Source organism: Acinetobacter sp. TY1 (assembly GCF_048551395.1).
GTDB lineage: Bacteria > Pseudomonadota > Gammaproteobacteria > Pseudomonadales > Moraxellaceae > Acinetobacter.
Window position 1 is genome coordinate 1 of sequence record NZ_JBLYZK010000001.1, and the last position, 57,671, is coordinate 57,671.

General features: G+C 37.2%; 40 protein-coding genes and 1 pseudogene (1 of these 41 running past the window's edge). 20 read left to right on the forward strand and 21 right to left on the reverse strand.

Annotated features, from left to right (window positions below; genetic code table 11):
- Nucleotides 1-642 precede the first annotated feature (642 nt).
- The 4 genes from ACK2M2_RS00005 to ACK2M2_RS00020 all read left to right on the forward strand — a co-directional run bounded on the left by ACK2M2_RS00005 (nt 643) and on the right by ACK2M2_RS00020 (nt 7,171).
- Nucleotides 643-1,986 carry an aromatic acid/H+ symport family MFS transporter gene (locus ACK2M2_RS00005; protein WP_409512283.1) on the forward strand — a complete coding sequence of 448 codons (1,344 nt, stop codon included), beginning with the start codon at nt 643-645 and terminating at the stop codon, nt 1,984-1,986.
- Between the two features lie 146 nt (nt 1,987-2,132).
- Nucleotides 2,133-3,356, forward strand: coding sequence for an MFS transporter (locus ACK2M2_RS00010; RefSeq protein ID WP_419345730.1), 1,224 nt, complete (start codon nt 2,133-2,135; stop codon nt 3,354-3,356).
- Between the two features lie 396 nt (nt 3,357-3,752).
- The gene (locus ACK2M2_RS00015) at nt 3,753-6,167 is read left to right on the forward strand and encodes a YgiQ family radical SAM protein (RefSeq protein WP_419345731.1); all 2,415 of its coding nucleotides are present in this window, start codon (nt 3,753-3,755) and stop codon (nt 6,165-6,167) included.
- 464 nt (nt 6,168-6,631) lie between these two features.
- The gene (locus tag ACK2M2_RS00020) at nt 6,632-7,171 is read left to right on the forward strand and encodes a DUF2726 domain-containing protein (protein WP_409512286.1); all 540 of its coding nucleotides are present in this window, start codon (nt 6,632-6,634) and stop codon (nt 7,169-7,171) included.
- Nucleotides 7,172-7,216: 45 nt separating this feature from the next.
- On the opposite strand, the gene ACK2M2_RS00025 is transcribed toward ACK2M2_RS00020, so the two are convergent.
- The 8 genes from ACK2M2_RS00025 to mdtD all read right to left on the reverse strand — a co-directional run bounded on the left by ACK2M2_RS00025 (nt 7,217) and on the right by mdtD (nt 15,711).
- On the reverse strand, nt 7,217-7,573 hold the full coding sequence (locus tag ACK2M2_RS00025; RefSeq protein WP_419345732.1) for a RidA family protein: 357 nt from the start codon (nt 7,571-7,573) through the stop codon (nt 7,217-7,219).
- A 40-nt stretch (nt 7,574-7,613) separates the two neighbouring features.
- A complete protein-coding gene (locus ACK2M2_RS00030) occupies nt 7,614-7,883 on the reverse strand; it encodes a hypothetical protein (RefSeq protein WP_419345733.1) in 270 nt (89 codons plus the stop codon).
- A gap of 82 nt (nt 7,884-7,965) precedes the next feature.
- Nucleotides 7,966-9,396 carry a cell envelope integrity protein CreD gene (gene creD, locus ACK2M2_RS00035; protein WP_419345734.1) on the reverse strand — a complete coding sequence of 477 codons (1,431 nt, stop codon included), beginning with the start codon at nt 9,394-9,396 and terminating at the stop codon, nt 7,966-7,968.
- A 147-nt stretch (nt 9,397-9,543) separates the two neighbouring features.
- The gene (gene creC / locus ACK2M2_RS00040; RefSeq protein WP_419345735.1) at nt 9,544-11,025 is read right to left on the reverse strand and encodes a two-component system sensor histidine kinase CreC; all 1,482 of its coding nucleotides are present in this window, start codon (nt 11,023-11,025) and stop codon (nt 9,544-9,546) included.
- 3 nt (nt 11,026-11,028) lie between these two features.
- On the reverse strand, nt 11,029-11,745 hold the full coding sequence (creB, locus tag ACK2M2_RS00045; RefSeq protein ID WP_419345736.1) for a two-component system response regulator CreB: 717 nt from the start codon (nt 11,743-11,745) through the stop codon (nt 11,029-11,031).
- A gap of 457 nt (nt 11,746-12,202) precedes the next feature.
- Complete coding sequence (gene dinB / locus ACK2M2_RS00050; RefSeq protein ID WP_419345737.1) at nt 12,203-13,261, reverse strand: DNA polymerase IV; 1,059 nt, start codon at nt 13,259-13,261, stop codon at nt 12,203-12,205.
- 183 nt (nt 13,262-13,444) lie between these two features.
- Nucleotides 13,445-14,137, reverse strand: a complete 693-nt coding sequence (locus tag ACK2M2_RS00055; RefSeq protein ID WP_419345880.1) for a GH25 family lysozyme — start codon at nt 14,135-14,137, stop codon at nt 13,445-13,447.
- A 182-nt stretch (nt 14,138-14,319) separates the two neighbouring features.
- Entirely contained in the window at nt 14,320-15,711 is a 1,392-nt protein-coding gene (gene mdtD / locus ACK2M2_RS00060; protein WP_419345738.1) for a multidrug transporter subunit MdtD, read from the reverse strand.
- A gap of 251 nt (nt 15,712-15,962) precedes the next feature.
- On the opposite strand from mdtD, the gene ACK2M2_RS00065 reads away from it, so the two are divergent.
- Complete coding sequence (locus tag ACK2M2_RS00065; RefSeq protein WP_419345739.1) at nt 15,963-16,937, forward strand: hypothetical protein; 975 nt, start codon at nt 15,963-15,965, stop codon at nt 16,935-16,937.
- A gap of 282 nt (nt 16,938-17,219) precedes the next feature.
- Here the strand turns inward: ACK2M2_RS00065 and ACK2M2_RS00070 are convergent, their stop codons facing one another.
- Nucleotides 17,220-17,843: a TIGR00730 family Rossman fold protein gene (locus tag ACK2M2_RS00070; protein ID WP_409512295.1), complete on the reverse strand. Its 624-nt coding sequence runs from the start codon at nt 17,841-17,843 to the stop codon at nt 17,220-17,222.
- A 340-nt stretch (nt 17,844-18,183) separates the two neighbouring features.
- Here ACK2M2_RS00070 and ACK2M2_RS00075 point away from each other — a divergent pair, with 340 nt between their 5' ends.
- Nucleotides 18,184-19,761: a TerC family protein gene (locus ACK2M2_RS00075; protein WP_419345740.1), complete on the forward strand. Its 1,578-nt coding sequence runs from the start codon at nt 18,184-18,186 to the stop codon at nt 19,759-19,761.
- Nucleotides 19,762-19,982: 221 nt separating this feature from the next.
- Here ACK2M2_RS00075 and ACK2M2_RS00080 read toward each other — a convergent pair whose 3' ends face one another.
- Together ACK2M2_RS00080 and ACK2M2_RS00085 are read right to left on the reverse strand one after the other, a co-directional pair.
- A complete protein-coding gene (locus tag ACK2M2_RS00080; protein WP_409512297.1) occupies nt 19,983-20,456 on the reverse strand; it encodes a hypothetical protein in 474 nt (157 codons plus the stop codon).
- 10 nt (nt 20,457-20,466) lie between these two features.
- Nucleotides 20,467-21,516: a linear amide C-N hydrolase gene (locus tag ACK2M2_RS00085; RefSeq protein ID WP_419345741.1), complete on the reverse strand. Its 1,050-nt coding sequence runs from the start codon at nt 21,514-21,516 to the stop codon at nt 20,467-20,469.
- 330 nt (nt 21,517-21,846) lie between these two features.
- Here ACK2M2_RS00085 and ACK2M2_RS00090 point away from each other — a divergent pair, with 330 nt between their 5' ends.
- The 5 genes from ACK2M2_RS00090 (at nt 21,847) to ACK2M2_RS00110 (ending at nt 28,146) form a co-directional block, all read left to right on the forward strand.
- Complete coding sequence (locus ACK2M2_RS00090; RefSeq protein ID WP_419345742.1) at nt 21,847-22,326, forward strand: YchJ family protein; 480 nt, start codon at nt 21,847-21,849, stop codon at nt 22,324-22,326.
- Between the two features lie 61 nt (nt 22,327-22,387).
- A complete protein-coding gene (locus ACK2M2_RS00095) occupies nt 22,388-23,032 on the forward strand; it encodes a trimeric intracellular cation channel family protein (protein WP_409512300.1) in 645 nt (214 codons plus the stop codon).
- Nucleotides 23,033-23,175: 143 nt separating this feature from the next.
- Nucleotides 23,176-24,495 carry an MFS transporter gene (locus tag ACK2M2_RS00100; protein ID WP_419345743.1) on the forward strand — a complete coding sequence of 440 codons (1,320 nt, stop codon included), beginning with the start codon at nt 23,176-23,178 and terminating at the stop codon, nt 24,493-24,495.
- A 254-nt stretch (nt 24,496-24,749) separates the two neighbouring features.
- Nucleotides 24,750-26,693, forward strand: coding sequence for an acetate--CoA ligase (gene acs, locus ACK2M2_RS00105; protein WP_419345744.1), 1,944 nt, complete (start codon nt 24,750-24,752; stop codon nt 26,691-26,693).
- Between the two features lie 274 nt (nt 26,694-26,967).
- Nucleotides 26,968-28,146: an acyl-CoA dehydrogenase family protein gene (locus ACK2M2_RS00110; RefSeq protein WP_419345745.1), complete on the forward strand. Its 1,179-nt coding sequence runs from the start codon at nt 26,968-26,970 to the stop codon at nt 28,144-28,146.
- Between the two features lie 36 nt (nt 28,147-28,182).
- Here the strand turns inward: ACK2M2_RS00110 and ACK2M2_RS00115 are convergent.
- From ACK2M2_RS00115 to msuE, 6 genes and pseudogenes are all read right to left on the reverse strand, one after another.
- Nucleotides 28,183-28,573 (reverse strand): annotated as a pseudogene (locus tag ACK2M2_RS00115) (tautomerase family protein).
- Between the two features lie 149 nt (nt 28,574-28,722).
- On the reverse strand, nt 28,723-31,557 hold the full coding sequence (locus ACK2M2_RS00120) for an ImpA family metalloprotease (protein ID WP_419345746.1): 2,835 nt from the start codon (nt 31,555-31,557) through the stop codon (nt 28,723-28,725).
- 267 nt (nt 31,558-31,824) lie between these two features.
- Nucleotides 31,825-32,655 (reverse strand): SDR family NAD(P)-dependent oxidoreductase, encoded by an 831-nt coding sequence (locus ACK2M2_RS00125; RefSeq protein ID WP_419345747.1) that lies wholly within the window; start codon nt 32,653-32,655, stop codon nt 31,825-31,827.
- A 14-nt stretch (nt 32,656-32,669) separates the two neighbouring features.
- The gene (locus ACK2M2_RS00130; protein ID WP_419345881.1) at nt 32,670-33,059 is read right to left on the reverse strand and encodes a DoxX-like family protein; all 390 of its coding nucleotides are present in this window, start codon (nt 33,057-33,059) and stop codon (nt 32,670-32,672) included.
- A gap of 115 nt (nt 33,060-33,174) precedes the next feature.
- Nucleotides 33,175-34,290, reverse strand: coding sequence for a dimethylsulfone monooxygenase SfnG (gene sfnG, locus ACK2M2_RS00135; protein ID WP_419345748.1), 1,116 nt, complete (start codon nt 34,288-34,290; stop codon nt 33,175-33,177).
- Nucleotides 34,291-34,317: 27 nt separating this feature from the next.
- On the reverse strand, nt 34,318-35,049 hold the full coding sequence (gene msuE, locus ACK2M2_RS00140; protein WP_419345749.1) for an FMN reductase: 732 nt from the start codon (nt 35,047-35,049) through the stop codon (nt 34,318-34,320).
- Nucleotides 35,050-35,424: 375 nt separating this feature from the next.
- Here msuE and ACK2M2_RS00145 point away from each other — a divergent pair, with 375 nt between their 5' ends.
- A complete protein-coding gene (locus ACK2M2_RS00145; protein ID WP_409512308.1) occupies nt 35,425-36,075 on the forward strand; it encodes a response regulator in 651 nt (216 codons plus the stop codon).
- A gap of 94 nt (nt 36,076-36,169) precedes the next feature.
- Here the strand turns inward: ACK2M2_RS00145 and ACK2M2_RS00150 are convergent, their stop codons facing one another.
- Nucleotides 36,170-36,937 carry a hypothetical protein gene (locus tag ACK2M2_RS00150; protein ID WP_409512309.1) on the reverse strand — a complete coding sequence of 256 codons (768 nt, stop codon included), beginning with the start codon at nt 36,935-36,937 and terminating at the stop codon, nt 36,170-36,172.
- Between the two features lie 444 nt (nt 36,938-37,381).
- Nucleotides 37,382-40,873, reverse strand: coding sequence for a PAS-domain containing protein (locus tag ACK2M2_RS00155; RefSeq protein WP_419345750.1), 3,492 nt, complete (start codon nt 40,871-40,873; stop codon nt 37,382-37,384).
- A gap of 187 nt (nt 40,874-41,060) precedes the next feature.
- On the opposite strand from ACK2M2_RS00155, the gene ACK2M2_RS00160 reads away from it, so the two are divergent.
- From ACK2M2_RS00160 to ACK2M2_RS00175, 4 genes are all read left to right on the forward strand, one after another.
- Nucleotides 41,061-41,393 carry a DUF485 domain-containing protein gene (locus ACK2M2_RS00160; protein ID WP_409512311.1) on the forward strand — a complete coding sequence of 111 codons (333 nt, stop codon included), beginning with the start codon at nt 41,061-41,063 and terminating at the stop codon, nt 41,391-41,393.
- A gap of 1 nt (nt 41,394) precedes the next feature.
- On the forward strand, nt 41,395-43,110 hold the full coding sequence (locus ACK2M2_RS00165) for a cation acetate symporter (RefSeq protein WP_419345751.1): 1,716 nt from the start codon (nt 41,395-41,397) through the stop codon (nt 43,108-43,110).
- 154 nt (nt 43,111-43,264) lie between these two features.
- Nucleotides 43,265-43,951, forward strand: coding sequence for an ion channel (locus tag ACK2M2_RS00170; RefSeq protein ID WP_409512313.1), 687 nt, complete (start codon nt 43,265-43,267; stop codon nt 43,949-43,951).
- 161 nt (nt 43,952-44,112) lie between these two features.
- Entirely contained in the window at nt 44,113-46,080 is a 1,968-nt protein-coding gene (locus ACK2M2_RS00175; RefSeq protein WP_419345752.1) for a BCCT family transporter, read from the forward strand.
- An 81-nt stretch (nt 46,081-46,161) separates the two neighbouring features.
- Here ACK2M2_RS00175 and omp33-36 read toward each other — a convergent pair whose 3' ends face one another.
- Entirely contained in the window at nt 46,162-47,058 is an 897-nt protein-coding gene (gene omp33-36, locus ACK2M2_RS00180) for a porin Omp33-36 (protein ID WP_409512315.1), read from the reverse strand.
- Between the two features lie 1,019 nt (nt 47,059-48,077).
- Between omp33-36 and blaOXA the strand changes: the two genes are divergently transcribed.
- From blaOXA to ACK2M2_RS00200, 4 genes are all read left to right on the forward strand, one after another.
- Complete coding sequence (blaOXA, locus tag ACK2M2_RS00185) at nt 48,078-48,860, forward strand: class D beta-lactamase (RefSeq protein WP_419345882.1); 783 nt, start codon at nt 48,078-48,080, stop codon at nt 48,858-48,860.
- 216 nt (nt 48,861-49,076) lie between these two features.
- Entirely contained in the window at nt 49,077-50,792 is a 1,716-nt protein-coding gene (locus ACK2M2_RS00190; protein WP_419345753.1) for a GGDEF domain-containing protein, read from the forward strand.
- 160 nt (nt 50,793-50,952) lie between these two features.
- Nucleotides 50,953-53,208 carry a TonB-dependent siderophore receptor gene (locus ACK2M2_RS00195; RefSeq protein ID WP_409512317.1) on the forward strand — a complete coding sequence of 752 codons (2,256 nt, stop codon included), beginning with the start codon at nt 50,953-50,955 and terminating at the stop codon, nt 53,206-53,208.
- 204 nt (nt 53,209-53,412) lie between these two features.
- Entirely contained in the window at nt 53,413-55,122 is a 1,710-nt protein-coding gene (locus tag ACK2M2_RS00200) for a P-loop NTPase fold protein (RefSeq protein WP_419345754.1), read from the forward strand.
- 13 nt (nt 55,123-55,135) lie between these two features.
- Here the strand turns inward: ACK2M2_RS00200 and uvrA are convergent, their stop codons facing one another.
- On the reverse strand, nt 55,136-57,671 hold the 3' portion of the coding sequence (gene uvrA, locus ACK2M2_RS00205; protein ID WP_409509812.1) for an excinuclease ABC subunit UvrA. The gene runs 296 nt beyond the window's last position; only the last 2,536 of its 2,832 coding nucleotides appear in the window; its start codon lies beyond the right edge, outside the window; its stop codon occupies nt 55,136-55,138.

Below are 57,671 nucleotides of genomic sequence, written 5' to 3' on the forward strand. Positions count from 1 at the left end.
CCCATGTGAGAGTAAGTCATCGCCAGCTTTTAAATCTAAAACACCCTCTGTCATAAGACAGAGGGTGTTTTTTATTGCGTGAAAAAAATTGAAAAATAGACGAAATTTAAGAAAATAATAGGGGAAAAGTCGATAAATATTTATAAAAAAATCACTATTTTCAAATAAAAATGAATTATTAAGGGGGGTGTAATGAATCTAAAATAAAGACAAGAGGCATCATGGAAAAATTTATCATTCATAAAAATGATTTTAGCACTGAAATTACGACCCTTTTTGGTCAATAAGCATGACTGAATTATCAACGAATTAGATTGTATAGATCACCTTGAATGAAGAGCATGATGTTTGAGCGATTGCATTACCAAAAAATGATTTTGTAAATTTTATTTCATAAAGTATTAAAAATAATCACTTAAGAAAAATTAAATAAACTGTATTGTTTAATTTACACAAAGTGTGAATTTTGTCGCAAAAATAAATGAACAATAAGACTAATGTGCTATTCCTATAGTGGTATAAATTATGTGAATATAGTCTTAATTGCTTTGATGAGCGACGTTGGTTTTATTCTAAAAATTATATTGAAACTAATGATTTGGAAGAGCGTTTTTTGAAATATAGTTTCACAGGAATTGAATGATGACGGATAAAGCAGTCAACGTTAATCATATTATTGATCACGCAAAATTTAGACCATTTCACTTTAATGTTTTGGTGTGGTGTTTATTGATTATTTTATTTGATGGCTACGACTTAGCCATCAATGGTGTAGTGTTGCCACTTTTGATGGCTGAGTGGGGTTTGACAGCAATGCAGGCGGGTATGCTTGCAAGCACAGCTTTAGCAGGTATGATGTTTGGCGCGATGATTTTTGGTTCGCTCGCAGATAAAATTGGTCGTAAGAAAGTCATTATGATCTGTATTGTGCTATTCAGTGGTTTAACATTTGCAGGTGGTTTTGCATCTAATCCAACAGAATTTGCAATTTTACGTTTTCTTGCAGGTTTAGGTATTGGTGGTGTAATGCCGAACCTTGTAGCCTTAACCTCAGAGTATGCACCAATTCGTATGCGTAGTACGCTTGTAACAGGTATGTTCAGTGGTTATGCCGTAGGTGGTGTGATGGCTGCTTTGCTTGGCTCATGGTTCACCCCAGATTTTGGTTGGCAAATCATGTTCTTTATTGCAGGTATTCCGTTATTTTTATTGCCAGTAATTTGGAAGTTTTTACCCGAATCTTTAACTTTTATTGTTCAACAAGATCGTCAAGCAGAAGCACGAAAAATCGTAAGTCGTTTAGAACCAACAATCACAGTAAAAGAAACAACGACATTTGAATTAGATAAAGTCGATGTTCCTGAGTCTGCAAGTGTAATGAGTTTGTTCCGTCGTGGTCGTGCGATGAATACAGTATTGTTTTGGATAGCTTTCTTCACTTGTTTACTCACGATGTATGCATTAAGCAGTTGGTTGCCAAAACTAATGATGGCAGCAGGTTATTCAATGGATAACAGCTTAATGTTTATGATGGTGATGAACATTGGTGCTGTGATTGGTATTATTGGTGGCGGTATTTTAGCGGATCGTTTCCATTTAAAACCTGTTTTAATGTGTCTTGGTATAATTGGCGCAGTAGTCATGAGTTTAATGGGCTTTCAGTCGAATGAATTCCTACTCTATATTTTAGTCTTCTTGGCAGGTGCAGCATCAATTGGCTCGCAAATGTTGCTGTATAGCTATGTTGCACAGTTTTATCCATTGGCGGTACGTTCGACAGGGATTGGTTGGTCATCTGCGATTGGTCGTATGGGGGCGATTATTGGTCCAATTTTAATTGGTGGTTTGTTAGGTATGAATTTACCTGCACATTTCAATTTTATGGCGGTTGGCTTACCTGTGTTAATTACCGCAATTGCAGTTTCGTTGATTATGAATAGCAATGAATCTGAGAAAATCGGTTCAGGTGTGACAGCAAAAGCTTAATAATTTAAGATAATGAAAAACCCTCACATTGTTGAGGGTTTTTTTATGGATAAATATAAATTGAAATGGGTCAATAGGGGCGTTTATGTTTTAATTTTTGCATCATCATAAACAAGCGTATACTGAGTTAGACATGAGGAGTGATTATGTCTAAAACGTCCACATCCACTGATTATATTGAGTATGGTACTCGTCCCTTTCTTGCTATTCTCTTTTCGCTATTTTTAGCTGGTTTTGCTGTTTTTTCATCATTGTACTGCGTGCAACCGATGATGCCATTTTTAGCAAAATTCTTTCAGGTGACACCCACACATAGCAGCTTTCCACTTTCATTTTCGACCATTGCACTCGCTTTAGGACTGTTATTTGCAGGCTTAATTTCAGATCGTTTTGGTCGTAAAAAGATTATGGTCATCTCCTTATTTTCGACCTCTATTTTATTATTAATGAGTTCAATTTTGCCCTATTGGGAAATATTTCTTGCGACTCGCATGATGGTTGGACTTGCTGTCAGTGGTGTTGCATCTGTTGCGATGACATATATAGGGGAAGAAATTGCGCAAAAAGATGTTGGATTTGCCATGGGTTTATATATTTCAGGGACAGCCATTGGCGGAATGGGGGGGCGATTGATCGCTGGTGTATTACTCGATTATATCTCTTGGCAGACAGCGACTAGCATTATTGGTGCACTTAATTTATTAATTGCCATTACGTTTTATATGGCATTGCCTGCATCGAAACATTTTAAAGCTTATCCAATTAATTTGAATCGTTTTATAGAATCTTTTAAAAAGAATTTGGCAGATGTCAGACTTCGACTACTTTTTGCTGAAGGCTTTATTTTGATGGGCTGCTTCGTGACCGTGTTTAACTATATGAGTTATCACTTGCTTGAAAAGCCTTTTGAGCTTTCACAGATGTGGATTGGTCTCATTTCAATTGCATATTTATCGGGAATTTATAGTTCACCTCGTGCAGCAAGTTGGAGTCATAAATTCGGGAGAGATAACGTCCTCATTGCAATGTTGAGCATGATGATTTTCGGTCTCTGGATTATGCTCATTCCTACTTTATGGGCTATTTTAGCGGGATTACTTATTTTTACTTTTTCATTTTTTGCAGCACATTCAACGTCAAGTAGTTGGGTGTCGGTACAATCCTTGCAATATCGTGCAGTAGGTTCATCACTTTACTTATTTTGTTATTACTTAGGCTCAAGTTTCTTGGGGAGCAGTGGTGGATTGGTTTGGGAGCAAGGAGGTTGGTTTGGTTTAACTATAGCCATTACACTTGTTCTGATCATTGGGGTATTCATTGCATTTAAATTGAAGCAGATCCAAATTCAGGAAAAATTGAAGATAAATTGAAATGATTTTTTCTTAGTTGCTAATATTTTGCTGAATAAATTGAATGCTACTTCGTTTGAATTGTTCAAGATCTTCGGCTTGCTCCTTTTATTTTTATACTCAACCTTAGAATGAAATGCCACGAAAAAATTGACATAGCTGACATGTAAACTCATTTTTAAGTTGATTTTAGATAGAGTATTTCATAATCAACTGATTTAGCATATTTATTTGAGTTTTCATTCATCATATTTATTTATTCAATTAAATGGATCGGTGTTTATATGATGTTTGACACTCATAAAGTAAAAATGTTTGTTTTTTAATCAAGCAACATGAGCAGAATTCATGGTAAAATGATCGGCTTTCATCTTAGATCATCTCCCGATCGCCAACTGCCAATCGAGATTACTCATCATGTCTACTGCTTATACTGCTCAAACTGCGCCTACAGCGTTGTTTGATTACGACAAATATTGGGCTTCGTGCTTTGAGCCTGCCCCATTTTTGCCGATGTCACGTGAGGAAATGGATCAACTTGGTTGGGACAGTTGTGATTTTATTTTGGTCTGTGGCGATGCTTACATCGATCATGCATCTTTTTGTTCAGGCATTATTGGGCGTGTTTTAGAAGCACAAGGTTTTCGTGTTGGTATTATCGCACAGCCTGATTGGACGTCTGCCGAAGCATTTAAAGTATTGGGTAAGCCTAATCTCGCTTGGGGCGTAACCGCAGGGAACATGGATTCGATGATCAACCGTTATACGGCTGACCGTAAAATCCGTTCGGATGATGCCTATTCTCCTGATAACGTTCCAAATAAACGTCCTGACCGTGCAGCGACTGTGTACTGTCAGCGTGTTCGTGAAGCTTATCCTGATGTTCCTGTATTATTGGGTGGGATTGAAGCATCACTGCGTCGTATTGCTCATTATGATTATTGGTCAGACAAAGTCCGCCGCTCGGTGTTGATGGATTCGAAAGCCGATTTACTCATGTACGGCAATGGCGAGCGTTCAATTACTGAAGTCATGCACCGTTTGGCGCGTGGTGAAAAAATTACAGACATTACAGATGTTCGTGGTACGGCATTTATTGTCAATAAGCATAATCGTGCCTCTAAATCTAAGTTTGTTGAAATTGCATCGAATGATGTCGATGCAATTGGTCGTGTTGATCCAATCATCAACCCTTATGTGATGACAGAAGATTTAGATGGCTGTGAGATTGAGAAAGATAAAGGTAACTCTTTAACTCAATATCAAAATTTCCAAAAAGAACTTGTTGCTAATCCAATTATTCGTGAAGGCGATCATTTGGATGCAGATACACAGATTGTTCAATTACAACCTGTATCTAAAGCCATTAAGCATAAATTACCACCCCGTGAATTAGCGGTCATTCGCTTACCTGCATTTGAAGAAGTTGCAGAAGATCCTGTTTTATATGCGCATGCTAACCGTATTTTGCATTTGGAAACCAATCCCGGCAATGCACGTGCAATGGTACAAAAGCATGGTGAACGTGATGTGTGGTTGAATGCACCACCAATTCCATTAACCACCGAAGAAATGGATTATGTGTTTGATTTGCCTTATGCGCGTCTGCCACATCCATCTTATGGTGAAGCACGTTTCCCTGCATTTGACATGATTAAATTCTCTGTGAATATCATGCGTGGTTGTTTTGGTGGTTGCACTTTCTGTTCAATCACAGAGCATGAGGGTCGTATTATTCAGAATCGTTCTGAAGAATCGATTTTACGCGAAGTTGAAAAAATTCGTGATACAGCTTCTGGTTTTACAGGCATTATCTCTGATTTAGGTGGTCCAACAGCAAACATGTATCGTTTGCAGTGTAAAGATCCTGAGATTGAAAAGAACTGTCGTAAGCCATCATGTGTATTCCCAGGTGTATGCCAAAACTTACATACCGATCATGCACCGCTGACTCAGTTATATCGTAAAGCACGTGCTATTAAAGGCGTGAAAAAAATTCTGATTGGTTCAGGTCTACGTTATGACCTTGCAGTTTTGAACCCTGAATATGTGAAAGAATTGGTGACCCATCATGTGGGTGGTTATTTAAAAATTGCCCCTGAACATACTGAAAAAGGTCCATTGAACAAGATGATGAAACCGGGCATAGGTACCTATGACCGTTTCAAGCAGATGTTCGAGCGTTTCAGTAAGGAAGCAGGCAAAGAACAGTATTTAATTCCGTACTTTATCGCAGCGCATCCGGGTACAACTGACTATGACATGATGAACCTTGCTATTTGGTTGAAGAAGAATGATTTCCGTGCCGATCAGGTACAGACCTTCTATCCATCGCCAATGGCAACAGCGACAACTATGTATTACACAGGTAAAAACCCACTCGCAAAAGTGGCACGTTATACTGAAAATGTCGATATTGTAAAAGGTGACAAACGTCGTCGTTTGCATAAAGCATTCTTGCGTTACCATGATTCAAATAACTGGCCGTTGCTCCGTGAAGCCTTGAAAGAAATGGGTCGTCAGGATTTGATTGGTAATTCGAAGCATCATTTGATTCCGACCTATCAGCCTGCGGGTTCGGCAGAGGGTAATTACCAATCTGCGCGTAAGAAAAACTCTACGGTAGATGGTGATTCGCAAAAACGTAATGGTGAGCAAGGCAATCGTACTAAGGCATCACAAGGTCAGTCACGCCCTTCAAATACCAAAAAACGTCCTGAGCGTGGTCAAATTTTAACGCAACATACAGGTTTGCCTCCACGTGAAACAGGGGACAGTAAAAAGCCATTTGGTGGGTCTAAGCCTAAAAATAAAGGTAAAGCTAAGGCATAAAGTATTTTAAATATACGACTTTATTTTTGAATAAATTAAAGGATGCTTCGGCATCCTTTTTTAATGTTGAGAACAAGTGCCGAAAATCAGAGTAAAATTTTGAATAGGTAATTTAAAATAAACGGTTCTATATTAATAATTTTATCGGAAATATTTGTACTTTATAGAAAATACCGCTATAAATATATAGTTGTTGTATTTTCATAAAAATGTCATATTACGTGAATAAAATATAGTTTAGTTCAAATGTATAATTGTATAAATGATCGTTAATTCATGAATACCATTTAGATTTAAAAAATTGTCTCGCAACGAATTGTTAATGTTTGAGATAATCGTGTAATGATTCATATTGTTTTTTTACAAAACTAAGCTATAGCAATAATCAGTTATATAATAGAACTTAGAACCAAGAAGAATCGGTCATAAGCCGAATATTATAAAAAATGAAAGGATAATAAATCATGGATTTGATCGTTATCGTAAGCCTTATCATACTGAGTCTATTCAGTGTTGTTTTTTTCAACAACTTGAAAAATGACAAAAAAAATGACAGTGCATTACGTCGTAGAGCTGTTTTTAATTCAATTGAGATGATGACATTTACTCGCTTAAAAGAAGTGCTTCCTGAAGCAAATGTATTGGCTCATGTTTCATTTGATGCTTTGTTGACTACTAAATATTTACACACTCGCCGTAAATATCAAAAGATGTTTGCAGACTTCGTGGTGCTTGATAAAAATTGTAAAGTGATTGCAATAGTGGCTTTAGATGACATCCATGCGTTGAAGCGCATGAAACAACAGGCACATCAAGATGCTTTACTGGAATCGGCAGGGTATCGAATGGTTCGCTATAACGGTGCTCCGGAATATCAGCAATTACGTGAAGACTTTCTGATGGAGTTTACAGGGATGCATCAGCCTGAACAGGAGTATACGATGAGTATGGGGAAGTCTGATCTGTATTTAAATACAGTAAATCGTATTCGTATTTTTGGTTAAAAAAATGCATGGTCTAAACCATGCATTTTTATTTGACTCTATATTTTATTCAGGTTTAACAGCAACAACTGTCATTTCTACAAGAACATCAGGATGATACATTTTCGCTTCTACACACGCACGTGGCAGTGCTTCAATATTTGATACCCAAGCATCCCAAATTTCATTAAATGCATCGTAATCTTTATCAATATCTTTTAAATAAATGGTCACAGACATGATATGGCTTTTATCGGTACCTGCATCTGCAAGAAACTGATCAATAATATCGAGTGTCTGCTGTGTTTGTCCTTTAATATCTAAGCTGAAATCACTAGCCAATTGTCCTGCTAAATGAACTAAATTGCCTGAAATTGCAATTTCAGAAAAGCGTTTTGCAACGTGCAGACGTTGTACAGTCATGGTCATTCTCACATTTTCTCTTAGCTTAAAGTTTACGTGATCATGAGCCATCTGCACATCTGATTTTCAGATTTTGTGCCGTGTGTTGCTTGTTGGTGAGTGTATCGATTCGAATCAACATTTTGTATTTAAAAATAATCAGGCAGTTTTTTTTTGGACAAATCACGAGATTTCCCAAATTGAGAAATTGAATTTTGGCTGAACGTAATTGATTTAAGCAGAATGCAATCGAACATTCTAGGGGGCAGAGTTGTTGAATTTGTGTTGTGTTTTGCTGTTTTGGATATTTTTTCTGTATAGAAATATTCATTTTTAGACCTATGGATCAAAATCATTTTATTTTAAAGATACTTAAAAAGTGGATGGTAGTGTGCCATCCACTCAAGGGTGAATTATTGTGGTGGAGTGTAAATTTTTAATTCACGTTCAGTCCGTCCATTCAATTGATACCAATCGATATTTCGGGTAATGAACATCACAATGCTCAGGATAATGAAAGCGATCACCGAACCCATCAAGAATGTTTTTCCTGACGATTGCAATAACATATACATGATGCCGTACAGGATACTGAGAATAACGCCAAATAAGGCAGCAGCTTTGAAGCCTTTCATGACAAAGAATAAATACCATGTCATCAGGCTGATACAGGCAATAGCAGCCACCATGTATGCCCATGCAAAAGCATAATATTCACTGATTGCGAGTAAAAGGACAAAGAAAATGCCTTGCGCCATTGCCACTAATGCGTATTGAATTGGGTGAATGTGTAAACTTTTCAGTACTTCAAATAGGAAGAAACAGCCAAAGGTAATGAGGATAATCACAATACCGTATTTAATGGCACGGTCAGTTTGAGTATAGACATTGACGGATTTTAAAAATTCGGTAGAAAGCCCGATTTTTTCATGAGTATTTTCAGCAGTATAATTCTCTTCATTGTCTGAGTATTGTGATGATTTCAATGGATTTAAGCAATTTTGATTATTTCCATTATTGGCAGTACAGTTTGCTAAAACATTAAGATTTTGTTGCCCAAGTGCAATATTTTTCCACTGTGCAGAGAATTGTTTTTCAGCACTATTCTTTTTATAAGGTAGGCTTTGACCATCATACTTAGCATCTGCCCAATTGCCTTTTGCAGCGTAGGTAATCACATTACTAGTGGGAATAAGGGTAAATTTATTCAGTCCTGCGGTATTTACTTGCAGTTTAAATTGAAAACCATTTTGAATGGCATTGAGCAGTTCAGGTCGTTGTTTTACGCCAATTCGCATAAAATTTAGTCCTGAATTGGTAGTATCTTGTGGAGTAATTTCAAACTGATAATTTTGATTTAAAATATTGATCGTTGGATTCTGATTTAAACCGCGTGGATCAGACACGGGCAATACAATTTCCGCTTGATTCCATTGATAAGGGTGTTGTTCTAAAAGTGGTTTTTGAAAACTACCTTGTGCTGTGAGAAGTGCTTGATAGCTGATTGCTCGGTAAATAGTACGCTTATATTGGTTATCAGAGACATCAAATTGTGATGTCCAGTGCGTTTGATCTGCGCCAATCAGTGTCCAATGAGTTTCGATACACTTATAGGGTTCTTTTTTCTCATTTTGACAGATTCTATTTTCTTGATAAGGTACACGAATATACGGTGAAACAATGCTTTGAGGGCGGATATGGTTCTGAGCAATATCTTGTAAGAAGTCTTGTTGATATCGTTGTCGCTCTGAAACCAAGTTTGAAATGAAATTGAGCCCGACCCAAAATATTGCCGTTAAAATAATAATAGCAATAATTTTGAGGGTTAAAAAATTTGATCGCATCGCAGTTCCTTGTTGTTCTTTCGATGAGGACAGTTTGCGAGTGCTATATGTGTTTTATTTGAGTGTAAATTGATTTCAATGTGAAGTTTAGGTGAAGTACGTCAGATGCCATACCCAAATTTTTTGGAGGGTTCATGACAACATTCATTACAACGGCAATTCAATACTGACTAAGACGCCTGATGTATGGGGTATTAATTTAGTAATGTGATTGGATTGAATATTTTCAATTTTAATTTGTCCATGATGTTGTTCAATCACTTGCTTAACGATGCTCAGACCAATGCCTGAACTGCGTTGTTGATTGCTGGGATGGGGTAAAGAAAAATAAGTATCAAAGATTTGAGGTAATGCATAATTAGGAATTGAAGCACCTTCGTTGAACAGGCTAATTTGAATTTTTTTATTATCTAAATGAATGAGTTTAAAAAAAATTTTATCTGTAGATGGGGTAAAGTCCAAAGCATTATCAAGAACATTGGCAAGGGTTTGCTGAATCCAAAAACGATCGGCACTAATCATACAATTGGGTTCAATATCGAGTAAGCATTGTATCTGCTGTTGCTGAATCTGACTCGCATGTTGATCTAAAACTTGTTGAATTAGCTCAGATAAGTTGAAATATTGTGGTTCAACTTGATGCTGAGATTTTTCAAGTCGTGTCAATAACAACATACGATCAATTAATGTTTTGAGTCGGTGGCTTTGCTCATGTATATGGGTTGCAAATTGTTGCTGATCTTCTAAGGGGAGATCTTCTTTGAGCAATTCAGCACTTGCTTGAATCGCCGTGAGTGGGCTTTTTAATTCATGGGTTAGTGTATTGACATAATGTTCGACATAAGCACGATCTTCAAGTTTTTCCCGCATATTTTCAACGGCTTGAGCTACTTGATTGAGTTCTTTAGCAGAACGGAAATAGGGAGTTTGATTAACGGGTGCAAGTGCCTGTGCATATTTACGAACGCGATCAATACTATGTTTGAGCCAATAGGCAACTAAACTTGCCAAAAACAGGCTAATCAAACCAATCCAACCCGCCTGACGTAGCAATTGATCTTCCGCACGTTGAATATAGGGTTGTACTGAAATATTCGGTTTACCAATACTAACCACGCCAATTAGTTGGGCTTTTCCATTCACCTGATAAAAAATGGGTGCTGCAATAAACATAGTACTGCTATAAGCACCACTGTCATTACCTTTAAGGTCATAACTTCGAGTTGAACGCACACCATATTTGCCCTGTAAAGTTAGATAAACATCATTCCATTTTGAATAATCTTGCCCTGTGGCAATACCTTGAGAATCGTAAATCACTTTACCTTTGGCATCGGTAATATAAATTTGTTGATTGATCTCATTTTTATTGTGTTGCCAATTATTGGCATTAAGTTTGCGATTGAGCGCATTTTGAATTTTTTGATCGAACTGCGCTGTATCGACTCTGCCATCATGAACATCTTCAGCCACTAACATGGCGATAATATTGGCATTTTCTGCAAGGGTATCTTCTACCACTTGGCGGACATTGGGTTTGACTTGCTGATTAAAGGTATATGACATAAAGCATAAACCGAGCAAAATAATTAACCCGAAGAAAAACCAAATACGGATAAAAATAGACATGCTTTAGCTCATCCGCTTCAAGCTATAGCCAAAACCACGATGCGTTTCAATGGGTTCATGTTCAGGTGAGATCTGTTTGAGTTTATTACGAATACTTTTAATATGGGTATCGACTGTGCGCTCTAAACTATGCTCAGGATGTTCCCATACATGATCCATCAATTGTTGGCGGCTAAAAACCTGTTCGGGGTGCTGGATAAGTAATTTTAGTAAACGATATTCATAACGGGTGAGTTGTAAGGCAATGGCATAGTAATGAATTTGCAAGGTTTCATCCTGACATTGCCAAATATTAGAAGGCTGTTGTGACGAAATGGATTGCTGTTTTTCAGCAAGAAGTTGTTGTTGAATTTCCATTCTACGCCAAATGGCTTTGATGCGAGATACAATTTCTCTTGAGCTAAAAGGCTTTGCACAATAATCATCTGCGCCAATTTCAAGCCCAACAATACGATCTATTTCATCATCTCGAGCAGTTAAAAAGAGCAAAGGTGTATGATTAAAGGTTCGGATTTTTTTACAGACTTCGAATCCGCTTAAATCAGGTAAGCCAACATCTAGAATAATAAAATCAAAGTGGTTTTGCTCAATTTGTTGAATAGCAGACATGCCTGTATTTGCCCAAGTCACCAGCCAATCTTCGCGTTCAAGTGCATAACGTAGAGGCATAATAATGGCAGCATCATCTTCTACACATAAGATTTGTTTTTTATTATTCATGGGCTTAAAACATAAGTGACAACAATTTCAGTGTACTGAAAATGAAGCAGAATGGCGATGTGATTTAGGTGAAGTTTAAGTGAACTTTGTAATGGATGATATTTTTAATATTTGAAATTGAGTATTTGAAGTGCAAAAAATCTATAAGAATAGAATTTTGAGGGTTTTTCCCCATGTTAAATTCTGAGCGCCCTGTAATATTCGGATTTGATCGTCACGCCAATCACAGGACAATATATCGTAAGTATTGATGACTTTGATATCTCGGCAACAACATGGGTAATGTATTGCGGGGAACAGAGTACGCTATTTTTTGATCATTGGGGATAAATATTTAGTCGAATATTGATGTGTTGTTTAATAATTCATCAAAAATGATAGTCTGTATGAATCATTAGTATAAAGATAACAAATATTTTTGTGATTCAGACCCAATAAAAAGTTGAGCTTCAACTTTTTATTGCCATAAAGATAACTGAGATTCTTCTTGCTGTTCAGAGAGTTGGTAAAGTCCAACACCAATTAAACGGAATTGAAAATGTTCAGGAATATTCATTTCTTTCAGTAAAATCTGAATCACTTGAATCATTTCTTGCTGTGAGTTAAGAGGCTGTTTAAAACTTTTACTGTGTTGTAAAACCTGAAAATTTTTAAGTTTTAATTTGACAGTAACGCCTCGTGCTTGCATTTGACGTTTTCCTAAACTGATCCAAACTCGTTCAATCAAATTGCCCCAATAGGACTGACATTGGTGAATATTCAAATCATCATCAAAGGTAGTTTCTTTAGAAATTTGTTGACGTTGGCGTTCAGCTTGCACAGGACGATCATCAATACCTTGCGCATATAAAAATAGTTGTTTGCCATACTTTCCAAAATGATGAATCAGAAAATTTTCATCGACTCGCTGTAAATCACCAAGCGTTTCTAAATTGAGACTTTTTAATTTTTCTTGCGTGACTTTACCTACACCAGGAATTTTTTTCAGTGCTAAATGTTGAATAAAATGCTGAACCTGATTCGGTTTAATAATGCAGATACCATTTGGTTTATGCCAATCTGAGGCAATTTTGGCGAGAAATTTATTTGGTGCAACACCTGCCGAAGCAGTCAGTCCTGTCGTTTGAAAAATATCAGCACGAATGCATTCTGCAACTTCTGTCGCACTTGGAATATTTTTTAAATTTTCGGTGACATCCAAATAAGCTTCATCGAGTGAAAGAGGTTCAATTAGTCCCGTATAATTTTGAAAAATCTGATGAATTTTTACAGAAACATCACGGTATTTTTCAAAATTAGGTTCAATCACAATGACTTGAGGGCAGCGTTTTTTGGCTTGTGACATCGACATTGCCGAACGTAGACCAAACTCACGAGCAGGGTAGGACGCTGCTGCAATCACTGCACGTGGGTGATGTGAAGAAATCACCACAGGCAAATGTTTCAGTTCAGGTCGGTCAAGGAGTTCAACGGATGCATAGAATGCGTCCATATCAATATGAATGATTTTTCTCATACATATGTCTTCATGCTGAGGTGATATGAGTAGGTAAAATCAATTTTAACCTGAATAAATTGATTTAGATGCATCATCAAGAGAATAAACGACAGCTTGTGTCGGCAAAATAAACTAAAGATTTGTTTTTCGGCATGATCAATGAGCACATTTATTATACAGAATTTTTTTTTTCACGCCTTTTTACTGTTGAATGATTTGGCTTTTCTTTAGAAATTGTTGCCATGCTTGGGCATCAGCATAAAACACATTTAAATCGACAGGTTTTTCAATGCCTGAAATTTTACCCTGATTGTTGTGTTGCCAAAATGTCCATTTACGACCATCTTTCAGATTAGGCTGTTCTTTATATTCACGAATCCAAATGGGGGTATTTTTAAATTCTCCCAAAAGAACAATGTTATAAAAAGCTTTTGAAGTATAAAAAATTGGTTGTTTATCATAGTGTGAGCGCAATTGGTCATGCATGATTTGAATTTGTTTGAGCAATTGTTCTTTGGTGTGTGTATTGATGCAATTGCTGTCATATTCCAAATCCATTACAGGCGGGAGGGCATCAGGTTTATTTGGGACAGTTGCAATGAAATTCTGTGCTTGAATTGCACCATCACGGCAAAGCCTAAAAAAATGATATGCCCCGACATGTAAACCTTGTTCACGAGCTTTTAGCCAATAATTTTGAAAGTGATCATCTTGATAATCTCCACCCTCAGTCGCTTTTAAATATACAAACTGATATTGCTGTGGAGAAATTTTTTTCCAATTGATCTCACCTTGATGATGTGACACATCAAAGCCTTTAATGGTATAGGGCTCTGCAGTAGCTTGTTTATTATAGATAATCAATGTAATTATCAAGGCAAAGGCACTCAACATTACCAAAGTAAATAAGATGAACTTACTATTGAGCTGATGAAATTTATATTTTTTACTTTTTGCCATGATGATTTAAAGCATAATTTTAAAAATAAAGAAAAGATCTACGACTCATAGTTTAGCGTGAACGACATTTCAAAACTATCTTTTACTGCATGCTTAAGCGCATAGTGACTATTTACTTAGATTTGTTGGTCTTTTGGAAGTTGATAAAAGATCCAAGCTGTAATGATATTAATTGAACCTAAAATCATCAGCGTTGTATGAAAGGCTTGTGTAATGTGTGCTTGTCCAAAATGTGCCGTAAAGATATTTAGTAAAGTTCCTGCAAACGCAATCCCGATACTCATGGATAACATCATAATCATTGACAAGAAACTATTACCGCTACTCGCATCTTGTTGTGGCAGATCTTTGAGCGTTAAGGTATTCATGCTGACAAACTGTAGTGAATTGAGTACGCCAAAAATAAAGAAATGTAGGGCGCGAAGCCAAAAAGGTGTATCTGCCGTGGTTAAGGCAAAGCTTGCAATACAAGCACCGACCAAGATTGTATTAAGGAGTAAAAAACGACGATAACCTACCTGCTGAATGATTGGGCGAATAATTGGTTTAGAAAAAAGAGACCCTAAGACGACAGGAGTCATCATGATTCCGGTCATCAAAGGTTCCATGTGGAACGCAACTTGAAGCATAAGCGGTACAATAAAGGGAATAGCATTGGCACCAAAACGTGCAAATAAATTACCGACAATACCAATGGCGTAAATTCTATTTTTAAACAACTTACTTTGAAACAAAGCATTGGTATGATGATGGGCATGCCAAGCATAGAGAAAAGCTGCAATAAATCCTGAAATAAATAGTCCGATGCTTAATGTACCAGACACTTCATGACTTGCCATATTTTCAATACCAAGCGCCATGCCTGCCATCGCAATCATCAATAAAATAAAGCCACTCAAATCAAACTTTTTCACATTCGATTCGGTGCGGTTTGGCATGATTTTAAAAGCCATAAACATGCCGAGTAGCCCCATGGGTACATTGATCAGAAAGATCCAATGCCAAGACATATATTCAACTAACCATCCTCCTAGAATAGGTCCAGTTAATGGACCCAATAATCCTGCTAAGCTCATGATGCTCATCGCAGAGAGAAATTGTTCTCGTGGAATCAGTCGAAGCATAGCAAGACGCCCAACAGGCATGAGTAAAGCACCACCAATGCCTTGAATGACACGAAAGCTGATTAGTGAATAAAAACTATGAGACAGTGCACAACCGAGTGAGGCGAAAGTAAAAATAACGATAGCAGCAAAAAAAGTATTTCGAATGCCAAAACGATCTGCCAACCAACCGCTTAAAGGAATACACACAGCGACAGATAAAACATAACTGATAATCAAACCATGCATACGTAAGGGATCTTCATTGAGATCCTTTGCGATAGTTGGCAGTGCCGTATTAATAATGGTGGTGTCCAAACCTTGCATAAAAAAACCGATAGATACAAGGAACACCAACAGTAAAAATTGAGGCTGTAATTTTTGATGTACAGGAGTATCCGTCATATATTTTCGTTTGGACAAGATCGTTATATATAGGCTATTGAGTGTAAAACAAAATGTGTTCACACGCTGTTGCAAAAGCTTATAGATACCATGTAATTCAAAGGATATTGATCATATGTTGTGGGACAGTTTTTATAATGCGCTATACAATAGTGAAAACTAAAGGTTTAAAAAATTGCAAAATTGGCATAATCTCGCACACTTTCTCAAAATGAAAGACTATTTTATGGCATTCAACAAGGTGAAAAATCATGGGCATTGAACTGTTGATGATCGTCGGCTTTTGCTTAGCTGCGTATTCAATTGTCGGAAATGACGTTCCTCAAACACTAGGGACATTTATTTCATCCAATGCACACCGACCTTGGTGGGTGTTATGGATATATACGAGTACTATTTTAGCTGTTGTATTGATGTATGGTTGGTGGACATCGGGTGTAGGTGATGCATCTTATGGACGTTTAGACACTATTCCATTTCCAAAAGAGGGTATGACATGGCTGTATATTGTACCGCCTGTATTACTCCTGTTTTTAACTCGTTTTGGGATTCCTGTCAGTACCACGTTCCTTGTACTTACAATTTTTTCTCCAAGCAGTTTAAGTTCAATGCTCACCAAGTCAATGCTCGGTTACGCAGTAGCTTTTGTTGCGGCAATTTTAATTTATCGTTTTGTCATTAAAAAAGTCACGTTGTATTTTTCACAAACCCGCGATGAACCTGTTTCTAAGACATGGATGGCTATTCAATGGGTATCGACAGGTTTCTTGTGGAGTCAGTGGCTGATTCAAGATTTGGCGAATATCTTTGTTTATGTGCCTCGTGTTGTGCCATTTTGGTTTATGTCGTTTGCGATTACCGTGTTTGTAGTTTTATTAGGTATCGTTTTTTATCAACGTGGCGGTGCAATTCAGAATATTATTGATACCAAAACAGGGGTGCAAGATGTGCGCTCTGCAACGATTATCGATTTCATTTATGCATTAATTTTACTTGTCTTTAAAGAAATGAGTAATATTCCAATGAGTACGACTTGGGTATTCTTAGGTTTACTCGCAGGTCGTGAATTTGCCATGTCTATGCATTTGGTCGAAGTCAATAAACACCGTACTTCACGTAATGTAAGTAAAGATGCACTCAAACTTTTGATTGGTTTATTGATGAGTATTTTACTCGCAACCACATTGCCATGGTTATATCATTGGATTGAATCTTTACGTCATTAATATGTGATTTTAGGTTTGCAGTCTTAAACATCTTATTTGAGATCGACACAATAAAAACCATTATATGAAAGTAATGTTCGTCAATTCATAATTTTTAAATCATTTCCAACCCTCCTTTGAAAAAGGAGGGAGATTTTTATGATCTAAATCTTATTAAATTTCAGGTAGTTCCTCTCTTTTTAAAGAGAGGAAAGGGAAGATTTAAATATCTATCAAATAAATTTTCTTCCTGACTAGCGTGAGCCACATAAAAAGACGGTTTTTTATTGAAAAGTTTAATAATTAAACTACAAATTTTTCAGGATTATTCAAATTTTTAATGGCGTTAAAAATTTGGTCAGAATGGTTGCATACAATTAATTTTGCACGGTGCTGTGGCGGTAAAAAACCTTCAGCAACAGCATGATCAAGTTGGGCAATCATATGATCATAAAACCCATTCACATTGTAGAGCATCATTGGTTTTTGGTGCTGATTGAGTTGGGCCCAAGTCGCTATTTCCAAAATCTCTTCAAAAGTACCAAAACCACCTGGGAGGGCAACAAAGGCATTGGCACGTTCTGCCATCATGGCTTTACGCTCATGCATATTTTGAACAATATGTAATTCAGTCAATGTATTATGCGCAATTTCATAATCGAGCATAAATTCAGGGATCACACCAACCACTTCACCACCGTACTCAATCACGGTGTCGGCCACTTGTCCCATTAACCCAATACTTGCACCACCATAGACAATACCAAAGTTTTGTTCGGCAATACCACGTGCTAAATGAATGGCTTTTTCACGATAAATAGGATGGTTACCCGCACGAGAACCGCAGTACAGTGCAATGAGAGGTTGAGTGGTTTTATGGGAAGAATTTAACGCATTATGTGTCATATTTTTTAATACACTGTTCATCAATTTTTATTTCATCTTAACTTAGCATGTTCTACATAGCGTAGTCTGTATTTAAAGACATAAATATGACAAAGCCATTTTAGCGTGATATTTAGAGATTTTTTGCACATGCAACATGAGTGAAGAATGCAGTTGAAAAAAATAAACAGATGAAGTTTTCCCGATATTTGCCTATAATGAATACTAATTTTCACAACAAATGAATCATCATGAGTAGTGGTTGTCGTCGCTCAATAAAGACACAGTCTTCATACATAATAAATTCTCAGTCTAAACTGAAGAAAATCTTACATTTCTTAAATTCAACTAAGCCAAGTACTGACATGCAGGGGCACAATCAATGATATTGGAATGGATGTCTGATCCTTCTGCATGGGTTGGTCTTGCGACATTGGTTGTCCTTGAAATTGTTTTGGGTGTCGATAATTTAGTCTTTATTGCAATTTTGGCAGAAAAACTGCCACCTGAACAACGTGATAAAGCCCGGATTATTGGTTTACTACTCGCACTCTGTATGCGAATGGTGTTGCTTGCATCCATTGCATGGGTGATTACACTTACCGAACCACTATTCCATGTACTTGATCACGCCTTCTCGGGACGCGATTTGATCTTGCTCTTTGGCGGTGTATTCCTGTTGTTTAAAGGAACGATGGAGCTACACGAGCGTCTAGAGGGTGCACAAGCAGTGAAGGACGAAAATCCTGTTCACGCTGTATTTTGGATGGTTATTGTCCAAATTGTGGTACTTGATGCTGTATTTTCTTTAGACAGTGTGATTACAGCAGTTGGTATGGTCAAAGAATTGTCCGTAATGATGATTGCTGTAGTGATTGCTGTCGGCATTATGCTGTGGGCATCAAAAGCCCTAATGAATTTTGTCAACAATCATCCGACAGTGGTGATTTTATGCCTTGGTTTCCTGATGATGATCGGTTTCTCTCTGATCATTGAAGGCTTTGGTTATCACATTCCAAAAGGTTATTTGTACGCAGCGATTGGCTTCTCAGTATTGGTTGAGTTTATGAACCAAGTCATGCGTAAAAACCAAGAAAAAATGGTGACAACTACAGATTTACGTTTCCGTACTGCTTCTGCTGTTTTGAAAATGTTGGGGGGAAAAAACTCAGACAATCAAAATGGTAAAAATGAAGATGTAATTGCAACACAGGCACTTGCCGATGAAATATTTGATGATGAAAATGGCGCATATCACAGTGTAATGGTTCAAGGTGTATTGGGCTTATCTGAACGCCCTGTCAAATCGGTGATGACTCCACGACCTGAACTCGAATGGATTGATTTAGATGATGATCATATTTCTGTAAAAGAGCGTTTAATGTCGATGACACATTCTCGTTTAATTGTGGCACATGGTGAATTGGACAATATTGCAGGGATTGTACTTACCCACAAAGTTTTAAATGATTATATTGAAACGGGTATTTTAGATTTTCAAAAACACTTACGTGAACCTGTAATTGTGCATGAAAATGCCCAAGTTCTTATGGTCATGGAACAACTTCGCCAAGCTCCACTTCAAATGGCGATTGTCCTCAATGAATATGGTTCAATTGAAGGAATTGCAACGCCAATCGATGTTCTTGAAGCGATTGCAGGTGAGTTTCCTGATGAAGATGAACTTGATGCTGCGGCTGAAAGTCTAGCTGATGGTTCCTTGATTTTAGAAGGATCAACCGATATTCGTCATGTATCTTTATTACTTGGTCGTGACTTAGTTGATGAGTCAGAACAATATTCGACATTATCTGGTTATATTTTACATCATTTAGGTCGTTTGCCTGAAAATGGTCAGAAACTTCATGCAGATGGATATGAGTTTGAAGTAGTAACCATGGATGGTCATAAAATTGAGAAAGTGCATATTGTGGCATTGAAGCAGTCTGATGATGAGTAAGTAATTTTCAAATAAAAAGCCAATCAGAAGATTGGCTTTTTATTTTTGTTAAGTATTTGATTTAAATATGAGTAACTCTCAATCACTGGTAGATTTATTCGATCAAATGACTTCTTAAATTTAGGTAGTGTAGGGAAATCTAACTTTTAAATATTCGGATAAAAACGTTTGAATTTATAAATAACATTTCTATAATTCGCTAAAAATTCATTAAATTTATGTTATTTATAGTATTTCGTAAAGTCTTCAAATACAGGTGCTTTAACATTATCTTTCACAATATAACGTTTAATAACACCTTGATCTGTATATATTTTCATAAATACATTTTGAGATCCTTGAAATTCAGTCATCATATTGATAGGAACTATAATACTATTACGTGAACGATTAGCTTTAAATATAAAATCAATTTCAGTGGGTCCAATTACATTAAATGATAGATTTTTTATATCATTACTAAATACAACTTTTTCAATATTATATTTTTTATATACACTACTTAAGCTCAAATTTACCTTTAAAATATCTTTATGAGTTTCGTTCCATACGACTGTAACAATTGGACAAATCTCATTTGTCTCACAAATTAATAAACCTCTTGTGCCTAAGTTTGGATTAGTATCGTTAGGATTTGAAGTACAGCCTGTAATCATCAATATAATAAAAGGAATGTAAAAAAAATTCTTTATCATGTTCAATATCCTACTGAATACCTAAAAATAGAAATGGTTGAGTAATCTTAAAATAAGAATTGGCTTTGCCTGCATATGTTTTCGCTTGATCTGGGCCCAATTCAAGCTTTTTAGTTTGACCATCTTTAAAGTTAATTTCTTTTAAGTCCACCCAAAAAATATTTGGCGATACTGCAGATTCAAAAAAATATAAACCTTTTTTATGATCAATTACGCTACGCCAGCGAGTAGACGATATATTTGGTTCTTCTTCAGTATTAAGCCCAAAGGGAACGGATGTATTGCGAATTACACTAAATACACTCGCTAATGAGTGTTCAGGTGTCGCATTTTTAGGAATTGCATTAATATAAAATGATGCTCTAGCAAAACGATCTGCTGCTCGGTTAGTACCAGGCAACATGGTTGTCCCGCCTATTTGTTTCCAATATGTATTTAAAGCAAGTTGCTGATCAAATGTTGGAGAGTTTGTCATTACTTGATATTTTTTATCATGATGAATCGTTTGCTTACCAGTAATATATTCAATAATAGCACTATCACCTGTAGAATCAGAAATAGACAAATGCAACGTTGCTAAACGCTTTTCACCAGGAACTTGATCAGTCACAATCATGAAAGGTTCTTTTTCTAAAGCCTGAATTGCTTCATTTACAGTTGCATAATTATCTAATACATACTGTGCCCAAAGTGAGATACTCAGCGGTGGTTTCTTATTTTTCTGAACATCGGGATATTCAGATTCAACTAACCAAAGTAAGTTTGCTACTAAACCTTTTTCGTTCACCCCATCTGTGGTGGAAATATCGTAACCAGTGGCAATAACACTGCCATATTTTGATGTCCACTGAATAGACTTAGGTCCAGCCATGCCAGTTCGTTTGACATTACTTGGTAGAATCCAAAGATTAGTTCCTACATCGCTTTTCCAGTCCATAGAGCGTGCTGTTATTACATCATTATCTCCTAGATAAACAACACGTGTACATGCTATTGCAACCTCAGCGATAACGAGGATACCAACTGCCAACAACAATTTTTTTGTTAGGGTACTATACATGCTTAACTCCTTTCAGAAGTTTTTAGGCTTATTTAAGAAAGTTTAATATTTGAACAATACTGTAATACGGTACTCTAAGTATGTAAATCTATTATATTAATTTTAATACTAATTTTTTTGTGGTTTTAGATATGGTCTTGGTCAAAATGCTAGATAGAAAGTCTTTCTTTTCGCATGTTGAATATAAAATTTTTTATGTGGTGTTGGAGTGTAAGTCTTCGTCAAAGTGGCTAGGTTTTAATCAATAAAATAACAAAACTTCAATAGGTATCTGCTATTTATAATCCAGATTATTTATAATTCGTTTGGTTATTTATACGGTTTTTGTTTATGTCAAATCTCTCTTGTCCATGCGGTTCAGTACTATATAGCCAATGCTGTCAGCCTTTACATATAGGAAAGACAAAAGCACAAAGTGCCGAACAATTGATGCGTTCACGTTACAGTGCATTTGCAAAATATGAAATTGATTATATTTTAAAAACCACTGCACTTGGACAACAGCAAGCTTTAGATGTCAAAGCTATTGCAGATTGGAGTAAAGCCAATCAATGGTTAAAACTCGAAATTGTAAAAGCCCAAGAAAAATTGGATAAAAATCATGCTCAAGTGGAGTTTAAAGCCCACTATGTCGACCAAAATAGTCATACTCAACAGGTGGAAATACACCATGAAATTTCACATTTTGTACGCCATGAAAATGAATGGTATTTCCTCGATCCGACTACAGATCAGCAAATCACAATGAAACAACCCTGTATTTGTGGTTCGGGTAAAAAATTTAAGCAATGTTGTGCACAATTTTTGTAACTTTTCATTCAATTTGACTTAAACTAGCGCGCATCTTTTACCCATCAGCGGATGAAGGGCAATGTTACTCACCGTTATTTACATTATTGCAATTACGACGGAAGCCATGACCGGCGCGTTGTCAGCAGGACGACGCAGTATGGATTGGTTTGGCGTCATTTTAATTGCCTGTGTGACCGCACTCGGTGGCGGATCAGTTCGAGATGTTTTACTTGGACATTATCCACTGACTTGGGTTAAACATCCTGAATACCTTGTTTTAACCTGTTTTGCAGCGTTCGTCACTATCATTATTGCCAAATGGATGAAGCACTTACATTCAATTTTCTTATTGTTGGATGCAATGGGGCTAATCGCCTTTACCATTATTGGCTGCCAAGTGGCATTACAAATGGGGCACGGCTTTGTGGTTTGTGCCGTTGCAGGCGTACTAACAGGCGTGTCGGGTGGTATTTTACGAGATATCTTGTGTAATGATGTCCCATTGGTCTTCCGCCGTGAGTTATATGCATCTATTTCATTTGTTGCGGTGATCTTCTATTGGTTTTGTATCGACATGGGTGCATCACTTGAACTTACGGTTATTTCGACCTTAGTTTTTGGTTTTTCATTACGTTGCATCGCCATTTATTTTGGTTTAGAAATGCCGAAATTTATTTATAAAGAAGATGATGAACAATCGGCATCTTCCAAAGATGAAAGCTAATATCTACGCTATACTGCGTCAATGAAAATAGAGAATGGTTAAGTTGAGCTTAACCATTTTCAATAATAAGCGATAAAAATAACCCTGTTGAAAAAACAGCATCTCCTTTTTTCGCCTCTACAGGCGCATACAGAGTAGTTATTATGGATCTAGTATCACGGGTACAACGCTTACCGATTGGCAAATTTCACTATACCTTATTGTGGGTGATTGGACTTGGTTGGATGTTCGATGCCATGGATACAGGTCTGATTTCATTCATTTTGGCAAGAATGGCCGAAGAATGGCAAATGACACCGACTGAAAAAGGTTGGGTGGTGTCCATTGGTTTTGTCGGAATGGCGATTGGTGCAGTGTTCTCAGGTGGACTTGCTGATCGAATTGGACGAAAAACCGTTTTTGCCATTACTTTAGTGACCTATAGTATTGCAACGGCACTTTGTGCTTTTGCACCAAATTTAACGTGGCTTTTGGTATTCCGTTTTATCGTCGGTTTGGGGTTAGGTGGGCAACTTCCTGTCGCTGTAACTTTGGTAAGTGAATACATTCCTGCACATGTTCGTGGGCGGTTTATTGTTTTACTTGAAAGTTTTTGGGGCTTGGGTTGGCTCGTTGCAGCACTGATTTCTTATTTCGTCATTCCAAGTTATGGATGGCACATTGCCTTTTTAATTGGTGGCTTACCTGCGCTTTATGTCTTTATGATTTTGAAAAAAGTGCCTGAATCTGTGCCATATCTCATTAATCGTGGACGTATAGAAGAAGCACATGCTTTGGTGCAAAGGCTAGAACGTGAATGTGGTGTAGAAGTGATTGAAACCATTGAAGTGAAGCCTGTTGCCGAAAAACAGACTGTGTCATTTTCACAGCTTTGGTCAAATCCTTTTGCTAAACGTACGCTAATGTTATGGCTCATTTGGTTCGGTATTGTGTATTCATATTATGGAATTTTCACATGGTTGCCGAGCTTATTGGTTAAAGAGGGCTATACCATTGTGCAGTCATTTGAATATGTTCTGGGTATGATTTTGGCACAACTTCCGGGTTATATCGTTGCCGCATGGTTGGTTGAAAAGCTTGGACGTAAAGCAACTTTGGCAGGATTTATTGGTATGTGTGCTGTTTCAGCTTATTTCTTTGGACAGGCAGATTCTGTACAAATGATTATGCTGTGGGGCTGTTTGATGTCGTTCTTTAACTTGGGTGCATGGGGCGTTTTATATACCTATACCCCTGAACAGTACCCAACCAATATTCGTGCCTTTGGTTCAGGTTGGGCTTCAGCCGTCGGGCGTGTTGGTGGCATTGTTGCACCGCTTGTGGTAACCCATATGATGGTATCGGCAAATGGTTTTAGTAATGTCTTTATGATGTTTACCATTGTTCTATTGGCTGTTGCTGCCGTAATTTTAATTTTGGGTGAGGAAACCAAAGGTAAAACCTTAGAAGAGATTGGCTTATAAAAATTGATTGTTCAATATCGAAAACAAAATAAAAATCAAATAGAAAAATAAAAACAGTGTATGACCTCAAAGGCTTCACATCATTTCAGATTATATGGTACAAAATATAATCAAGATGTGAATCCGAGGTCTACGACCAAAGCACAATTGTTCGCCACTTTGCAGTATCGTAATACTTGAGTAATAGTTTAAAAAATAATCAATAAACTTAGTAAGTCTCTCGTGATGAGAGCAATAAGACAAGGAAGATTACAATGAAAGAACTCTATCCTGTACCCGATGCATTTGCGAAAACAGCTCGAACCAATGAGCAGCAATATTTTGAGCGTTATCAAGACTCTATTTCTAATCTTGATGCTTTTTGGGCAGAGGCAGCCAAAAAATTAGATTGGATCAAGCCTTTTACCAAAGTAAATGGCTCAAGTTATGACCCAAACAATTTCAAAATTGAATGGTTTGCCGATGGGCAATTGAATGTCAGTGAAAATTGCCTTGATCGTCATTTAAAAGAACATCCCTTAAAACCTGCAATTATTTGGGAAGGAGATCATCCATCTCGGCATAAAATTATTTCATTTGTTGAACTACACGATGAGGTTTGCCGTTTTGCTAATGTACTGAAGAAACAAGGTGTTGGCAAAGGGGATCGTGTGGTTTTGTATATGCCGATGATTCCTGAAGCTGCGATTGCTATGCTTGCATGTACTCGTATTGGAGCGGTGCACTGCGTAGTATTTGGTGGTTTTTCACCTGATTCCTTGGCAAGTCGTATTGAAGACAGTCAGGCAAAATTGGTCATTACTGCCGATCAAGGCATGCGTGGTGGAAAAACTATTCCCCTGAAAGAAAATGTCGATGCAGCCTTACAGATTGCAGGGACAGAATCGGTTCAAAAGATGATAGTTGTGCATCGAACAGGTCATCCGATTACGATGAAAGAAGATCGTGATTTGTGGTATCACATGGAAATTATGACCGTGACGGATATTTGTCCTGCTGAACCAATGAATGCCGAAGATCCACTCTTTATTTTGTATACATCAGGCTCAACAGGAAAGCCGAAAGGAGTGTTGCATACGACAGGTGGTTATCTGACTTATGTGAATACAACATTTCGCGAAATTTTCGATATCAAACAAAATGATGTTTTTTGGTGTACCGCAGATGTGGGTTGGATTACAGGGCATTCGTATGTGCTGTATGGACCCTTGTCCAATGGTACGACCACCGTGATGTCAGAAGGAATTCCACAATACCCAACGTGGGCTCGTACAGGGCATATTGTCGACAAACACAATATCAGCATTCTCTATACAGCACCGACTGCCATTCGCGCGATGATGCGTGAGGGTGATGCATTTGTTCGTGAAAGTGATCGTAGTAGCTTACGTTTATTGGGTTCAGTCGGTGAGCCGATCAATCCTGAAGCATGGAATTGGTACTATACCGTTGTTGGTGAAAGCCGTTGTCCAATTGTCGATACATGGTGGCAAACGGAAACAGGCGGTATTCTCATTTCACCTTTACCAGGAGCAACTGCGCTGAAACCAGGTTCAGCAACACGTCCATTTTTTGGTATTCAACCTGCAATAGTTGATGCTGAAGGTCATGAAATAGAAGGTGCAGCTGAAGGTAATTTGATTATAAAAGCTTCATGGCCAGGTCAGATGCGTACCATTTGGGGTGATCCTGAACGTTTTATAGAAGCCTATTTTTCAACTTATCCTGGAAATTATTTTACAGGTGATGGTGCTCGCCGTGATGCTGATGGGTATTATTGGATTACAGGGCGTGTTGATGATGTGCTCAATGTTTCAGGTCATCGTTTAGGCACAGCAGAAATTGAAAGTGCTTTAGTAGCGCATGAAAAAGTTGCTGAGTCTGCTGTAGTTGGTATGCCTCATGACATAAAAGGGCAAGGTGTTGCAGCTTATGTAACCTTGCAAGCAGGTGAGCCTGAAACTGAGGAGCTGCGGAAAGAATTAGTTAATTGGGTACGTAAAGTATTAGGACCTGTGGCAACACCTGATGCGATATTTTGGGCACCCGCTTTGCCAAAAACTCGTTCAGGTAAAATTATGCGCCGTATTTTACGTAAAATTGTAGCCAATGAATTGGACAGCTTAGGCGATACGTCAACATTAGCTGATCCAAGTGTGGTCGATCAGTTGATTAAAGAAGTGGAGGCGAATAGTTGATTTTGAAAAGTATCTTTTTTATATCATTCGATTTTGAATAAAGTTAATTCACAATCTTGTGGAATATATTCCTCACCTCTTCTTTTTAAAGGAGAGAGTTAGGGAGAAGATTTTCATTTAAAAACACTTTTTATTTTTGTGATCTAATCCAAAGTGGAATACCGCCGAGATCAATCAGGCGGTATTTTTATTGATAGAATAAGCACAGCAAGCATTCAGATAAGCGTATTTGCTTCAGTCTGCTAAGCTCATGGAAGTTAAAAAGGACAGGATAATGAACGTATCACAACAGACTTTGGCAGACCCCATTCATGTTGCAAAACAGCTTGCAGATCAGTTTGCGCTTACAGCATCTGAACGAGATAAGGCGGGTGGAAATCCGAAAGCTGAGCGTGATTTAATTCGCCAAAGTGGTTTGTTAGGGCTATCCATTCCGAAGCAATATGGTGGGCAAGGTACCAATTGGAAAACAATTTTTAAAACCATTCAAACCATTGCACAAGTGGATAGTTCTGTTGCACATGTTTATGGTTTTCATCATTTACTGATTGCCACTGTACAGTTATTTTCACAACCAGAACAATATGCAAAATGGTTTGAGCAAACTGCCAAAGAAAATTTGTTTTGGGGCAATACTTTAAATCCTTTAGATAAACGAACAACAGTACAGAAAATTTCTGAAAATGAATTTATTTTTCAGGGTGATAAAAGTTTCTGCTCAGGTTCAATTGATTCCGATATTTTACTTTGTTCAGCTTATGACGAAGCAGGAAAATTATTGATTGGTGTGATTCCAACAGTTCGTGAAGGCGTAAGCTTCTTGGGGGATTGGAACAACATGGGACAGCGCCAAACCGATAGTGGAACAAGCCATTTTGAACAAGTAAAAATTTCTAAAGATGAATTATTGTTAAATCCCGGTCCTCTAAGTACGCCATATTCGAGTTTACGTCCGCTTATTGCCCAATTAATTTTTGTACATTTATTTTTAGGTGTCGCAGAAGGGGCTTTTGAAGTCGCAAAAGAAACTGTGCAAAGTCAAAAAGCATGGTCGAAATCGCTAGTTGAAAATGCGGTGAATGATCCATTTACTCAAAAGCATTTTGCTGAATTTTATGTACAACTTGAAGGTGTGCGTTTATTGGCAAATAAAGCAGTCGAAATTTTGCAAAAGGCTTGGGATATTGGTGAAAATCTAACGGCTGAACAGCGTGGAGAAGTCTCGATTGCAATTGCAACTGCAAAAATTGCAGCGACCAATACTTCGCTTTTTGTCACGCAGAATATTTTCCAAGTCATGGGTGCTAGAGCGACTACAGCCAAACTGAATTTAGATCGTTTTTGGCGCAATGTACGCACGCAGACTTTGCATGACCCGATTGATTATAAATATCAGGAAGTCGGGGAATGGGTGTTAACTGGAAAAGTACCTGATCCGAGTTTTTATGCTTAATTATTTTAATATTAATAATATGTGATGTTGATTAGGTTATATTTGGATATTAAACCCTAAATTTACATCGCAAGCTGCTTGTCCGGCTCTTATTCCCCAATTTTCAGTGGGTAATTCTCGAACGAGAATTTTTATATGATCATGAGGAATATTTAAAGCAGATAAGTTTTGAATAATTGATTGGTATAGTGTTCTTTTCACTTCGACTGAGCGCCCTAAAAAGCAATCGATTTGAATTAAAGTACTCTGGTTGCGTTAAATTTGTTGGGCAAAGAAATAAATGTGGTTCATGTATATTTAAACGTATATCTCGATCATGGTCAGGCAATTTAAATGCATGTTTACAGGCGATATAAACGGCATTTATTAGCATTATTTCTATTTCACGCGGATATTTTTTTCTAATATCAATACTTATCGTTGGCATCATATTCTTCCTTATGATGTTTATTTACGTACTAAAAAGTCACTGTATTGCCGAGATAAATCAAATTAGTTTTATATTTTAAATGCCCGATAAATTTTATCGGGCATTTTGAAAAGAGCGATTATCTTATTTCATTTAAAATATAAAACTTAATACGGATAATTTGCAACCACACCATTTGCAGGAACATTGATCCAAGTACCTTCAGCTAAATAATTTGATCGATTGGCAGGTTGTGCATAGAACTTTAATGGTGCTGTAGGCAAATTCAACATTGCAATTGAAGACTGTGCAGTACTTGAAGTCGCTAAGCCATATAAATTAAATACATCTTTTAAGTCATAACCCATAATTTTCGAACTAAGTAAATAAATCATGTCAGGGCGGCTGATATTATTTTTTGACGAATAAGCGCCTAAGCCCAATTTATTTTTTTCAGCTTCTGTTGCTTTACTTAAATCAATTTGATTATACAAACGCTGAGAAATATTGAGTAAACGTATAAACTCAAAAACACCTTGCGAATCAGGTTTCGCTTTCCCTTGATGCACTTGAGTATAAACGTGTGCAAGTTGCAAATGGAACGCTTGTTTCGCATTGTCACTGCCTTGCCATAAACGTTTTTCCATATCTTGACGTAGTGCTTCGCCATTTAAACCTGTAATACGACTCGCTTGGATATAACTATACAGTTGAGGATGGTTGAAATTATTACCATTATTGTCGAGTGCATAAATTTCATTTTTACGAAGCATGCTCAAGCCCGCTAAAATATTATTATTACACTCTGTACCACAGCCAATCGTGCTTTGATTTTCTGTCGATGGGAAAGTCATGGTCAGTACACCTTGCACAGTGTTGTGTCCCAACTCATGTACCCAACCCCAACCGATATCGAGTCCTGTATAACCATCCGATGGATTACCTGAGCAAAGGAAACCGCAGGTTGCAATCCATCCAACAAAATGTTGTACGTTTGGCGCACGATGCACATTACTCGTACAGTCCCAACCTAAAGTATTGCAATATTGCTGAGTGCTGTTGTCCAAAGGCATATTATTATAACCATTGGCAATATGGTTACTGTCGAAAATTACAGTTTTAATGCGGTCAATATAAGTATCAGGGCTTAAATTACCAATAGCTTTCAATGCATAAGCATTCGTTTGCTGAATTTCACCGCCGACAAATTTAAAGGTATTCCAGCCAAAGGTTTTACTTTGCAGAACTTGTGTTGCCTGATTTTTTTCAGCTTGCGTCATGCTTTGAGTAAAATCATAGTGTGCATATTTGGCACTGCCTTTAATTTTTAAAGTAACGGTACTGCCTGCTTGAGCATTATTATAATTCAGCATGAGTGGACCACCAAATGGACTGATAAAAGCATTATCCATTGGAGATGTGAGTTTTACGCTATAACTATGCGGGCGAAGCGGGCGTTTATAACCTGCATCATCAAATGGATTACCCCAAGCACGTAAATAACTTGTTTGCACTGAAAGGTTTGCACCTTGTGCATCAATCACCTGAATATTGACTGCTTTTGCAGGGATACTTGCACGTCCAATTGCTGTAATTCCGCTCCCTTGTGGAATGGTTACGGTCACGGTTTCCCAATCATTGCTCACAGACATATTTTGTGCTTCGGCGGGCATGTAGTCGCCTGCACCTGTTGTAGATGCTGTCGTTGTCTGACGCTTATAGTCAAGCCAAGCATCAGATGCATAGGCTTGCATAAAGGCTTGTGCATCACCATTTTTATTTAAAGTGGTGTAATTCACTGTTGGACGCCATGTATCAGCAACCAACACTAATGATTTCAGTAGTGTATTGTTATTTTCTTGATCAAAGACTGAAAGCCCTTGTTGATTTAAGCCTTGTAAGGTGCTTGAAAGACTACGAATTCCCTGAATAATTGAATTATTTTCGTTGAGCTCGCCCAAAGTTATACTCTTAGGATCAATAAAATATTGAAGCACATTGATCGTGCGGTCAATTTGGTTAAATTGTTCCCAACGTTGCTGTGTACTCAGTTTATTTGACAGTAAAAGTTCTTCTTTACTCCGATAATAGCTGTTGTTAGCTTGCATTTTCATTGCCGACAATACTTTATCAATATTGCTATTGGTACTCCATGTATTGGCTTGGAAATAAATGGATTTACCCGCTTTTAAGTATTTTTCAATGAGCTCTTTTTCAAAATTTTGTGCACCAATATTCGAACTAATGACCATCAAATCAACATCTTGCCAACAGGTGTTTGCAGGATCAAGTACATTACATTGTGAGAAACTGACCGTTGTACCGAGTTGTTTTTCTAAATAATTTTTAACAGGATCAGCGGGCATACCTTGAACACTTACGGTTAATGTTTTATTGATACTTTGCTGTGTATTGCCTGTTAAAAGCCAACGTAAACTGTTGTTTAAAACCTCAGTAAATTGTGTGAAATCGGCATTATTATTTACGATAGCTGTAAACATATTTTGCCCATAGGCAAGCGCACGACCTTGACCGATTTGACTTGCGATACCCAAGCCACAGCCTTTATCTTTTTGTAAATCTAAAGCCCAATTACAGTTTTTATCGCTGACGGCAATAGGCAGTGCAATGCTTAAATCTGTCGGGTAAATATTGATGGAAGCATTTGGGGTAAATTGCAAATACGGCTGTATAACTTGATTATTGCTATTGGTATATAGTGCAGTGAGTAAACTTTTTTGCCATTTTTGTTGTTCTAAAGCAGTATTGAGTGCCATTTGCAATAATGTTTTACGATCCTGCTCAGTGAGTTGAGATGCATCACCTGTGCTTAATGCCATTTTTACTCGATTATCAGGAATGACAAGGGGGGGGATTATTGAGGGAGGATTTTGTTCTTGTTGATTGGAACCACTTCCACCGCCGCCGCCACAGGCAACCACACTTAGGGCAAGCGTGAGTGTTAATAATGGCGTTTTAAATGCGAATGCATTTTTAAGCATAATCAATTTCCCCCTGAGAATTATAAAAATAATGACAGGTTAAGAATCTGTCATTAAAAGATTTTAATTATAAAGAGAAAAAAAAATTGGTCATCTTATATTGATTTTATCTTGTTGTTTTTTAAGTTGATAAAATGCATATAAACATAAAATGTTGTGATTGAATTAGAGTTAATATAAATAATTTTAACGTAGTTCTAAGTTCCTTTTAATGAATAAATCATAGTAGGAAATTAACTTTGAATGATTTAAAGCATTAAGATGTGTTTATTTAGAATCCAAGTTTTCTAACACTGTACCTTTGATCGGATTCCTTTTCCAATAGTAAGGGAGAAAAAATCGTGATAATAGACGTAACGGTGTCATCCAAACGATTCGGACATTAGATTTGGTATTTTCTAAAATGCGTTTCGCTAAAAAATGACAAACAACTTCAGGTGGATCAATAATAAATAAAAAGAGGCGTTTCATTTTTTTCCAATTTTTAACTTTGCCATTCTCCCACGATGTAACTAGTAGGTCGGTTACGACCATACCTGGGCTAAGTGTTCCTGTTAGAATATTTGTGTTTCGGATTTCTTTATGGAGAGCATGGCTGAAATAATCAACAGCACGTTTGCTTGTTGCATAAACGGTCATTCCTGCACTCCATTCTCCCTTGCTTCCCCAACCTTCCATATTAAATATTTGTCCAAACCCTTGTTTTAGCATACCTTGTAAAGCAACTTGTGAGCAAAGCAGGCTACCTATAACATTTGTCTGAATTGTATTTTGAATTTCAATTGAAGGTATCTCAATAAAATCTAAAGCTGCAGTGCAAGTACCTGCATTATTAATCCATATATCGACTTTACCAAACCGTTCTATAGCGGCATTCCACAAGTTTTGAACTTCTTCATGTTGGCTAACATCACAATTGATTGCATGAAGTTGAGTTGGTGAATAACGTGAACTTAAAGTATGAAAGGCTGCGTTTAAAATGTCTGGATTTCGTCCAGATATGACTACAGTATGTCTTTCTTTTAAAAAGGCATTAGCGAGGTTAAAACCGATACCTTTAGAGCTACCTGTGATCAAAATAGTTTTAGTTTTGTTCATTATTAACTCTAATATCAGGAATAACTGTTTTGAAAGTTTTGTTTAAGCATTAGAAAAATGACAGAAAGACTAAGCATTGAGAAATTCATAATAACAGGATTGAATGCTTGGATCAGACTTTGGGGGAGGAGGAGTGTAACCAAAATGAATAAGCCAATTAGACTCATAATATTTAAATAATGTAGATATTTATGCGATGAAATTAAAAAGATTAATCCAAAAATAATTTCTAGCACACCAGAGATTTGACCAGCCAACATTGCATGAGAGTAGGAAAGACCAAACCATTGCCAGATAGCAATTTCATCAGCATGAATAAATAACAATTTTGGGACAAGCCCTTGGTAACACCATAAAAAAGCAAGTGCGATAGAAATGAATTTATAAATAGTATTTTGATTCATAGATGAGATAAAAATTTTCTTTTTAAAATTATACATAAAAAAATCCCTCTAACCGAGTTTAGAGGGAAAAGTTGTAAAACTTTGAGTTATTTATTGTTGTTTGAATACATCATCATCAAGCCGACTTTGCTGTAATGTGTGGATGACCATTTTTTTGTGCTTCTTCCAGTTCACGCACCAAGGGCAAAACTTTTTCACCAAAATATTCAACTTCTTCAATGAAATGTAGAAAGCCTGAAAGTACTAAATCAACACCAATACTTTTGAGTTCAATAATACGTTCAGCGATTTGTTGTGGTGTACCAATCAAATTGGTTTTAAAACCATCGTTATATTGTACTAAATCTTCAAAAGTTGATTTTGCCCAATTACCTTCACCTTCTTTAGATGCTGCACCTGCTTCACGAGTGGCATCACCAAATGCGTTTACCGCTTCAACATTTGCACCATCAATAATTGATTGAAGAACGGCTTGAGCTTCTTCTTCGGTATCACGGGCAATGATAAAAGCATTGACACCAATTTTTACACTGCGACCATTCGCTTTGGCTTTTTCACGAATATCATCAATTTGTTTTTTTAACTCGGTAGGGGTATTACCGTTAGTAAAGTACCAATCTGAAACACGAGAAGCCATGTCACGTGCCGCACGTGAACTTCCACCTTGGAAAATTTCAATATGCGGTTTTTGTAATGGTTTTGGACTGAGTGTATAGTCCTTGAATTGGTAATACTTACCATCAAAGCTAAAATTATCCTGCGTCCATACCCCTTTTAAACTGCGAATAAATTCTTCCGAACGGACATAGCGTTCATCATGTTCAGGCCACGGTTCACCAATGGCATCAAACTCACCACGAAACCACCCACTGACCACATTAATGGCAATACGCCCATTGGTGAGATGGTCTATGGTTGCTAGTTGTTTCGCCGCAAGCGCAGGCTTCCAAGGGCCCGGTAAAATAGCAGCAATCACTTTAAGCTTTTCAGTTTTCGCTAAAATCCCATGGCTAAAACTCACCGATTCATGCTGATTATCTGCGTTATAACCTGCAGTAAAACGGATTTGCGTCAGTGCATATTCAAAGCCACTTTTCTCCGCAGCTTGTGCTAAACGGACATTATATTCGTAGCTCCAATCGGTACGTTGTTCAACATTGCTGACGACTAAACCACCGCTGACATTGGGAACCCAATAAGCAAAAGTAATATTATTTTGTGCTTGTGCCATTTTACGACCCTCATTTGTTTTGTGTCTTTACGCGACTTTCGATTTTGGTTTTTTGGAGTGTAAACGTGCTTCAGCAGCATCTAAACTAGGCACAGCAGCAGAGGGTAGGACTTCTTCTTGTTCAATTTGCTTGTTAATACCGAGATTTTGGCTCGCTTGTTGAGATTTTGTTTTGATGGATTCTGCACGCTGACCTTTGGCAGGTGCCCATTCTAAAATTGGCAGTGCACGTGCAATAGCTAAAGTGATACGGTCACGAAGGAATTCGCTATGAATGGTATATTCAGGGGTGAAATCACGATCTGTGGCATATACGCCAATTGGTAAAGTTTGTGCTTGAAAAAAACTAAACAATGGACGAAGTTGATGCTCTAAAACAAGAGCATGACGATCTGAACCACCTGAAGCTGCAAGTAATACAGGTACGTCAACCAATGCAGTTTGTTCAACAAAATCAAAAAAATGTTTAAATAGACCTGTAAATGATGCACGGTAAACAGGGGTACCCACAATTAAAGCATCGGCAGCTTCTACTGCAGCTAAGTCATCTTGTACACGTTGTGGCAGTTGGTTACGGTAAATTGCACCACCTAATAACGAGCCAATTTCGCTGAATTTGATGAAATGCACATGAATAGGGGTTGCTTCACCAAGCTCATCTAAAATGGCTTGAACTAAAGCTTCGGTTTTTGATGGGTGATTTAATCCACCTGAAACAGCAACAATATTAAGGGGCTTTTGAAGATTTGGAAAAGACATAATAGAACCTAAAACTTGATAATCTCGGAATAGGTTTATTAATCAATATTCAGGATTATGCTGTAAAATAAGCAAAAACAGATTGGTTATCAGAATTTAAGATATACGTGAAAAGTATAGAATTTGAATGATTTAAGCGAATTAAGTTATTGATAAAATATATTATATTTATAGAGAATAAGTATTTCATTTTCAGTGGTTTGAGTTATATAAAAAGCTGATATCTATTTCAGATAATGTGTAAATTATGCCGAAATTGAGGATATTTTAGGATAAGTTTAGAAAATATCCTGAAATTCATGAATATTTGCATATCCTTAACAGTAAAAGTGGGGTTAGAATGATACTCTGTGCTGGAAATTTTTCGTTTCGCTTATGAATATTTTAATCGTTGATGATCACCCATTGTTTCGCCACGCTTTAATTCAAGCGGTACGATACAGTTTACCGCAGGCTCAAATTAGTGAGACTGCTGCAGTAAATGAGTTCTATGAGCGTTTAGAGAATGGTCCAGAACCTGATTTAGTGCTGTTAGATTTAAATTTACCAGGCGCTTCAGGCTTTTCTGCATTGGTTCACGTTCGTGCACAATATCCATCTTTGCCGATTATTGTTGTATCGGCGCATGAAGAAGTGTCTATTATTCAGCGCTCAATTGCACATGGTGCGATGGGTTATATTCCAAAATCGGCACATCCAAGTCATATTGGGGAAGCGATTCGTCAAGTACTCGAAGGTGATATTTGGTTACCACCGAACTTGCCTGCGAATATGAATTTTGACCCACGTGCAGCTGATGAAACTGCATTGGCAGAACGTATTCAGTCTTTAACACCGCAGCAGTTCCGTGTATTGATGATGGTGGCTGAAGGGCTGTTAAATAAACAAATTGCCTATGAACTGGAAGTATCAGAAGCAACTATTAAAGCGCATGTCACGGCCATTTTCCGTAAACTTGGTGTGCAAAATCGTACGCAAGCAGTACTTGCTATTGGCGCTTTAAATATTGAAGAGCGAAAAATCTAAGAGAATAAACATCGTGCTATTTTATGCATAGCACTTTTATTTAGATTTAAAAAGACCTCATAAGAGGTCTTTTTTGTGCTTAAGTTTTTATAGATTAAGCAATGCAGTCTTGCTTGCCAATGAGGTCAGGGCAACCTAGCGGATTTAAGGCACACTTTAGATCTTCAATTTGTTCTTGGGTGACTTGACCTTGAGATTTAAGATATTCTGCCACGCTATCATCACGTAGGCTTAGGAATGCCGCGTCATAAACGCCTAAATCGACAAATAATGCGGCTGTTTGTAGGCTGTTGAAACGGTCGAGGAAAATATCGTTGCCATACATTAAGAAAATATGATCAAGTTCAGCATGCATATCTACTGCCAAACGTTCTGCAAGAGTGTTTGGAGGTGTTTTAATAAAAAGTAAATCAGAAAGCTCATCGAATTGAGTCATATCAAGCACAGCTTCACCTGTTTTAACTTTACCTAGCCATGCTTTAAAGACCAGTACTGCACCGCCACGAAGTAACATACTCCAAATTTGATGGCGAGTTTCTTCATTTAAACAGTCACACTCATTTTGTAGGCTTTGAATCAGTAATTGTTCTTGTTGGGCTAGCTTGTCGAATAAGCCAAGACCTTGTGGTTGGTAGGCAATCGGGCTAAAAACATCAAAGTTAAGTTCTTCAAATACTTTGAGGGCAAGTGGTACAGAACTGCGATATAACACATCTAATGCTTGTCGTTGTGCATCATTGAGCTTACTAAATTTAAACAGTTCATTCCAATTAATCTCAGGAAGAATTGCATTTGCACCATACTGACGATGGAATTGTTGTGTTTGATTCTGACCGTGTAAAACTGATTCTGTAATATTCATGCGTCTACTCCTAATGCAAATTTATGGAATCAATTTGATCGCAACGTCCTTGCGCGAAAAGAAAGATTCAATGATGTTAATTGATTTATGAATTATACGAATTTCAAGAGATATGCGACTAAAGTCTAAATTTGGCTAAAATAATAAAAAATTAACATATAAATCAAATAATTATAAAAATTGTAACTAAGTATACAACTGTATATTTATAATTTGAGCAAAAATGCCATATCAAAATAAACAATGAAATTTTTCGCCAATTACAGAGTGAACTTTAGGGGTATTTTTGAAAACTTTTGCATAATTAAAAAAATGAATTGCTATTTTTCTGAGTGATCGAACAGAAAAAGCCTCCGAAAGAAATTTTATGGAGGCTTTAAATGTATCAAAATATATTTTTAACACAGAATGAAATGTCCAAATATTTGGACATTTTTTCAGATGTTATTTAGAAATTTTCAAGCCTGATAACCATGAACGTAAAGATGCGGGCTTGAGTGGTTTTCTTAATAAAACGATGTTCAGCTCTTTTAAAAGCTGTGGTAATTCAGGATCAGAATCTGCGGTAATGAGTGCCACAGGCACATTTTCTTGACGGTTTCCAGTAATAAAATCGAGTCCGATTTTTTGGTTATTTAGATGCTGATCGACTAACCAAACTTGAATATTTTCCTGCTGAATAATTTCTAAAGCTTGTTCAGGTTCGGTGGCTTTAAACACCTGATAGCCCCACTTAGTCAGTAAAGTGCTCATACCCTCTAAAATGGTTTCATCATTGTCCAAGCATAAAATTTTATAGGCTTTGGTTTTCAGTGGTACGGCTTGTACAGGTGCAGCAATAATTTTAGGTGCAGCAACCACAGGCACTTCAATCATGAAGCATGAACCTCGCCCAATTTCTGAATAAACATGCACAGGATGATCAAGCAGTCCTGTCATACGTTGCACAATGGCAAGTCCAAGCCCTAAACCTTGTTCACCCCATGGTGAGGTATGCCCACAGCGTTCAAACTCTTGAAATAGTTTAATCCGTTGTTCTTCTGCAATGCCTGGACCTGTATCCCAAACACCGATACGGATATAGCCGAAACGATCTGATGCTCTTAATACGCCAACGATGACACGACCACGAGCGGTATAACGTAGTGCATTGCTGACAAAATTTTGAATAATACGACGAATCCATTGTGGGTCGGTATCTATCCAAAATTGAGCATCATGCACGTGAAAGCGAATTTGACGTTGTGCTGCAATCGATTTGAATTGTAATTCAAGGTCGTTGAGCAAGTCATGTAACGGATAAGGCTGACGTTTCGGTTGAATCGTGCCACCTTCAAGACGAGCAATATCAAGCAGGGCAGAGAGCATGCTTTCTGCACCATGTAAGGCACGATCTAATTGTTGTAATGTCTTACGGTCATCATCAGACTGAATACTTTGCTCAAGTGCGGTACTAAATAAGCGTGCTGCATGCATCGGCTGTAATAAATCATGGCTTGCTGCGGCAATGAAGCGACTTTTTGACATATTGGCACGGTCAGCTTGTTCACGTGCAAGTTGTTGTTCAGTTAAGGCATTTGCCAATTGTTGGGTACGGTCGTGTACACGACCTTCGAGCAAAGCTTCATTTTCACGGAATGCGGTAATATCGGCAAATGTTGTTACAAAGCCACCACCTTCAATCGGATTACCTCGCATTTGAATCACGAGCCCATCTTTACGAATACGTTCAAATTCATGTGCACTGCCGACTTTCATCCAATGAATCCGCTTACGGACATGTTCCTCAATTGAACCCGGTCCACATTCACCACGTTCTGCGTTATAGCGAATCAGGTCTGAAATTGGACAGCCGACATAGACCAAATCTTTTGGATAATCAAAAAGTTTTAAGTATTGATTGTTCCAAGCAACTAAGCACATATTTTCATCGACTACACTTACCCCTTGGGTCATGTGATCAATCATGGTCATGATGAGGTTTTGATTAAAACGTTGCCATTGTGAAGCCTGATCGAGAATATTGGCAACTTGACCAAGTGCTAAGCCATTATTCACCATTGCTGTCGTCAGTAAGGTACGGGCTGAAGCAGCACCAATGGTTCCTGCTAAATATTGTTCTGTGAAGCGCCACCACATGCCATTTGCACTACTATTTTCATTTAGTACCACATTGTTCATGGCGCAAAATTGTTGAAAGGCATGAATGGTTGGTCCTTCACCAGTAATACGTTTGGCAAGTGCAATTAAATCACCCACTTTTAAACGTGCAACATCATGATGTAAATAGCTAATTTCTGTTGATGCACTCTGAGCAGGAAGCGGTTTGGTTTCATAGTAAAAGAAACTTTCCGCCTGAATTTGTTCTGCAATACTTGGGCGATATATACGAGATACCCAAATATATAATGTAATGTTGAGTCCAAGTGCCCAAATAACGCCGTGTGTGAGCGGAGCAAAAGATTCAAAACCAAGTAAGGCTTCAGGTCGTAGCCAATTGATTCCGAATGGACCCATCGCTAGAAACTGTTGACCAATGACGCTATATTCGGAAGGAAAACTACGTAAAATAGTCGGTAGTAAAAGGGTATAACTCCATAAGATAAACCCAGTCACTAATCCTGCATAAACTCCTTGACGACTCCCACCACGCCAATAGAGCCCGCCAATGAGCGCGGGAGAAAACTGTGCGACAGCACTAAATGCTAATAAACCAAAAGTTGAAAGTTGATCAATATCATTAAAGAAATGGAAAAATAAGAAGCCAAGGAACATCACCGCAAGAATACAGACTCTACGGGTAAATTTAAGTACCTGAGGCAGTCTTTTATCATGTCGAGAAATAATATTAAAACGCCACAATGCAGGCATGATCAAGTCATTACTCAGCATGATAGATAATGCCACAGATGAAACCAACAGCATGCCCGTAGATGCTGAAAAGCCCCCTAAAAATGCCAATAAGGTTAGCCAGTCTTGGTTGTAACTCAGTGGTAAAGACAAAACTGCAACATCGGGAATAGACAGATATTCAGGTGCTGCATGCAATGCCCAACTTGCAATAGGAATAATGGCAACAATAGTTAAAATCAGATAAGCGGCAAACCAACGACGCGCACCACGGATATGTTTTTCATCACGTAATTCAACCACAGCGACATGAAATTGACGCGGTAAACAAATAATCGCTAAAGAGGCAAGTAGTGTTTGAATCCAAAAAGTTTCAGGCACACCAAAGAGCTGAACTTGATGAAATGTTTGTGTGACATCTTTTGAAATTTGAATAATATTTTCAGGTGCTTCAAAAATAAAAAATAGAGCAACACAGAGTAGGGCAAACAGTTTAACGAATGATTCAAATGCCACAGCAAGCATCAAACCGCCATGTTGTTCTGTGTTGGCAATTTGTCGTGTACCAAACATCATGGCAAGTATTGCAAGAACCGCTGTAAGTCCCAGTACGCCATTGGTTGTGGTCGAAACAACTTGAGTGTTGTGATCGAGCATGACCGATGCGCTGAGTGCAATAGCACGTAGCTGTAAAGCCAAATACGGAATAATGGCAACTACAGCCAAAATGGTGACTAAAGATGCTAACGTCCCACTTTTACCGTAACGTGCTGCGACAAAATCAGCAATCGATGAGATGGCATGATGCTGTCTGACACGACCCAATCTACGCCAAATGTCATAGCCCAAACCGACAAAAATGAGAGGTCCAAGATAAATGGGTAGAAAAATAATCCCCTCACGAACAGCTGCTCCTGTTGCACCATAAAAGGTCCAAGATGAGCAATACACCCCCAGTGTTAGACTAAAGAGAAGCATTCGTCCACGTGTGCTTAATCGGCTTGCATGCTTCTCACCAAAGAATGCACAGACAAATAAAATGAGGATGTAAAGGGCTAGAACCCCAATAATCAACCAACTGTTCATAAGGTTTTACAGTATAAAGGATGGTCATAATGATACCGCATTGGACAGCATTGACATTGATTTTGAGAAAAATTTAACGACCAAAGTCTAAGTTACGTCCCCCCTATAACATTGTTAATTTTAGCGCAGTAAAAAAGATGAATAAAAAAGCAATCAGTGGACTGATGGCTTATCAAGGAGCAGCGTTATGGATGAGAAACAAGTAGAAGCGATTCTTCAAAATCCAAAGTTTAAGGAAATGGTTGCTAAAAAAAGAAATCTAAGCTGGACACTTACGGCAATTATGCTAGTTGTTTATGTTGGATTTATGCTTTTAGTCGGCTACAACAAAGAATTTTTAATGACCTCTGTCAGTGGTGGTGTAACGACTATTGGTATGCCATTAGGTCTGAGTATTATTGTTTTGTCTTTTGTACTGTGCGGCGTGTATTCATATATCGCTAATAACACACTTGATCAACTCAATGAAGATGCGATGAAGGAAGTGGAAGCGATCGCACATGAAAAAGGACAGCATTAAGATGAAATGGAATTCAATTAAAACGTGTGCGGCACTTGCATCAACTGCATTGTTGTCTACCGTTGCTCAGGCAGGTCCTGATTTAGGTGAAGCACAACAGCAAGCCACCAACTGGCATGCGATTGTCATGTTTGCTATTTTTGTTGGTTTTACACTATTCATTACCAAGTGGGCTGCAAAACAAACGACAAGTACTGCGGATTTCTATACCGCTGGTGGTGGTATTTCAGGTTTTCAAAATGGCTTGGCGATTGCAGGTGACTATATGTCAGCAGCATCGTTCTTGGGTATTTCTGCACTTGTATTTAGTTCAGGTTTTGACGGTCTATTGTATTCTTTAGGCTTCATGGTGGGTTGGCCAATCGTATTGTTCTTAATTGCTGAACGTTTACGTAACTTAGGTAAATTTAACTTATCTGATGTAGTGTCATTCCGTTTGGAAGAAAAACCAGTTCGTACTTTGGCTGCAATTAGCTCGCTGGTTGTTGTTGCATTTTACTTAATTGCGCAGATGGTTGGTGCAGGTCAGTTGATCAAACTATTATTTGGTTTGAACTATAATATTGCTGTTGTTATCGTTGGTCTTCTAATGATGGCTTATGTAATGTTTGGTGGTATGTTAGCAACGACTTGGGTACAAATCATTAAAGCAGTAATGTTGCTGTCTGGTGCAACGTTCATGGCATTTATGGTGATGCATTCTGTTGGATATAGCTTTTCTGAAATGTTCCGTCAATCTATTGATGTATTTGCGAAAGTACATAATATGACGGTTGCAGAAGCATCTAACATTATGGGACCTGGTAAACTTGCGGCTAATCCACTAGATGCATTGTCTTTAGGTTTGGCATTAATGTTTGGTACAGCAGGTCTTCCACACATTTTAATGCGTTTCTTTACAGTTAAAGATGCAAAAGAAGCACGTAAATCTGTGGTTGTAGCAACAGGTTTCATTGGTTACTTCTACCTTTTAACTTTCATTATTGGTTTCGGTGCGATTCTTTTTGTATCAAACAACCCACAATTTATTGATGTAGCGAAAATGGCTGTGACTGGCAAGCTTGAGCTTGTTGGTGGTAATAACATGGCTGCGGTTCACTTGTCTGATGCGGTTGGCGGTGACTTGTTCATGGGCTTTATTTCAGCTGTAGCATTTGCAACAATCCTTGCGGTTGTAGCAGGTCTGACGCTGTCTGGTGCATCTGCAATTTCTCATGACTTATATGCAAACGTATTTAAGAAAGGTCAAACAACGCCTGAATCTGAACTACGTATGTCTAAAATTGCAACTTTAGGTCTTGCGATTTTTGCCATGATTCTTGGTATTATCTTCGAGAAGCAAAACGTTGCATTCATGGTCGGTTTAGCATTCTCTGTAGCAGCATGTGCAAACTTCCCAGTACTTGTACTTTCAATGTTCTGGAAAGGTTTAACGACTCGTGGTGCTGTTGCTGGTGGTGTTGTAGGGCTAGGACTAGCAGTAACACTGATTGTTCTATCTAAAGCGGTTTGGGTTGATACATTGGGGATCTCTGATACACCAGTAAACCCATTCAATGGTCCTGCAATCTTTGCAATGCCATTGGCGTTCTTCTGCTGCTGGTTGTTCTCTGTAACCGATAACTCGCCACGTGCACAAGCTGAACGTAAAGCATTTGATGCACAGTTTGTACGCTCACAAACAGGTATTGGTATCTCAGGTGCATCAGATCACTAATCTGACTCACTGAAAAAACACCTCATTTGAGGTGTTTTTTTTATGTCTAAAATTGAAAGGTTTTAAACTGCTTAACCATACATTTTTCTCTTTTCGTTGAGATTTTAAATATGTTAAGTTGAAATCATTCAAATAAAACAAAATCTGATCAAAGATGAAAATAATCAATCACTTTTGGCAAGACTTAAAATTACTTCCTTCTGCTTGGCTGTTATTAGTACAGTTGTTAATTCTCATTCTGTCTATTTTTACTATAGAAAGCCGAACTTACCAGATTTTAAGTTGGGCAATGGGCGTACTTGCTTTGTTGATTATTGCCAAAGTGATTCGAAATACGCCGACTTTTACAATGATGGGGCTGATTTTTGTTGGAGGAGCATTCATTTTTTCATCGCTGATGTTATTTGGAATAAACAATAATTATTTACAAGTAATTGCACATGCTTTTGAAGCATCGGCTTATTTTTGTGCAGCGTATGGTTTAATTCGTTATATGTTTGAAGACAAGTATTTAACCAAAGATGAATTGTTTGCGGCAGGAGCCGTTTTTACTCTTATCGCTTGGGGCTTTGCATTTCTCTATAGTATTTGTCAGTTATTGATTCCAGGAAGTTTTCAAAATCCAAATTTCGCAGGGGATTATCAGCGTTGGTTAGACTTACTTTTTTTGAGTTTTAGTCTTCAATCGGCAACTGGACTATCCGATTTAATGCCAATATTACCTGCCGCTCGTGTCATTGCCATGATTCAGATGCTTTGTGGAGTGATGTATTTGGCATTAATTGTATCGAGATTAATATCACTACATTATGTAGTACATAAAAGAGATTCGAGTGAATAATGGTAAATGGTTACATTTGCTAAACTGCTAAAAGCAACAATTTAAATTACAATTCTTACCGAACTCGAACGATTTTCTACAGAGTTCGTCTTTTTTCACATCTGTGAATGCCTTTTTGACTTTAAAAGTCTGTCCTTTAAATATAAAAACCTGGGGGAAATATGCCTTCCAAAAAAACAACTTGGTTTGATAACGTCAATCCAAATGTTTTCTTAAGTACCGTTGGAATTATTTTTATTTTTCTGATGGTTGTCATCTTTGCACCAAATGCATTTGAACTCATTACACAGCAAATGAAACAATGGATCACAGATTCATTTAGTTGGTTCTATGTATTATCTGTTGCGATTTTTTTAATAGTACTCATTTTTATTGCCATGTCTGAAATGGGCAAAATTAAATTGGGTCCAGATCATAGTCAACCTGAATACAGCAATGGTTCATGGTTTGCGATGTTATTTACCGCAGGCATGGGTATTGGACTGATGTTCTTTGGTATCGCTGAACCTGTGATGCACTATGTCAATCCACCGACAGGCGATCCACAAACAATTCAATCTGCACAACAAGCCATGAGAATTACTTTTTTCCATTGGGGTTTTCATGCATGGGCAATCTATGCCATCGTCGGACTGACACTAGCGTATTTTGCATTTCGTTATAACCTACCCCTTAAAGTACGCTCGGGCTTATACCCACTGATAGGACAAAAAATTTATGGTCCTATTGGTGATGCTGTCGATACTTTTGCAACTATTGGTACAGTCTTTGGTGTTGCGACAACTTTAGGTTTTGGTGTAACCCAAATTAGCTCAGGTTTAAGTTATTTGTTGGGTTGGGAAAGCACGATTAGCATGCAAATCATACTGATTATTTTTGTCAGTAGTTTGGCTTCATTATCAGTATTTTTAGGCTTAGATAAAGGGATTAAACGTTTATCTGAGTTGAATTTGCTCTTAGCCTTGCTATTGCTTGGTTTTGTTTTTTTCGCAAGTTCAAGTGTCTATATTTTACAAGGCACGATTCAAAATGCTGGACAGTATTTTTCCAATTTATTTAGCATGACCTTTAATTTATATGCTTATCAACCAGGTGATTGGATTGGTGGCTGGACAATCATGTATTGGGCATGGTGGATTTCATGGTCGCCATTTGTAGGGATGTTCATTGCAAGGGTATCCAAAGGACGTACGATTCGTGAATTTATTGTTGGTGTATTGCTTATTCCTACAGGTTTTACCCTGATTTGGATGGGCTTTATGGGTAATGCGGCTTTATTTAGCATTTTGGAGCAAGGGCACGTTGGACTGATTTCAGCAGTACAACAGGATTCTTCAGTGGCGCTATTTGAGTTTCTCACCTATCTTCCATTTGCGAGTATTTCTAGTTTAGTCGCTACGGTTTTGGTTATTTTATTTTTTGTGACTTCGGCAGATTCAGGTGCATTAGTGACAGATTATTTAACTGCAAAAACTGAAAACTCTCCAATTTGGCAACGTCTATTTTGGACAGCATTAATGGCAATTTTATCCATTATTTTGTTGGTTGTTGGTGGTTTAGGTGCTTTACAATCGGCGACCATGTTGAGTGCTTTACCATTTACTATCATCATGTTGTTGCTGTGTTGGGGATTGCTGAAATCATTGCGTCTAGATGTCACTAAAACTCAGGCTTTACAAGTGGCAAGAATTACGCCACGTGCTGTGCAAAATCCTCGGAGTTGGCAACAACGATTAGGACTGATTATGCATCATCCTCATCATCATGTAGAAGTTCAAAGTTATATTAATCAAGAGGTGATTAAAGCATTTGAAAGTGTACGTTACGAATTTAAACGTCGACATTTAAATGTTGTAGTGAAAGAGGTTGAAGATGGTCTTCAACTGAGTGTAGATCATCATGATGAATTTAACTTTATTTATAAAGTGATTGCACGCCCAACAGTTGCACCAAGTTTTATGATGAATGAACAACATCTAGAAACGGATAATTTTTACCAAGCTGAAGTGTTTTTACGAGAAGGCGGTCAAAATTATAATGTAATGGATTGGACGCAAGATGATTTATTGCAAGATATTATTGATCAGTATGAGCGTCATTTACATTTCTTAAATGTAGTTCGGAATTAATATTTTTATTAAGTAGCACAAAGCATAAAAAAGGACTCTAAATTAGAGTCCTTTTTTATTTCAGTATCTAAAGTTTAAAACTTAGAAACGGAATTTAGCATTTACGCCAACAGATTGAGTGTCACCAGCATAAGCAACAGTTTGACCTTTAGCTGCTTCGTAGTTTGCATTTACGTAGCTTGCACCAACTGCGATAGCAGGAGTGATGAAGTAATTTACGTTTGCACCCCAAGCTGAGTCAGGTGTACCTTCGTAGCTTGATTCTGCATAAGAAGCGCCAACGCTTAACTTAGGCGTTAAGAATAGGTCAGTTTTGAATTGGTATGCAGTGTCATCACCATAAATGATTGCAGATTCAAAGCCGATAGACATATTTGTATTATCAATACCGCCAACGTATTTAGCACGAGCAGTAACGGCATCTTGATCATCACCAATCGTTACAGCTTCAGCAGCAGCTTTCGCTACGCCGTTACCCATAACATTGAATGCATCAACAGCAGCTTGGTTTGCAGCACTTGTGTAACCTACAGCAACCAAAAAGTTCTGAGTAGGAAGTACACCAAGTTCTAATGCATAACGGTCGCCACTATCATCTTTAGCATTGTCATTCTTGCTATCTAAGATTGTGTGGCTATAAGACGCGCTTGCATAAGCAGGAACGAATTTAGTTGGAACATAAGCTTCAGCTTTAGCACCATAGTTGTGCGCAGTAATATCAATACCTTGAGTACCGATTTCACCATAGTTGTAAGCCAAAGATACATTTGATGCTTGGTTTACAAAAGCAGCTTCAGCAAGTGGACCTTTAGTTGCGTCAACATTTTTGAAGTAGTAAGTCCCTTGAAGACCACCAGTGAAATCTTTGTCATTTACAGTTGTATCTGTGTACTCAGATTGACCTTGTACTTCAAATTGATACGCTTGAGCGCCGGTCATGGCTAATAATAGAGCAGTGGCTAAACCGAGTTTTTTCATGATCATTTCCAAAGGTTGAAATGGGTTAAACGTGAGCCATTGTATTGTTACAAAATATTATATCAATGATGTTTAACAATATTTAACATTTGGTAATTGGCTTTAATTATGGTATTGCATAAAAAGTGTTCAAATAAAATTTGATTTGTCAACGAACATAAAACTTAAATAAGAACAAGAAGCTAAAGCTTAAAAAATAGATTGAAAGATGAAGGGTTGATTTTATTTTAACCATAATTTTTATTGTAAAAATAAATTTAATTTTGATTATTAATCGTTAATTATGATCATTAAATGAAGATAAACATCATTAATTTTTAAAATTTACGATCTTAAAATACATAAAAAACAGATTATGTTTATTCGCAATCAATTTTGCAATTGAACTGTGACAATATCAATGTTAATCGAATATTATGATAAGTAATTTAATTCTGATCAAATTAATCAACTTTACATAATCATGCTTTTTTCACATAATATTTATAGCAAATATAGATTTATTTTCTATAAATGTTCTCCATATTTGTTTTTATATGCCCAGCTTTCCCCAAGGTTGGGCTTTTTTTTGTCTAAAATTTGAGATTAGTTAAAAAATAAAGTTTTGATAAGTAAAGTAAGTAAAGAATGTATAAAATAAGTGCATCAATATGGTGCGTAAATAAGTGAGCTATTAGGTATGATTTATTTCAAAATGTAATATTTAGCATAAAAAAAATCCGAATTCGTTAAAATTCGGATTTTCTCGCCAAAATCTGAGGGAGAAATAAACATCCTGCTGAGGAAATATCTATTACTGCCCTAATGCGGTGCATTATGCACTATGATGTGGCATGTGTAAATATTATTTTTCCTGAGTTGAATAAAAAAAATAATTTTTTAATAAAATTTATAGTGTTAGCGGAAAACAATAGATTAAAATTCAGACTGAAAGAGAAAGTGAGAATTTTGCAATGTATCGTCATTTTATATTAATTATGGTTTCGGCTCTGCTTGGCGCATGTAGTTCAAATGTATCGATGAATCATCATATAGATATTAAGGCAAATATGATGGATTCCACTCAAACATCTCGTGTACAAGAAATTCCACTATTATTCAATGAAGCGCAAACTCAAGCGGTTTTTGTCACTTATGATGGTATTCAGCTGAAAAGCTATGGTAATGATTTAATACGTGCACAAAGGGCTTATGTACCAGCGTCAACGTTTAAAATGCTAAATGCGTTGATTGGTTTGCAACATAAAAAGACTGATCCAAATGAAGTGTTTAAATGGCGGGGCGAAAAGCGATCTTTCAAAGCTTGGGAAAAAGATATGACTTTAACTGAAGCAATGCAGGCTTCAGCAGTCCCTGTTTATCAAGAGTTGGCACGTCGTATTGGTTTGGATTTAATGCGTAGCGAAGTAAAACGTGTTGGTTTTGGTAATGCTGACATCGGTCATCAAGTCGATAATTTTTGGCTTGTTGGACCTTTGAAAGTGACACCTGAGCAAGAAGCTAAATTTGCTTATCAATTAGCAACCCAATCTTTGCCTTTTGATACTGCTGTTCAACAACAAGTGAAAGAGATGCTGTATATAGAAAGACGAGGTGATGCCAAATTATATGCCAAAAGTGGTTGGGCTTCGGATGTGAGTCCACAAGTCGGTTGGTATACAGGTTGGGTGGAGCAACCGAATGGCAAAATCACAGCTTTTACTTTAAACATGGAAATGAAAGAAGGGGATGATGCAACAGAGCGTAAGCAACTGACTTTAGATGTTTTAGATAAGTTAGGCATATTTTTTTACTTACGATAATTGTCACTTTTTTAAGCGGGAATGATAAAAGTAGACATCTCGCTTTTTTTAAATAGAATGTGTAGCAATAGATGTGGCTAAAATTCAAACATTCGTTTGTTTAGGCTTTATGTAGTGCTGTCCTCAAGAGATGATGACTATATAGAGTAAATCAGCATCATTCATTGATATTGAAAATTCGTAAATGTCAAAAAAGCTTTGAGTAGGATAGATATTATGACGAACGAATTACATTCAGAGCAAATAAAAGCCCGATTGTTAATTCTGATGCTTGTCGTTATTTTATCTATTATTTTTATTGCATTACCTCAAATTTTAGAAAGTAAACGCTATTACCAACAATCACAACAAACCTTAGTTGATATTCAAAATTTAAGAGTATTTGCTGAATTATCTAATAAAATTTCACGTGAACGTGCGCCTGCAAATAAAGCAATGTCGAGTGATATTAGTAACTTAGCGATTAACTTGAACGCATTGCAAAAATATCGTATTGAAGTCGATCAGCAAATGGATTTGACTGTTACGATGCTTGAAAAATCAGGATTTTATCAGTTAGCGCAACAAGTCGATGTTGAGTTACGGTCAGATTTACAAAGTGCACGCCATCAAGTAGATCGTTATATACATGCTGATCAAAGAACAACAACACAAATGAATGCAGCAATTTTTTCAATGTTTGGTGCATGGGATAGTTGTCGAAATATTTTTCAGCAATTAATTGCAGCGGCTAAGAAAAATAATACGTCTGTAAATGACTTTGCATCGATTGTTTTATTATTAGCAGATTTGCGTGATCAAGCAGGGCGAGTTGCATCAACTATAATGGCTCCCTTAAGCGCGCAACAGAAAATTCCTGAAGAAAATCACCTGAGTTCACTATTGGCACAAGAGCAAGCAAAATATTTGTGGCGTCTAATGGATTCAATGCAACCTGAGCAATTAAAAACACCCCAATATCTTGAATTGCATAAAAATGTTGAAGCAAATTTTTTGGGGCAGGGATTGTCAGCTGTAAATCGTTTAATTTCAGAAAGTCAGCACAATCAAACTTATTTTTTAACGCCAAATCAATTGACAGAATATATGGTAAGTCGTTTTTCAAGCGTGGTTGATTTACAAACTTATCTTTTAGAAGCACATGCACTTAATGCTCGACATAATATTCATATTGCTCAGCGTAAATTCTTTTTAACTTTATTTATTTCAATACTCTCTTTGGGTGTTGCGATTTTTATCATGATTTATACGCGAAAAAATTTATTTGAACCCTTAATTCAGGCACGAAATAGTATTGTTGCATTATCTTCTCAGGCCGATTTAGGTCAAGAGTTAAATAATTTAGCTCGGCATGATGGCAAAGAAAGTTTATCTGAGGCGATTGAAAGTTTAAAAAATATGTTGATTCAAAGAGATGCATTTGAAGAACAACTCAAAAATATGGCAAATACGGATCGCTTAACGGGTGTTTCTAATAGAACAGCTTTGGATGCTTATTTGAAAGACATGGAAATGCAACCACAACGCTTTCAAACTTTAAATTTAATTGTCGTTGATATTGATAATTTCAAAGCAGTGAACGATTGTTACGGACATTTTTTTGGTGATGAAGTGATCGTTGCAATCTCTTCTTGTTTAAAAAATAATGTTGCACATTCTGACCTTATTATTCGTTTTGGTGGTGATGAGTTTTTGATTTTATTAGAAAAAACTCATACGGATTGGATTATACAAATTGCAGAAAGTATTTTGGCAGATGTTTCCGCATTAGAGTTTGATTTACCAAGTAAAGTTGAATCAAATGAAAAACTAAAAGTATCTGTGAGTATAGGTATTGCGAGTGGTGCTGAGAGTTGGCAAGCTCTGTTTATGAAAGCAGATCAATCATTATTTAAAGCCAAGGCAGGTGGGCGGAATCGACTCATTGTCTAATTATATTTAATATTTATAAAAATAGATATATATCAATGGTTTGTACGGGTATGCTTTATTGGCTGCCTTTGAATTATAGAAATAGTATGTAGAAATTGTTTGTTTTTCTTTATTAAATAGTAATAATAATGATTCTTATTTATATTTAGATTTAAGTATTATGGAAATTAAGCTTAAACAAACTGCTTTAAATATTGCTATAAAATCAGTTTTGATCAGCTGTGTTTTATCACAAAGTGTTTTTGCGCAAGAGCAAGACAATGAAGCCGAAAATTATTCCTTACCTACAATTACAATTGTTGCTAATTCAGATAAGGATGTAACAGAAGGCAGTAAAAGTTATAAAGCTGAGTCATCTAGGACATCGTCTAAATTAAAACTCTCCTTAAAAGATACGCCTCAATCGGTGAGTGTGATTACGCGAGAGCAAATTGAACAGCGAAATCTCAATATTATTGATGATGTCCTTGCCGCTACTCCTGGCGTAACTGTGACGAAAAATGATAGTGAACGATCTAACTACTCGGCTAGAGGCTATGGAATTACAAATCGTCAAATTGATGGAATGCCTATTGGAGAAAATAGCCCACGAGTAGACAGTTTTTTCTTCGATAGAATTGAAGTGATTAAAGGAGCAGCAGGTTTAACTGGAGCAACAGGAAACCCATCAGCGACTATTAATATGATTAGAAAGCGACCAACAAAAGAGTTGTCGGGTTCTGCAGCTACATCGTTTAGTCGATGGGATACGATTCGAACAGAAGCGGATGTTTCTATTCCATTAACAAAAGATGGAAGTGTTCGGAGTCGTGTAATGGCAGCACATCGAGATGGCGAGTCTTACATGGATTATTATTCATTGGAGTCAACAGCTGCAATGGCGATGGTCGAAGCTGACTTTTCATCAAATTTAACAGGAAGTATTGGCTTCCAATATCAAGATAATCAGCCAAGAGGATCGACTTGGGGAACAGTCCCATATTGGTATCAGGATGGTTCTTTAGCAAACTTACCTCGTAATTTTAGTTTGGCGAATCGCTGGAATACAATTAGCCAAAGTGACAAAACTGCTTTTGCAGATTTAACCTATAAATTTGATAATAATTGGATCATAAAAGCTGCAGGCTCATATTCATTATCTAAGAGTTTTTGGTTGATGTCCTACGGCGGTTCTGGTTTTCCGAATCAAGATGGTACAGGTGTAGGAGTTTGGTCTACAACCTATCCTACTTCAGAATCAAAGAAAACAAGTTTAGAGCTGTATGCAAGTGGTCCGTTCAAACTGTTTAACCGTGAGCATGAGTTAGTAATTGGAGGTAATGGTTTCGACCGTTCAACAGATAGCCCTTCGGGTACTATAAACGGTATTGCAAGTGATCAGCTTACATGTACTAAAACAGTTAATGGTGTGAAAGTTCCATCAAATAATCTTGGAGATACATGTGTAATTAATGATTGGCGTACTTGGGATGGCAATGCAACAACAAAGCCGAGTTATACGGTAATACCGAGTACTAAAGATGCAGAACAGCGAAATTACGGCGTTTATACAACGTTAAAGTTAAATATGACGGAAGCATTAAAACTTATTTTAGGTGGTCGTTATAGTGACTATTCTGCAACGAATGGTACTAAAAGTGATGTTGAGACCGATGCTTTTACGCCGTATTTTGGGGCGACATATGATATTAATGATATTGTAACAGCATATGCAAGCTACACAGATATGTTTAATCCGAGCAGTAGTAAAGATCGTAATAATAGTTTCTTAGATCCAGAAACAGGTGAAAGCTACGAGGCGGGTTTAAAAGCGAGTTTGTTAGATGATCAACTGTTGGCAACAGCTGCTATGTTTTGGACAAAGAAAACCAATGTAGCTGTTCGAGATGAACAGGCAATTGCTGAAGGGATTAAAACCGATGATGGTGGTGATCCAATGAAGGCTTCAGGTGAAGGTCTTAAAATAGAAGGCTTTGAAATTGAAGCGATTGGTCGTATTACGCCAGACTGGAATATCACAGCAGGCTATACGTATGTTAATAGTGTTAGTTCGGAACAGGTTAAGGCTTCAACAACAATTCCTCAGAACCTAGTTAAAGTGTATACAAATTTTAAATTGCCTGAGACGTTGTGGACAGGTGCCAATAAAGTGAATGTCGGCTTTGGTGTGAATTGGCAAAGTGATGTTGAAAGTAAATCTAGCAGTGCACCTAAGAATTCCGATGGTTATGTTCGACAAGATGCGTACTTCTTAGCAAGTGCAAATGTTGGATATACATTTAGTGATTACTTCAGTGCAAACTTACAAGTAAATAATTTGTTTGATGAAAAGTATTATCAGCAAGTGGGTTTCTATAATGGTGTGTATTGGGGTGAGCCACGTAATGTCACCTTGTCTTTAAGAACTCGTTTCTAAGGCATAAATTAGATAAGTTATTTTTGAATACCAAACCTGAGTTTCAATAAAATTTTTAATTGAACTCGGGTTTTGTTGTGTTGGGAGGCTGTATTTCTCAGAAGATGTTGATAAGTTATTAGAATTCTAGACTGATTTTTTTAAACAGTAGCGAAATTAGTTTAGCTAGAGAATATTTGCTTGTTTGGTGTGATGGATGGGTTTATGGATATTGATACGAAAAAAGAACGTTTAAAAGATTTACTTGAAAAGAATATGCGTGAAGAAAAAGTTGGTATAGCAATTGCGATTACAGGGTCGTGGGGAGTTGGGAAAACTTATTTTTGGAATAAGATTAGAGAAGGTTATAAATTTAAAAATAAATATATTTATGTTTCTTTGTTTGGTTTGGAGTCATTAGGTGATTTAAAAACTCACATATATAGCAATATTGAGAATAATCATTCTTTGATTGAAATTCCTAGATGGATTCGTGGGCTACCTTCCATTTTAAAAGATACAAGGGTTTCACAATTTGGCGTGAATGCATCGGCGAAAGTATTTGATAACTTAATGTTTCACCAAGTTAAAGATGCAATCATTTGCTTTGATGACTTTGAACGGATGTCAAATAAGCTTGATATTAAAGACGTGATGGGTTTGGCAAACCAACTCAAACTAGAAAAGAATTGTCAGATTATTTTGATTTTAGATGAAGATAAAACAGAAGATGAAAATAAGAAAAAATATGCTGAATATAAAGAAAAGTTGATAGATGAAACAATTAAGATTACATCGGTTAAACCTTTGATTCTAGAAAATACAAAAGGCATGGATAAAGACCTAGTTGATTTAATAGTGAAATTTGCTGATGGTTTAGAAATTCATAATTTTCGGTTTTTTCAAAAAATAATAAAACAGTATAAACAGTTTCTAGAACAACTACCTGAAAAAGTTGCTTATTCAACAAAAGAAATTATTTTGGTTCGAATTTTACAAGGTTATTTGATTGAGGATTATGGTCAAAGTTTAAATGTAGGATGGAATGATTTTACACTTCAGACTGCGCTTGATCGAAAACATAAGCCCACAGGTGTTGATCAAAAAAAAATCAATACATTTAAGGTCTTTGAAAAAGTATCTTATAAATTCTCTTTTTTTGATGATCAATGGACACTTGAATTTAGAAAGTGGTTTGAGCAACGAGATCAAGTAGATTTGGAAGTGTTAAAAAAATTAGCTAAATCTGATTTAAATTCAGAAAAAAATAATTTATTGAAAGATTCCTTACAAGATTTAATGAATAAGTGGAGAAATTTAGAGGTTGATGAGGAGTATTGTGAAGAGTTATTAACAGTATCATCAAAATTAATTGGTATTGAAAGTCTAGGATTACTAGAGTTCAGCGCGATATTATTAAAAAAATTTGGAAAACCAAAATCATCGAAATTGTTGAAAAGAGCAATTATTAGTAGTTTAAAAAATGATCTAGAAAACAATGCACTAGAAGTATATGAAAAGCATCTACGGTTTCCTGTACAAAAGGAAACAATTTTTCATCGCTATATAAAAGTATGGAGAGTTAATAATTCATTAAAAGGAATGCCATTACTTTTAGATGTACTAAAAGCAGAATTAAAAGAAGGTATTCAATTACGCTATGCAGAAGAAGCAATTAAAAATGCAGAAGAAAGTGAATGGGAAAATTTCATTTTTAAAGATGCATTAATTGATCCAGAGTTTTGTAAATTAACCCGAGCGGGCTTGATAGATGAGATATTAAAAAATCCAAATTTAAGAAGTACTAGAGGTTCTTCTCTAAAAACTAAAATTAGAAATATATTGGAATTAAGGATGAGTAAGTTTAGTTCGTTAGAGATGAAAGAAAATTATAAATTTGTCATAGAAAATTTTGAAAAAGAAGGGCTCTTATGAGCCCTTTTTTAAATCACTTCAACAACGGCTTTAAAAACTTCGCTGTATGAGAAACTTTAGATTTCACCACTTCTTCAGGTGTACCTTCCGCAATAATCATACCGCCACCTGCACCACCTTCAGGACCTAAATCAATCACCCAATCGGCAGTTTTAATCACATCCAAATTATGCTCAATCACCACAATGGTATTGCCCTTATTACGAAGCTCATGAAGAATATCCAAAAGTTTCGCAATATCATGGAAATGCAAACCTGTTGTCGGTTCATCAAGCACATACAAGGTTTTACCTGTATCACGCTTCGCAAGTTCACGAGCGAGTTTTACACGTTGCGCCTCACCACCTGAAAGCGTCGTCGCAGACTGACCTAAACGGATATAACCCAAACCGACCTGATTCAAGGTTTCTAAACGACGGTGAATGACAGGAATCGCATCAAAGAAATGCATTGCATCTTCAACAGTCATACCTAAAACATCAGAAATGTTTTTGCCTTTATAGCCAACTTCTAAAGTTTCACGGTTATAACGATCACCATGACACGAGTCACATGGCACATACATATCAGGTAAGAAGTGCATAGCCACTTTAATCATGCCGTCACCCTCGCAGGCTTCACAACGACCACCTTTTACGTTAAACGAGAAACGACCCGCAGCATAACCACGTGCTTTGGCTTCAGGTGTTTGAGCAAACAATTCACGAATTGGGGTAAATAAACCTGTATAGGTCGCTGGGTTAGAACGAGGGGTACGTCCAATTGGACTTTGGTCAATATCGACGACTTTATCTAAAAATTGTAGACCATCAATTGAATCGAATTTTTCAGCGGTAAGCGTCGTTGCACCATTCAACTGCGTTGCAGCAAGAGGTAATAATGTACGGTTAATTAAAGTTGATTTTCCTGAACCCGAAACACCAGTTACACATGTCATCACACCCAAAGGAATAGTTAAATCGACATTTTGTAGGTTATGACCTGATGCACCCATCAGCTTAATTTGTTCTTCTGGTTTTGGTGGCTGAGTGCGGACTTTTGGTACGGCAATTTTTAATTTACCTGATAAATATTGTCCTGTAAGAGAATTTTCATTTGCCAAAATTTCATCATATGTTCCTTCGGCAATGACATGCCCGCCGTGAATACCTGCACCTGGACCAATATCAATAATATGATCGGCTGCACGGATGGCATCTTCATCATGTTCAACGACTAAAACGGTATTTCCAAGATCACGTAAACGAACTAAAGTTTCTAATAGACGATCATTATCTCGTTGATGCAAACCGATTGAAGGTTCATCAAGGACATACATGACTCCCATTAAGCCTGCACCAATTTGCGATGCCAAACGAATACGCTGTGCTTCACCACCTGAAAGGGTTTCAGCAGAACGTGACAAACTTAAATAATTCAAACCCACTGATACAAGGAAGTGCAAACGCTCACGGATTTCTTTAAAAATTTTATCGGCGATTTCGCCTTTTGCACCTTCAAGATTTAAATCTTGATAATAATTTTCCGCATCACCAATTGACATTTTTGTTACTTGGGCAATGGTTTTATCCAAAATTTTTACATTACGAGAGATTTCATTCAGACGCGAACCATCGCAGGCATCGCATGCTGCATTCGACAAATATTGTGCTAAATCATCACGAACATAGTTGCTTTCAGTTTCACGGTAGCGGCGTTCTAGGTGTGGCAAAATCCCTTCAAAAGCTTGCACGCGGCTATGTTTACGACCACGTTCATCGACATAACTTAAGTCCACTTTTTCTTTGCCTGTACCATAAAGGAATTTCTTTTTGGTATCGGCATCAAGTTCATTCCATGGCGTATCTAAAGATAACTCAAAGTGCGCAGCGACTTTTTCAATCATGCTGTAATAGTACGGACGCTGTCTGTCCCAACCTCGAATTGCACCTTGATTTAGGCTAAATTCAGGGCTTGGAATGAGTTTGTCGGCACTAAAATGGCTACGTGTACCCAAACCATCACAAACAGGACATGCACCAAATGGATTATTAAATGAAAATAGGCGAGGTTCTAATTCAGCAACAGCTCGGTCACATTTTGGACAGGAATGTTTTGCTGAAAAAACACGATCAGAGTGTTCGCCATTCATCCACGACAATGTTGCAATATCACCGCCTAAACGAAGTGCAGTTTCAAAACTTTCTGCAATACGGTTACCCAAATCATCACGGACTTTAAAGCGGTCTACTACTACTTCAATGGTGTGTTTTTTCTTTTTATCGAGTTCTGGCGGTGTATCAATATCAATGACTTCACCATCGACACGGGCACGAACAAAACCTTGGCTTTGTAATTGTTCAAACAGGTTGGTGTATTCACCTTTACGCTCACGCACGACAGGTGCAAGAAGCATCAATGCTGTGCCTTCCTCTAAGGCTTTTACTGCATCGACCATTTCCGAAACCGTTTGTGCCACCATCGGTAAATCATGTTCAGGGCAGTACGGTGTACCGACACGTGCATAGAGAAGTCGTAAATAGTCATAAATTTCGGTAATTGTTCCTACC

Bases quoted from the DNA above. Each gene is read 5' to 3' on its own strand.
- ACK2M2_RS00005 (WP_409512283.1), top strand. From the start codon at position 643: ATGACGGATAAAGCAGTCAACGTTAATCATATTATTGATCACGCAAAA.
- ACK2M2_RS00010 (WP_419345730.1), top strand. From the start codon at position 2,133: ATGTCTAAAACGTCCACATCCACTGATTATATTGAGTATGGTACTCGT.
- ACK2M2_RS00015 (WP_419345731.1), top strand. From the start codon at position 3,753: ATGTCTACTGCTTATACTGCTCAAACTGCGCCTACAGCGTTGTTTGAT.
- ACK2M2_RS00020 (WP_409512286.1), top strand. From the start codon at position 6,632: ATGGATTTGATCGTTATCGTAAGCCTTATCATACTGAGTCTATTCAGT.
- ACK2M2_RS00025 (WP_419345732.1), bottom strand. From the start codon at position 7,573: ATGACTGTACAACGTCTGCACGTTGCAAAACGCTTTTCTGAAATTGCA.
- ACK2M2_RS00030 (WP_419345733.1), bottom strand. From the start codon at position 7,883: ATGAATATTTCTATACAGAAAAAATATCCAAAACAGCAAAACACAACA.
- creD (WP_419345734.1), bottom strand. From the start codon at position 9,396: ATGCGATCAAATTTTTTAACCCTCAAAATTATTGCTATTATTATTTTA.
- creC (WP_419345735.1), bottom strand. From the start codon at position 11,025: ATGTCTATTTTTATCCGTATTTGGTTTTTCTTCGGGTTAATTATTTTG.
- creB (WP_419345736.1), bottom strand. From the start codon at position 11,745: ATGAATAATAAAAAACAAATCTTATGTGTAGAAGATGATGCTGCCATT.
- dinB (WP_419345737.1), bottom strand. From the start codon at position 13,261: ATGAGAAAAATCATTCATATTGATATGGACGCATTCTATGCATCCGTT.
- ACK2M2_RS00055 (WP_419345880.1), bottom strand. From the start codon at position 14,137: ATGTTGAGTGCCTTTGCCTTGATAATTACATTGATTATCTATAATAAA.
- mdtD (WP_419345738.1), bottom strand. From the start codon at position 15,711: ATGACGGATACTCCTGTACATCAAAAATTACAGCCTCAATTTTTACTG.
- ACK2M2_RS00065 (WP_419345739.1), top strand. From the start codon at position 15,963: ATGGGCATTGAACTGTTGATGATCGTCGGCTTTTGCTTAGCTGCGTAT.
- ACK2M2_RS00070 (WP_409512295.1), bottom strand. From the start codon at position 17,843: ATGAACAGTGTATTAAAAAATATGACACATAATGCGTTAAATTCTTCC.
- ACK2M2_RS00075 (WP_419345740.1), top strand. From the start codon at position 18,184: ATGATATTGGAATGGATGTCTGATCCTTCTGCATGGGTTGGTCTTGCG.
- ACK2M2_RS00080 (WP_409512297.1), bottom strand. From the start codon at position 20,456: ATGATAAAGAATTTTTTTTACATTCCTTTTATTATATTGATGATTACA.
- ACK2M2_RS00085 (WP_419345741.1), bottom strand. From the start codon at position 21,516: ATGTATAGTACCCTAACAAAAAAATTGTTGTTGGCAGTTGGTATCCTC.
- ACK2M2_RS00090 (WP_419345742.1), top strand. From the start codon at position 21,847: ATGTCAAATCTCTCTTGTCCATGCGGTTCAGTACTATATAGCCAATGC.
- ACK2M2_RS00095 (WP_409512300.1), top strand. From the start codon at position 22,388: ATGTTACTCACCGTTATTTACATTATTGCAATTACGACGGAAGCCATG.
- ACK2M2_RS00100 (WP_419345743.1), top strand. From the start codon at position 23,176: ATGGATCTAGTATCACGGGTACAACGCTTACCGATTGGCAAATTTCAC.
- acs (WP_419345744.1), top strand. From the start codon at position 24,750: ATGAAAGAACTCTATCCTGTACCCGATGCATTTGCGAAAACAGCTCGA.
- ACK2M2_RS00110 (WP_419345745.1), top strand. From the start codon at position 26,968: ATGAACGTATCACAACAGACTTTGGCAGACCCCATTCATGTTGCAAAA.
- ACK2M2_RS00120 (WP_419345746.1), bottom strand. From the start codon at position 31,557: ATGCTTAAAAATGCATTCGCATTTAAAACGCCATTATTAACACTCACG.
- ACK2M2_RS00125 (WP_419345747.1), bottom strand. From the start codon at position 32,655: ATGAACAAAACTAAAACTATTTTGATCACAGGTAGCTCTAAAGGTATC.
- ACK2M2_RS00130 (WP_419345881.1), bottom strand. From the start codon at position 33,059: ATGAATCAAAATACTATTTATAAATTCATTTCTATCGCACTTGCTTTT.
- sfnG (WP_419345748.1), bottom strand. From the start codon at position 34,290: ATGGCACAAGCACAAAATAATATTACTTTTGCTTATTGGGTTCCCAAT.
- msuE (WP_419345749.1), bottom strand. From the start codon at position 35,049: ATGTCTTTTCCAAATCTTCAAAAGCCCCTTAATATTGTTGCTGTTTCA.
- ACK2M2_RS00145 (WP_409512308.1), top strand. From the start codon at position 35,425: ATGAATATTTTAATCGTTGATGATCACCCATTGTTTCGCCACGCTTTA.
- ACK2M2_RS00150 (WP_409512309.1), bottom strand. From the start codon at position 36,937: ATGAATATTACAGAATCAGTTTTACACGGTCAGAATCAAACACAACAA.
- ACK2M2_RS00155 (WP_419345750.1), bottom strand. From the start codon at position 40,873: ATGAACAGTTGGTTGATTATTGGGGTTCTAGCCCTTTACATCCTCATT.
- ACK2M2_RS00160 (WP_409512311.1), top strand. From the start codon at position 41,061: ATGGATGAGAAACAAGTAGAAGCGATTCTTCAAAATCCAAAGTTTAAG.
- ACK2M2_RS00165 (WP_419345751.1), top strand. From the start codon at position 41,395: ATGAAATGGAATTCAATTAAAACGTGTGCGGCACTTGCATCAACTGCA.
- ACK2M2_RS00170 (WP_409512313.1), top strand. From the start codon at position 43,265: ATGAAAATAATCAATCACTTTTGGCAAGACTTAAAATTACTTCCTTCT.
- ACK2M2_RS00175 (WP_419345752.1), top strand. From the start codon at position 44,113: ATGCCTTCCAAAAAAACAACTTGGTTTGATAACGTCAATCCAAATGTT.
- omp33-36 (WP_409512315.1), bottom strand. From the start codon at position 47,058: ATGAAAAAACTCGGTTTAGCCACTGCTCTATTATTAGCCATGACCGGC.
- blaOXA (WP_419345882.1), top strand. From the start codon at position 48,078: ATGAATCATCATATAGATATTAAGGCAAATATGATGGATTCCACTCAA.
- ACK2M2_RS00190 (WP_419345753.1), top strand. From the start codon at position 49,077: ATGACGAACGAATTACATTCAGAGCAAATAAAAGCCCGATTGTTAATT.
- ACK2M2_RS00195 (WP_409512317.1), top strand. From the start codon at position 50,953: ATGGAAATTAAGCTTAAACAAACTGCTTTAAATATTGCTATAAAATCA.
- ACK2M2_RS00200 (WP_419345754.1), top strand. From the start codon at position 53,413: ATGGATATTGATACGAAAAAAGAACGTTTAAAAGATTTACTTGAAAAG.